This window comes from Spirosoma soli (assembly GCF_042684525.1).
In the GTDB taxonomy this organism is placed as follows: Bacteria; Bacteroidota; Bacteroidia; order Cytophagales; family Spirosomataceae; genus Spirosoma; species Spirosoma soli.
The window spans coordinates 1-57671 of sequence record NZ_JBHULN010000018.1 but is presented as its reverse complement, the minus strand read 5'-3'; the positions used below and the strand labels follow the sequence as shown (position 1 = coordinate 57671).

The window sequence follows — 57671 nt, the reverse complement described above, 5'->3', positions numbered from 1 at the left end:
TTTGGTTAAGCGGTGGGCGATACGGTAATACGCAGCAAACGAGCGAATCTGATCAATTAAACCACTTGTGTGAGCGGGAACCGCAATCCTGTTGATAGTAACGCGGCAACCGGTGGTGCCAAAACGGCTTTCGTATTCCGGAGCCGTCTGTTTGAAAGAATCATACCGATTTGGTTGCGTCGTAACGACGTGAATTTCGTCGCCAGTATTCAGTTGCCTGGCTAGCTCATTAATTAAGGCAGTGTTACGGAACGATCCGGCACAAAGGTCAGGCTCAAAGTAAAAGGTTAGGTACAGTATTCTCATTCAACGATGGTTACGGTTGTTTGCAGTGAATGTATGAAAAAAACGTCAATGCACTGAGCAGGCCGTAATTGATTAAAACCGCTGGCCATTTCATAGTCGACCATTTTAATCGTTAGCTCAAATTCTCCGAGAAATACCATACCCAATGATCCAGCTTTTACCTTGTTATCATCGATAACCACTCTCACATCCGGATGAAAATGAAAGCGGGCAACACCTAATGCTTGCTCCTTTGTTAGTAATCGGTCGGTTATTCGAAGTTGCGTAGAGTCAACCAGCCATGTTCGTTCGTGAAGTACGCTCAGATGTTGATAACCGTCATGCCGGGCAGACAGTGAAGTTGGTGTATCTTCTAACACAGTTACTTGTGCTCGTCGTCCTACGCGAAAACTGCTCCAGACTTCAGACGAACTTTGCCCATTTACTTCAACGGTGTTATGAGCCGCCGTACTACGCTCCCAGGCCCGACGGTTACTGACTTCATAAGTCGATGTACCGCTATCCACAATTATTGGACAGTTATCCACAGATAAGACAAACGAGAACGTATCGGCATGAGCATGGCCGGGTTGATGGTCCGGCCCAATTGAGCCAACATCAGCCAAAAGTTCGTAACGGCCGGTCCGAAACATGCGGTATCCGCTTTCTTTTAACTGGCTTTGCACAGGCGTCACCCCAAACCTTTGTGCCTTTTTCAAAAGTTTTGCCGTTGTTGTTGCAATGCCAGATGCTGCATCATTCATCATCGGTATACTCCCGTTCGTGAAGGTTACACCCGCCAGCCAATCGATCATTTGCCCGGCTTTCCTGGCTATAAAATTTATAAAAGCCGCATTGCTATACCAGGAATGGTATTGCAGCACCAGCAACACATCCAGCAATCGGTCGAGTAACAGCTGATGATACATGGGACTCCGTTCATCATGCCCACCGTCATCCAAAATTTGCGTGCATAACTCTGCTTGGATGAGCGCAGCGGCTGTCTGCGTCCATTTCTCCTCTTGGAAATATAGGCCACCCATAAACAACGCGAAGCCATTTTCGAGCAAGTGATTTCCGCCCAGATGGTATTCTAACCGCCGACCCAACAAGTCTACCTGAGCAAATAAATGAGCGTTAATCAGATCGTCCTGAATTTTATTTCGGCTTAAGAAGTGCCCCCAATTGTTGATACGCAGCGACGTTGGATACGGCTCCAGACCATCTTTAATTGCGGATATCTTTTTGATAAAGTCATAGATAAACCTCAAGCCCTCTTCAGTTGATAAGCTGGGCTGATTGAGGAAATCAAAATACGTCAGGTTATACGTCCATAGCTTGCCGTTGGCTGAATAATTCCAGTCGATTTCATCTATGCTGTCTTTATCATCAGTACCGCCAAAACAAACCGATTGATTAAGAAATGTGAACGTTCCGTTTTTCCATGACACCGGTTTATCAGCTTCTGGCACATGAAGGAAATGCCCCGCTGGCGACAAGTTTGGGAAACATAGTTTAGCCGGTTTACGTAATCGATTAATAAGCTGATATGCTACCTGACGAGGTTTCAAGTGCCGTACGGTTCGCCAGATTACCCCTGGACTAGTCATGGCTTTCTGGCAAGACACGCCCTCCAATACTCGCAACATCCACCCATCGACCTTCCTGTAAGCTACGCATAGCCGCCAGTGTTACCTGAGTCGTGTTAACGATCTCACCAAATGGAATCAGCGGTTCACATAAAGCCTGCTCCCGATCGTTCAAACCTTCTGCCCGAATTAGTTGAACGAGCCGTTTTATCTGCTCCGTATGTCCTTTATCCTGCCGTCCGGATAGTGTCGAAAACCCACGGAAGCCATATGCGGTTAACTTCCGGAAGTTATCAAGAATCAACGTTCGTTCCTGCGAGTAAACTTCGACGCGCTCTTTGGCATAGGCTTTACTGCCGTTACTGAAATAATTGATAACCCCCATCGAGCCGTTTTCGTAACGGAGTAGCATCGATGCGGAATCCGTTGTCTCAGCCGGCTGTTGGCCCATAGCGTTCATGGAAACGCTCACTACCCGACTGCCGGTCAGAAAGGTAATCAGATCGACTAAGTGACAGGCTTCACCCAGAATGCGACCACCACCCACCCTACGATCGTGCACCCAGGAATCGGCCGGAATGAATCCCGCGTTCATGGTGGCGACTACGTTCATCGGTAGCTGATGGGACCGCTGGCCACCCAGCAACGCTTTCATCTTCTGGGCATAGGGCGAGAACCGACGGTTAAACCCGACCATTACGACGCGGCCCGATACCTGCTGGGCAGCTATAATTTGGGCTAATTCATGGTCGTAGATTGCCAATGGCTTTTCAACGAACACGTGCTTACCAGCTTGTAAGGCTTCGACGGTTAGCTGAGCGTGGCTGTTGTGTCGCGTGGTGATGATGCACAGGTTTATATCCGGATCATTAATGATCTGTTGATAATCTGTTGTGCTTTGTGTAATCCCGAATTTTTTGGCTAGCAACGTAGCATTCAACCCACCGGCACTCGCAATGATTTTTACGTCAGCTTTGGCAGCTCTCAATGCGGGAAGTAGTATGGCACCTGTGAAATTACCCGCCCCGATGATACCGACTGTTCCAGTATGTGATTGGTAGTGTGTTTCGCGAAGCACAATAGTTGGCGTCAGCTCAACCTCGCCGGAATAGCTCAGCAACGAAGCAATACCGTTATACTCACCGATGCGGCTATAAATTTTATCATAGTCCGCAAGTGGTACAATCTCTGTAATAAGCGGTTTTACGTCTAGACGTCCTTCCGACAGTTGTTGTAAAACTGTTTCGAAGTTGCGATTTTCGGTCCAGCGCACGTAAGGCAGTGGATAGTCATGCCCTTGTTGCTCATACGTATCGTCGTACCGACCGGGGCCATATGAGCATGACACCTGAAAAGTCTGCTCTTTTTTGTAGAAATCAGCCCGATTTATGTTCAGTCCAACTACGCCAACCAAAACAATCCGGCCCTGCTTACGGCACATCTGAGCCGATTGAGCAATGACAGTATCACCCTTTGTCGAAGCAGTAATAATGACCCCGTCGGCTCCATCAGCACCAGCCTGATTGGTCAGCGTCAAGACGGCTTTTACCGGATCTGTATGGTTAGAATTGAAGACCGTAATGCCCCGCTGTTGAGCTAGTTTTAGTTTTGTCTCGTCTACATCCAGCCCAATCACCCGGCAACCGTTCAACCGAAGTAATTCAGCCGTCAATAAGCCAATAAGTCCAAGGCCAATGACAACGACCGTCTCGCCAAACGTTGGGTTCACCCGCCGGATTCCGTGCAGCCCAATCGCTCCAACGACCGTAAAAACAGCCTCATCATCGCTTACGTTATTCGGAACTCTGGCTACCAGGTTTCGCGGAACGCAGACTACTTCAGCATGAGGTCCATTAGAGGCCACGCGGTCACCAACCCGAATATCAGTTACGTCCTGTCCTACGGCCAACACTGTTCCGACGTTGCAGTAACCAAGTGGTATGGGTTGATCTAGTTTCCGAAAAACAGCGTCAATCGTGGGGCGTATGCCATCCGCCTGCATTTTTTCGAACACCTGCTTCACCCTGCCAGGCTGCTGACGGACTTTATCAATCAAATTGGCCTTGCCAAACTCGACCAGCATCCGTTCGGTACCGAGTGACACCAACGACCGGCGCGTTTGAATCAACACCTGTCCACGACCTACTTGCGGAATAGGAATATCTTCCAGCAGGGTTTGGCCAGTTCTAAGGTTTTGTACTAGCTGTTTCATGAAGATTTTGATGAAACACAGAGTTTAGAGAGATTACTCTGTGCTCTCTGTGTTTAAGAAGATAGTCGCAATTCGCTCGGCGGCTTGCCCGTCCCACAAGGGTGGAATCTGCCCGGGTTTTACTTGCCCTGACAGTATTTTGTCTACAGCTCGTAGTAACGTTACAGGATTCAGATCGCTTATGAGCTGGTTTGTACCCAGTGTAATGGTCACCGGCCGTTCGGTTGTATCGCGGAAGGTTAGGCAGGGCACTTGCAGGTACGTGGTTTCCTCCTGAATTCCGCCCGAGTCGGTAATCACCAAGGCCGCATGCTCCAGTAGGTTCAGGCATTCGAGGTATCCCTGAGGCTCCAGCAACTGCACGTTTGGCATTGCCATCAATTGGTCGAGGAGATCAACCCGAACGAGGCTAGCCCGAGTACGTGGGTGTAGCAGAAACACGACCGTTTTTCGCTGGGCCATATCCTGAACAATTTGAATGATATTCGCTAAACCTTCCAGATGATCCACATTCGCCGGGCGGTGCATCGTTATTAGGGCGTAACTCCCAGCGGCTAACCCCAGCTTTCCAGGCACATTCAATGCCGTCGCCTGGGGTTGGTAGTACATCAACGAATCAATCATAACGTTGCCAACAAAGCGGATCTTTTCATTAGCAATGCCTTCTCGCCGTAGGTTGTCGATACCGGCCTGTTCTGTTACAAACAACAGGTTGGCAAGGTGATCGGTAACAATACGGTTCGTCTCTTCGGGCATCTGACGGTCGCCTGAACGCAATCCGGCTTCGACGTGGGCAAGGGGAATCCCCATTTTGTTGGCGACCAGGGCACAGGCAAGCGTACTCGTAACGTCGCCAACGACCAGCACCCAATCAGGGCGCTCAGCAGTCAAAACCTGTTCAAATCGGAGCATGATATCAGCGATTTGCGCGGTTTGTGTACCACTCCTGATACCCAAGTAATAATCCGGCGGGGGTAAATCGAGTTGGTTAAAAAACACGTCGCTCATACAAGCATCGTAGTGCTGCCCCGTATGAACAATCTTGGACTCAATGGGTGGACAGGCCAAAAACGCACGGTGCAACGGGGCCACTTTCATAAAGTTGGGCCGGGCACCAACAACACTAATAATCTTCATTTTGAACGGTGGGCACTACTTATTTCCGGCGAGTAAATGACAGGCTTCACTCGGCCAGATGCAGGTTACGGTATTAGCGCTTTAACTTACGATAGACTCCAACAAACAAGCTGTTGACGTAATAATCGGGCAATACATTTTTTAAGGACTTCGACAGCGGATCGCCACTTGAAAAGTACACTACACCCAGCGTCTCAAACCCTAGCTTATGCAGTTGCTGGCTCAGTAACGTTTCGGAAGAGACGTTACGAATGTGAGCGAAGTAGCGGGGGTAGCCAGTTAGCTGGAAAGCTAATCGCTCAATTCGTCGGTAAATGCTTCGCTTGTTAGGCATCGATACCATCACCAAGCCTCCTGGCTTTAGCAGGGACTGTGCTTGCTGTAACATAGCGCTCATATCATTCAGGTATTCCAGTACGCTCGATGCAATGATAACGTCTTGTTTCTGATAGCTGTCAGCATTATCCAAGGGTAGCAACTGCTTCACAAATTGCGCCGTTGGAACCGTTTTTGCCTGATTACAGAGATTAATCATTGCTTCCGAGCCGTCGATTCCCGTTACGATGCATCCTTTGCCAGCGAGGTAATTACTGAACACGCCCGATCCACACCCCATATCCATAACTCGATTCGTGGGCGCAACGTATCGCTCGAAAAGCCTCGTCCATACCTCAAACCGCTCCTGAAACGCCTTCGACACCTCGTATCGGTTGTGAAAGTCTGTGGCGATGGCGTTATGAAATTCTATCGCGTTCATGCGTAGGTGTGAGAGGAAACAGGAGTCGATACATTATTAAGCAATGACTCAATGGCATTCAGCCCCATTTGGGTAACCGTCGTCCAGTCCGGCATTTTAGCGGATTGTAATCGCCCTTTTTTCAGCTTTGCCAGTAGTTGCTCATTGTCTTTAAATCCAGCGTCGATAGTTGATAGAATATCCTCAGCCGAAAGCGGGTTAAAATAATAAGCGCAGTCACCACATACCTCTTCAGCAAAGTCCCGGCGCGAGGTGAAAATGGGCACGCCAAAGTGCATAGCGTCAACATAGGTACCGCTGAACGACTCAAGCAAGGTTGGCAACACTAGCCCATCAACTTGGGTATACAGCGCGGCTATACTGGTTGTCGGTACATTCCCAATCGTATAGATCACACTGTCTAGCCTTTCTTTCTGGATTCGCCTGAGCAGCCAGCGGGCTTTGTAGTGCTGTTCCGACTCAATTGTCAGCAATATTCGATATGGCATTTCCCGATGGGCAATCTGTTGCGCCACATCGACCAGCACCTCAATGTTTTTATGCGAATAATAGCGGGATAGGCACAACAGATAACGTATGCCGGGCTCCTTACTTCTCGGAAGTTTGTACGCTGTCTGGTGGCTGAGCTGGGTATAGGCATTCGGTAATAGTTCAACGGCAGGCAAGCTCGGGTAGACATGCCTGATTCGCGAACGCATAGTCTCAGTCTGAACCAGCAGCACATCTACGTATTTCAGGCGCATACCGAAGACCGCATTACGTACCGAGACATTCACGGCTTCGAGCCAGTCAAGGCGGTCTGTGACATCCCGTTGGTTAGGATAAGCCGGGTGCGGATATTGTGTTAGAAGGACCTGCGGCAGCGCGGTTGGCGTGGCAAAGTTGCCCATGGTAAAAACCGCGTCAGGTCGAATTTTCTTAAGTAAGTCGGGTATCCAGACGTAATCGATGTAGACTCGAGAAACCCAGACGTTAGGTCCGTCGGGTAACCAGACAAACTGCATGTTCGCGGATGCGAGTGGTTCATAGCCGCAGTTAGAAGGTGCCGCTACGTAAACCTCCAGGTCACCAGGTTGGTAATCGGTTAGACGTTCAAGAAAGTTCAACGTAACGTTCAGCCCTCCCGCCGACGACAGGTTGATGGCATTAATGAACAGCTTCATGTAGCGATAGGTTGGCGGTGGATTGAACTTCGGTGATGGTACGTAAGCGATTCCTGAGCAGCCATATCGGAATGAACAGGTAAACCAGATGATCAATAAACTGCGGGAAGTAGCCGCGGGTAATTAGCTGGAAAAGGGCTAGCGAAAGAGCGATCTGCTTCATGAGGCCGAGTGGAGTGGCCGACGGATTATGTCGGACGAAGTAGTTAATCCACAACCCCATCGCAAAGGGTAAACTAATGAAGCCAAGCCAGCCAAATCCCGCGTAGAAAGCTCCATAATGCAGGTTAGCCTCACCAATGCGGACCCAATGCCGCGGCAGCTCCAGCGACCGATCCAGTACGTCAATATATGGAGATGGGTACGGTTTTTCGCCACCGTCAAACAGTTGCTTCGGTATAACCCGAATGAGTACGTACCCGAACATAGAAACGCCATAATCATGAGCGGTCTCCGGGTTTTCGTCGTAGTAGCGTAGCAAGTTGAAGTCAGCCAGCGAACCGCGCGTTTGATCGAGAAACATACTGTAGTCGTAGTCAGCCGGGTTCACTGTCAGGCGGTCATAGGCTCCGGTAATAAAAAACCATCGATTGTAGGTAATTGTGAAGAGCACGTAGAGAAAGGCGATACCCATTGCTGCCCAGCGCCACACGTTGATTTTCAAGCCATCGCGCGTCAGATAGACGATCAAGAGGCCTAGCAGGGTTAAAATGATGCGATACCGAAAACCTAACAAGGCAAACAAAATAAACGCAGGTACAAGCAGTAGGCCCAACGTCAAACGCTTGCCGTCCAGGTAGGCATACAATACCAGTACAGTTATAATTGAGTCGGCAAAAGCGCGTAGATAATACGTATTGGTAACGCTTTGCGACGACATCAGGCTTTCTACCGACGCGCCGAGCAGTATATCCAGCACGTTGATACCACTCACAGCTATATCGCCAACGACAATAGCCATAAAAACGACATATAAGCGAACCACCAACCGGCGTAGGCAGGCTGCTGCATCAGCATCGGGTTCAATTCTGCTTGGCTCAGCGGGTATTTCACTGCGAGCAAATCCGGCAACGAAACAGATATTGGCTACCATGTAGGCCAGCATTCCCTCTTCATAGTACTCCAGGATGCTCTTCCCGACGAATTGAAACGCACCAATGTCACCCGTTACGGTTTCGCGGCAGATTAGGTAAAAAGCCATGGGAGTGACCAGACAATAGATCAGCAATAACGCCAGACAAAACACGAAGGGAATTACCTGCCGCATACCCACCCGACGAGCGTACTGAAGGCCCCACAACAATGTCAGCAAGTTCATAGTTGCGTACATCCAGATCATAGGCCTAAGTCGTTTAGAACTATCTCGTAGACCACTCGGGCGTACTGTTCGGAGCTGGTTTGCTGGCTCAACTGTTGATTGAAGGTAGCCTGCTGCTGACGTAGCGTTGGCTCATTCACTAGCTGCCGAATGGCATTGCGAAACCCATCAACATCGTCCGGAGGGCAGGTGAATCCATTAACACCGGGCTGAACCCACTGGCGGGTGGCCCCTACTGTTTCGCTGCTAATGATTGGTAAACCGGCGGCTATGGCTTCGTTGATAACCACGCCCCAACCGTCATAGCGGGATGCGAACACAAACGTATCGGCCCGGCGAAAATGATTGATCAGCTCCTCACCTTCTTTAAAACCGACTAACTCGATACGGTTGTCGTTACCAATCAGACGCTGCAATTCGGTACGTTCAATGCCTTCACCCACGATCTGCAACCGCAGGTGTTCATACCCTTGGCCAGTGAGCCCTTTAACCGCCCGAATGACCGTATCCATGCCTTTGCGGGGAATTAACGAACCCGCCGACAACAAAGTGAATGTGTCGGTTAACGACCGTTTAGTGGCATAACGAGATGTGTTGATGTTATAGGGCACAACCGTCATGGTCGCTTTAAGACCAAAAGTGCGGTAGGTGTCGGCAGCCTCCTGACCGACGGCAAATATGCGGCTGCATGAAATACGTAACGGCCATAGTAGAAACCGCTTCAGGACGGCCTTCCACCCTGTCGGTTCACCGGCTAAGCGCTCACCAAAGAAGGCAACTTCTTTACCCCGCCAACGTGCTACGAGCATGGCTACGATGGTATTGAGCATCCAGTAAGCGCCACTCACAATGACGTAATCAGCATTATCATTGAGGGCGACCCTTAGAATAGATCGGCTAAAGTGGTAACCATTTATCCAGCGTTGTAGCCAACGTGCCAGCTGGCTATCTTGTAGCCAGATGATAGTATAAGGTCGTGGCTCATCGGTAAGGCTCCAGAGACGATTGCGCTCGGTTTTCGCGTAGTAAATGACCGTCAGCGCGAAGTGCGCCGACAAGGCCGTGAAGAAATCGTTCTGATTCGGCGTTGGGATATTGGTGTAGAAACTAAGCTTTGGCCGGGTCATGACTCGCACGTTAATTGGTTTGCCATTTCCTCACGATATACCGAGACAATACCCGCCCGAAACCGCTCCCAGGTAAACAAACGAGCTTGTCGTGCCGCGGCCTGCCCCATCTCGAACCACTCATCCGGTCGGCACATGGCGGCTTCTAATTGCTCAGCAATACGTTGCGGATTACGAATGGGCACAATAGCTCCATGAACTCCATCATCTAGTACGTCGGGGGCACCTGTGTTAGCCGTTGTAATAATGGGTAGTCCAGCCGCCATCGCTTCCAGGATTACATGGCCAAACCCTTCGGCTAATGAGGGCAACACAAACACGTGACTCTGGTGCAATTCGCGTAGCAGTTGATCAGCCGATACCGCCCAGTGCAGCCGGATAGTCAGATCGCGGTACGCTTTTAGGATGTTTTTGTCAACGTAACCGCGTCCGCATAACACGACTTCCACTTTTTTGAATTGGAGTTGTCGAACCGCTTCGAGCAGATCAGCCAGTCCTTTCCGCTGGTTCATGCGACCCACGAAAATGACACGGAAGGCATCTGACGTTGGCGGCTGCAAACGAGCGGGAAACCGTGTCGAATCAACGCCATACGGTACTACCCGAATACGCGTAGCTGGAATACCTTGTTGAAGCAGCGTCTCCTGCGTAAACCGGCTGGCCGTTACACAGAGCGTAGCCATGGACGGCTCCACGGCAAGTGACTCCAACTGAGCAGGACGCAGGCGAAACTCATCTTCGTCGCGAATGGATTGTGCCGCAAACGGTACCCGTTCCATCTCTTCTTCCAGCAGTTGCCGAATGTTGTAAGGGTGTGGATGCAGTTGAAACAAGATTCGCTGGACAGGACTCTTGTCGAAAATGGCTTGCTGGAAAGCCGAGTGGGCGTAGTAGCTATACAGAAATAGATTAGCTTGAGCTTTAACGGCTACATTATAAGCCGCCCGGCTGATGGCCTGATCGACATGATGTAAATCGGTTTTTCGATCAATTCGGGCGGCAACCATTAAGCTCAAAGCTCTTGCCGAAATCGTCACCGACGAGAGCGATAAACCCGCACAATATCGTTTGCTAGCTATATCCGGCGCTATCCGATGCAACCAATCGGGTGTGTAGGCTTCCGTAACCAACTGTTCCAACAACCCTGCTTGCCGTAAGGCTAGACTAAGTTGATATTGGTCGCGGGCACCTACGTGCGCCGTTACGCATTTGGTTGTCGGGGGCATGGTGTCTGTTGTCTTCTGATGATCGTGAACAGTTATAGCCGCCAGTAATCAATTCCTGCTTCTGCATCAACTTGAAACAGCCCCTTTATATCAAGCAAAATGGGCGCGCCGTTCATAAGCGATTTAAAATAAGGTATATCGAGTATTTTGTATTCATCGTGGCCTACGGCTACAATTACAGCATCGTACTGGCTGGATGGTCGATCCATTAACGTCATATGGTATTCCTGCGCTACTTCGTTTGGCGACGCGTGCGGATCGACCAGATGCACGTTAATGGCGTATTTCATCAGCTCACGCACGAGGTCAGCTACCTTCGAGTTTCGAATGTCGGATACGTTCTCTTTGAAGGTCAGGCCCATCACCAGCACCTTCGTCTGGCGCAGATCCTTGTCTTTCTGCAATAGTTTCTGTACGAGCTTAGTAGCCACAAAAGCAGGCATCCCATCGTTGATACGCCGACCGGAGTTGATCACTTGCGGGTCGTAACCGAGCTGACGCGATTTATAGAGCAGGTAATACGGGTCAATACCGATGCAATGTCCCCCAACCAGACCGGGCGTAAAAGGCAGAAAATTCCATTTTGTCGATGCGGCTTTGATTACCTCCTGCGTATCTACGCCCATCTTATCAAAGATGATGGCCAGCTCGTTCATGAGCGAGATGTTCAGGTCGCGCTGAATATTTTCAATGACTTTGGCGGCTTCGGCTACTTTAATGGTCGGCGCTACGTAAACCCCAGCCGTAATGATGCTGCCATACACCTCCGCAATGGTCTGAGCGGCCTCCGCATCGTTACCAGCAACAACCTTCCGAATTGAAGACAACGGTCGAGATTTGTCGCCGGGATTAATCCGTTCGGGCGAATAGCCAAGCTTAAAATCTACGCCAAGCTTCAGGTTAGCATGTTCTTCCAGCAGTGGTAAGCAATCGTCCTCCGTACAGCCGGGATAGACCGTGGATTCATATACTACGTAATCGTCGGGTTTCAGCGCCCGCCCAATCGCTTCCGAAGCCCGTAGCAGTGGCTTTAAATCGGGGACCTTGTAGTCGTCAATGGGCGTCGGAACGGCGACTACGAAAAAATGGGCCTGTTGAAGATCGTCGGGGTTGGCCGTAAAGGTTATGTCAGCATCTTGAAAAGCCTCGGTCGGCATTTCGCGTGACGGGTCTTCTGCCCGCTGCAGCATGGCGATACGTTCAGCGTTGATGTCGAATCCTACCACACGAAATCGGGTAGCAAACGCCAGCGCAATAGGCAGTCCAACATAGCCTAAGCCGATGACCGCAATTTGCTTTTCTTTAGTTAGTAAGGCGTCGAACAAGGTGGATATCGGTTAAAGCGTATCGATCAAACTGCAACAGGCTCCTGATGCTCTTGCAGGAACGCTACGATTTTAGTTGGCAAGTCGGCTTGTTGAATCAGTAAATAGATCAACCCCACCAGGAATCCAGCCAGGGCGAACAACAAAATCAGTATCGTGCGTTTGGGCGATACTCGTTTTAAGGGCACTTGCGCCGGTTCGAGCACCTTGAACACCGGCGTTCGCTCCTGCACGTTCAACTTCGCCTGCTCATACTGTTTCGATAACTCAGTGTACACCGACTGAGCAATGGTCAACTCAGCCTCCATGCGTTGTTTGTCCATCGTGGCAGCCTGCACGACAAAATACTTGTGTTGGTCGTTGTAATGAAATACGTTGAATTGCGCTGTCTGGTACCGCTGCCGCGCTTCGCCAAACCGCTGGGTGTAAAATCGCAAATCCTGGCGTGCCTTCTCGGTACGGTAACTCGTTACGTATTCGGTAAGGTAGTTCATAGCCAGTTGTGCTACCGTCGCGGCTACGTGCGCATCGGGCATTTTAGCCGTTATGGTAATGATGCCCGACCGCGTGTCTAACTTCGCACTAACCCGCTGGCCAATATCCTCAACCAAATCTTTCTGCCGCGCTGTAAGCTGCACCGGGCCAGCCGCTTGTTTACTTGTGTTTTTTGCTTCACTCCTGCCTCCCTCATCAGTCAGCAATACCCGTTTCAAAGCAAATCTATCTGCCCGCAACAAAAACTCGCTTAAGGGCAGCTTCTCCCCTTTTTTTGTCGATACAGATTGGCTAAGTAGATGCAGGATGAACGGCGTACTCTGCAATACGTTTGGGTACAGGTCCGGGCGCACAGCGTCGATGCTCTCGGCGTCTGTAAAATTCATACCCGCTAATCCCGCTACCGAGGCTAACTGTTTGACCATATCGCCCGATCCATTGTTCATCTCAGGCATAATTTTGGCCTCAGAAACAAATTCCGACGGCGTCAACAAGGCCACAACGATGCCAATCCCCACAAAAACGGCGACGAACAACAGCAACCGCCTTCGACCCTGCCAGGCCGTTCGCAGTACACCTTCGGCAGACAAGTTGAGCCAGGATGTTCGAGTTGTTCTTGACGTAGACGGTGCTATCATATAAGTCGTTAGTTGATGAATAACCGTAAAGCTGTTAACACCACCGCAGCCCCCGACGCTACTACACTCAGCACCGCAACGCGCTCCGTCGACGAGAGCCGGGATTGTTCCTTGATGGGTTGCGCCGGAATAACGATCTCCATTCCGGGTTCGGGTTTGGGATAGGTTTTCAACCCCAGAAACGAATGCGTTGCCTTGATTTTACCATTAGCGGCAACAGCATAGACCTTATACTTTACCGCTTTTTGCGTGAAACCACCTGCTTCACTTATGTAGTCGCGGAATGACTTGGCCGGATCGAACTCCACCGTTGCGGGATTAAGCACTTCGCCACGCACTCTAACCAATTCGGCCCGACGCGGAATGGTCAAGACGTCGCCGTCTTCCAGCAGCAAGTTACCTGCTGCAGCCGGGTCGTTCATAATTTTCTTAATGGAAACCGAAACCACCTCGCCCTTGCGAGTAAAGCGAGCGGCAGGCAGGTAGGCGTCAGGCATTAACCCACCGGCTCGGACAATCAAGTCGGTAATGCGGTCACTTTTGGTACGAATGGCGTACGGGCCGGGATAGGGCACCTCGCCAGCTATTGTAGCCGCTTTCTGAACTTCATACCGGGGCGATTCGCGCACAAACACTTCATCGAACGGCTGGAGCGTCAGTTGTGCATCGGTTGAATTCAGCCGCAGGTTGTTATCGATTGAAAACGTAATTAACCGTACGTTCTGGCCAGTGCGCAATCCAGCGGTATCCTGTTTCACCCGACGGGCAATCTCCATCCGCGACGCAATGGCCGCGTCCGAAAAGCCACCCGCCAACACGACAAGATTAGCTACGGTCATGCTGTCCGCAAAATCGAACGTACCAGCTTGATTAACGGCTCCCCGTATCGACACGGTTCGTTTCTGGCGTAGTTCGCTTACGGTGCTGATCTGTACAACATCATCGCGCTGCAACGTAACGTCGGGGGTTTCGTTACGGAACAGTTTGCCCAGATCTACCGAAATCAGTTCAGGATCAAGGTTCTCCCGCAGTCGACGGATGGTGGCTCGATTCAGAAACGCATCTTCGCGGAGCCCTTCAGCGCTTTTTATGAGTTGACGAATGGTCAAGTTTTTCTGTAAGGCGTAATCACCCGGCCTAAAAACGGCTCCGTTAATACTTACCTTGTTATCAAGCCGATCAAGGACAGCTCCGATGTTGTACCGATCACCCGCTTTTGGTAAAAAATTACTAATCTCCGCATTAGCTATGGTAATTAATTGCTGCTCAGTAGATGTATTCCGACGTAGCTGGATAGATGCCGTATAAGCCCGGTCAGCAAACCCACCGGCAAAGGTAATGACATGCCTGAGCGTTTCACCCTTGCGGACTTCATAGAGGCCCGGTTGTCTCACTTGGCCCGCCAATTCAACGCGTGTATCGTAATGATCCACGAAAATAATATCCTGATCCTGCAAGCGAATGTTATCCTTTTGATCGGCCCGAAGGAGAAAATCATACATATCGAGCGTTCGAACGAGCCGATTGGCCCGATACACCCGAATATCACGAAACGAGCCCCGGTCGGGCGAAGGGCCGCCAGCCGCATAAAGCGCGTTAAAGACCGACGCCAGCGAAGAAAGAGTGTAAGTACCCGGTCGAACGACCTGCCCTAGTAACGTCACTTTGATACTCCGAACACTGCCCAGGGTTAGCTGCGCATGTACACCACTGCCGGTAGTACCGATGCCCTGATAAAGTAGGCGGAGCCGTGCGGTAATACGCTGTTCAGCCTGTTCAATGCTAAGCCCATTGACGTAAATGGGGCTTAAATTCTCAATGCGGATACTGCCTTCGGGACTTACTTTCGGGCGATACGTTTGCTGGGCGTTACCAAAGATATCGATGATGAGTTCGTCTTCCGGGCCAATTATATAATGGCGAGGAGTCGGAATGCGTAAGTTCGGCTCAAACGTCAGGTTGGCGTTCGTAAACAGCGATGCGCCAAAAACAGCTCGTTCCTGCGTATTATGACTAGCTGTAGCTGGGGATGAATGAGGTGGAACGGGTGTGGCAGGTTGCTCTCGAACTCTATCAACTTCAGTGGGCTGTAATTGAGTGGGTTTTGTGGTTGATGTTGCTAGCTGGCCAATTCGCTTGCGCATACTGGCAATATCTGTTGTTGTAAAGCCTCGGGTTCTGGCCAGTTCTTCAATCTGGGCTTCGGTCATACCGCTGGCCTGCGCCTGCTGAACAAACTGTTGCACCTGCTGCTCAGTAAGGTTTTCTACCTTCTGCGCTAAAGCTGGCTGGCACCACAGGCAGCCCATAAAAAGTAGCAGCCTGCCAAATTGCTGAATCTGGCAGGCCCGACTTAACGTTAAAAACACAATAGGTTAAGAATAAGTTACGGGGGCATCGCATTAAGTATAATGCGAGTTACAAATATAGGATTACCCGAAATAGTGTCTATATAAAAGACATTAAATTTTAGTAAAAATACTTAAGCATTGATGCAAGTATTTTTATCAACCTAACGCTAGCTATACTGATTATAGCCGTTGCATAAGCCTGACCACCATTTCATTCTTCCAGGAAACAAAATCACCGGCTTCGATATGGGCTCGCGCCTGACGAACCAGCCACAGATAAAACGTCAGGTTGTGTAGACTCGCGATTTGAGCCGCTAATATTTCTTCGGCTTTAAACAGATGTCGCAAGTAAGCTTTTGAGTAAAACGTACTGGCGTACCCACCCAAAGTGGCATCAATTGGGCTGAAGTCGCGGCTCCATTTTTCGTTCTTCAGGTTCATAATCCCCTGTGTCGTGAACAGAATCCCGTGGCGGGCGTTCCGCGTCGGCATTACGCAGTCAAACATGTCTACTCCCCGCGCAATCCCTTCCAGAATATTCGCCGGCGTACCTACACCCATCAGATAACGAGGCTTATCGGCAGGTAGAATCTCATTGACCAGCTCAATTGTCTTGTACATCTCTTCGGCGGGCTCACCCACGGCTAAGCCCCCAATGGCGTTCCCTTCCCGTTCTTTCGAGACAATAAACTCGGCCGATTGCCGACGAAGATCCGGATATGTACTTCCCTGCACAATTGGGAAAAGGGTTTGCTTGTAGCCATACTTCCCTTCCGTACCGTCGAAACGGGCAATGCAACGGTCGAGCCAGCGGTGCGTCATTTCCATAGATTGGCGAGCGTAGCCGTATTCACAGGGATAGGGCGTACATTCATCGAACGCCATAATGATGTCAGCGCCAATGGTCCGTTGAATGTCCATGACGCCCTCCGGGGTAAACATGTGTTTGGAGCCGTCGATGTGCGACTTGAACGTAACGCCCTCCTCCTTAATCTTACGCGTATCGGACAGCGAATACACCTGATAACCACCCGAGTCGGTCAAAATAGGTCGTTGCCAGCCATTGAAGCCGTGCAATCCGCCCGCTTGGCTGAGCACATCGAGACCAGGGCGCAGGTATAAATGGTATGTATTTCCCAGGATGATTTCGGCGTTGATGTCCGTTTCAAGTTCCCGCTGATGGACGGCCTTAACGGTACCTGCCGTTCCGACAGGCATAAAGATGGGCGTTTGTATAATCCCATGATCAGTCGTTAGCGTGCCGGTTCTGGCTTTCGACTGCGGATCATGGGCAGTAATAGAAAATGTCATACTTCTTCTAACGCGGCTTAACTTTCTCAAAGTTCAAACCAGCCACGCAGGTTTGCTAAACTTAATCGGGCAACAAGGATTATCTTTGCCACTCATTTAAAAATCAACCCGTAACGAGCCAACCTCTCCTTTCTTTGTGATCACCGCTTTACTGATAGCCTGGCTATGTATGGTCAGTGTACAGCTCATTTATGTTCTTTTTGTTTTCTCCAGAACCGCCTTCTATCGGCAACCCAACCCACCTGATTCGGTCCTGAACGCGGCTTCATCAGGAGTGACAGTCATTGTGTGCGCCCGTAACGAATTAGCTAATCTGACGGAGTTATTGCCGCTGCTTAATAGTCAGAACTATCCAACCTTTGAGGTGTTAGTTATGGACGACCGATCGACAGATGGCACTGATCGGTACCTGGAACACGAGATTGGCGACCTGAGCCAGGTTCGATTCATCCGCATTGATAAGGAACACGAGCACGTAACCTCTAAGAAATATGCCCTGACGATTGCGCTCAAAAAAGCCCTCTACCCTACCGTGTTGTTGACCGACGCCGATTGTCGACCAGCTTCCGCTGACTGGCTCACCACGATGGTTGCTCCCTTGGGAAATAACAAAAAGGAAATTGTGCTGGGTTTTTCGCCTTACGAGTCACAGCCGGGTTTGCTCAATTTGCTGATCCGGGCCGAAACATTGTTTACGGCTGTGCAGTATTTCTCTCTGGCGTTAGCCGGTAGACCGTACATGGGCGTCGGGCGAAATCTGGCGTATCGAAAACATCTTTTCTTTGCCAACCGTGGCTTCTACACACACATGAACGTACTGGGTGGCGACGACGATCTGTTTATCAACGAAGTGGCTACCCGGCGCAACACGGCGATCTGCCTTGACCCAGCTACGTTCACCTGGTCGAAGCCGAAAGAAACCTGGTCGGAATGGCGACGCCAAAAACGACGTCATTTAAGCGTCGGTAAACATTATAAACGAGGTAACAAGATACGGCTTGGTCTGCTAAGCGGTTCGCACGTGTTGACATGGTTGTTAGCCCTGGTAGTAGGTTTGGTTATCATCACCAAAGCGCTTTTACATGATCCACTTATGACGGACGAATGGCTACTTTTGCTGATTGCCACCGCCCTGTTCGCCTTCCGGTTACTGCTCTTTTGGGGTATCGTCGGGCGCATCAGCTACCGGCTTGCTCATACGATCCATTGGGCAACCATTCCATTTATTGACCTGATGCTGGCTACGTACTACGGGCTGGCAGGCTTGAAAACGCTGGCAACCCGACGTAACAAAGGATATCACTGGCGGTAGTGTAGCCGGGCCAGGCTGGCGTACCAGCGGCCACGTATCTATTTCGAATACCTCAAACGCCCGGACGTAGCCGTCCAGGCTACGTTATTATGAATGTCGAACTTATTCTAAAATACTTTCCAGATCTGACCGCCGAACAGCAGGAACGCTTTTCGGCCTTGGATGGCTTGTACCGCGACTGGAACGCTAAAATCAATGTTATCTCCCGGCAGGATATTGATGCCCTTTACGAAAAACATATCTTACATTCGTTAGGAATCGCCAAGATTGTGCAGTTCAAGCCGGGCACTGAAATTCTGGACGTAGGAACGGGCGGGGGCTTTCCTGGAATTCCATTGGCCATTATGTTTCCGATGGTCGACTTTCATCTGGTCGACAGTATTGGCAAGAAGATCAAGGTGGTGCAGGAGGTCGCAACGGCTCTGGGTCTGACCAATATAAAGGCCGAGCAGATCCGGGTTGAGCAATTAAAAACAACCTACGATTTTGTCATCAGCCGAGCCGTAACGCGTTTAAGCCCGTTTTTGGGCTGGGTCCGCTATAAGATCCACAAAAACGGCAACAACGACATACGCAATGGTGTTCTGTATCTCAAAGGCGGAGATTTGACGGAGGAACTGGCCGAAGTACCGGATCGATACCGAATCTATGACCTTTCCGATTATTTCGAAGAACCGTTTTTTGAAACCAAGAAGGTGATTTACATACCGAAAAAATAGGCGTTCAGTATACGGTTTACAAGTTTACGGCTTAACGACGGGCCGCTGAACATTGTAAACCGTATACCGTAAACCAACACGACAACTCTACATATAATGGCAAACGAGCGTTTTTCTTCCAGCAGCTTTAAAGACCCTATCCGGCAGGACGTAATTGAGTTCAACGACAAAGGCGTGACGTTCCGCGAGAAGAAGTTGATCGGCGGTACCGACAATTTCGTGTTCTACTCTGACATCTCAGGCGTTGAGATCGATAATGGACTATTTTTCTCGACGATACGCATCATCCCACGGGCCCGTCCGGAGATTGTTCTCAAGAATTTCACGAAAGGCGACGCCCGGCGGGTGAAGGAATTAATTCTAAACAACGTACCGAACAACCGCCCCGATGCCTTCGGTGGCCCAACCGGCGGCTTCTCAGGCCGTTAGTGGCTGAGGGCATTTTTTGCCCATATTTTTTTGGCTATACACTTGCGCAATTAGGTCACAGGTGCTACTTTTGCACCATGATTCCCGAATAGCTCAGTCGGTTAGAGCATCTGACTGTTAATCAGAGGGTCGCTGGTTCGAGCCCAGCTTCGGGAGCATTGAAAATCAAGCACTTACATACATTTTGTAAGTGCTTTTTTTTTGCACTTGCAATACAAGTTGCAATACATAAAGCGCGATTGTTAATAAACTCGACAAAACTTTCTGTAAAATGGACAATCTAAAAAAAGGTGATGTTTTAATTCGCCTTAGCGATAATTCAGAATGGGAGTTTTCAGAATATGCCCGTGGGTTAGTGACCACTCGCGCTGATAATCAGGAATTTAAAGGCAGATCAGGAATTATAAAATCTACAGTAATGGTAAGACCATTAGATCAAACAGGTAATAAACTTAGCAGCAAAAGTTTCAGAGGAATGCAAGCAAGCGAATTTAAAAAAGCTGATCTTGAATGATTTTTGTGATATAGTCTGGTTGATTGGCGCGTATTTGACTTATAAGCCGGTTAGCTAGCCATTAGTGCAGGGCTATGTTGACAACAGTTAGGGGAGTATCTTATCCAACCATTTTTTAAATATTATTACGAAATAATTGATCATTTGATACATAATTGCCTATTGTGTTGAAAATTACTGACCCAACTTATAGCTTACCCGTTGTTCATGCGCTCCAATACAAAGATGCGTTCGAGTCAGGAACAACGAATCCCATGTTAGTTCTTGGTGTTGACGAACGCAGCGGCCAGCGGGGAGATTACGTTGTTAAATGGTCACGGGGGCAGCGGATGACGACTGACTCTTGTTGCCGGGAATTACTGGGGGCTTGGATCGGCCAACAGTTAAACTTGCATGTTGCTGAACCTACCGTCGTTTCTATTTCACCGGAATTTGTTGAAACGCTCATCGGGGGACGTGGCTATCGTAACGCAGCGAGCAGCATCGGCTTAAACTTTGGTTCTACCTATGTACCAGGTTATATAGAGTTTGTCCGTAATCAGCGGCTAACGGATGGGCAACTAACTCAGGCGCAGGCTATTTTCGCACTGGATTTATTTCTCAACAATCCCGATCGTAGGGTAAACAATCCAAACCTATTAACCAAGGGTGACGACATCTTGCTGTTCGACCATGAACTAGCTTTTGCGTTTACGATGGACTTGCCATTTTTGCGGAATAAAACGCCGTGGGTGTTCCGTGACCAGGATAGAGAATGGGTTGAAAATCATTACTTTTATGCGTATCTTAGGCACAAACAAATTGATTTTTCGGCCTTTATCGAACGGCTGGCTTTAGTAGATGCGCAGTTCTGGAGACGCGCTAAACAATTACTACCTGTTGAATGGTTAAGTGAGCAGGTAAACGATATACAAGATTACTTGGCGGCTATCGTTACTCATCGTACTGAATTTTCAAATCAATTAACGCAGGTCTTACTCCAATGATGAAACCCTATCAATACCAGGTTCTTCGCTATACGCATGACCGGGGCACGGGCGAGTTCGTCAACGTGGGGGTAGTACTTTACGCGGCCGAAGACCGTTTTCTGAAAGCACTCGTAACAAATCGTTACGCACGCATATCTAACTTCTTCCCCCCAGCCAGTGGATTGACTCTGGTTCAGACACTACGACAGTTTAGGCGCGAAACGGAGCGCATTGCTCAGCAGTACGACGAGTTATTCCCGATGCCACCCAGCTTAGAGGCAATCACTAGTAGTATTTTACCTAAAGACGACAGTGCTTTGTGGTTAACGCCGATGGCGCGGGGTATCGATGTTGATCCGCAGATTGCCCTTGAGGATTTATATAACAGGCTGGTTGAGAAGTACGTGCCGGTAGACGAGACCACTTCACAAACCGACGAGGAAGCGTGGCGGCAAGTTTATAAAACATATTTTGACAAATACGGTATTACGAATCGCTTAGTCGAGCACGAGGTACAGACGCGCACCGATGCGTTTAAATTTGACAAAGCCTGGAAGAACAAAGTATGGCACTGTTACCAGCCGCTGTCACTCAACTTGTCTGATTGGAGTTCTGTTAAGTCAAAGGTTTATCGCTGGTCAGGTATATTACCAGAACTCGCCACCGCTGAGGAGGTGATCCATCTAACGTTTCTGTTGACGGGTTCAAGCGCATTTTCTGACGAAAACGGGTTCGTTGAAAGCAAGCTGACTTACGAATCAGAGAGTCTCCGGGTTGAGGTAGTAACGGAAGACAAAGCAGAAGCGGTTGCTCGCGAGGTAAAACAGGCACTAAAAATGCATGATGATGGATTAGAGCATTAGTTACTTCAACTTAATAATCACGAATTGAAGTGAAACGAAGCTGTCTGATACCTACTGGACAGCTTCGTTTTTTTAATGACACCTTTCTCTCAGCCTGTGTTTCCATACGGTGTGAACTAGATAGAAGCACAGAAGCGAGTGGTTGAGGAGTAAATTAGTATTGAAAGATTTATCTTAAGGCATAAGTTATTGACAATGATTGTATCCCTGTGAAAGATTCTAGTTAATTAGAACTTTTCTAATTAACCTTGATTGGCTAAATCGACATAAAACCACAATATTTATGATATATATTATATACAACTAACACAAATGACAGCAGTAATAGGCATATTAAACAAAACCGCAGTAGCAATTGCTGCTGACAGTGCAGTAACAGTTAGTAGTACAGGAGACAGCAGGCGAAAAGTTTATAACACAGCAAATAAGATATTCAAGCTATCCAAGCATCATCCTATTGGTATCGTTATTTACAACTCAGCGAGTTTTATCAAAACTCCTTGGGAAACAATTGTAAAAATGTATAGGAACCATATCACAAACAAGGCATTCGACTCTGTTGGTGAATACCGTGAATCATTGATAACGTATGTTAAGAGCCAAAACGCATTCTACTCTAACTTTGCCCAGAGATCGTGCATACGTCAGTTGGTGAGCAAACTAGTAAAAGATGTATTAGACGATACAGATGATAAATTACCTGCCGATATTGATACATTATCAGAAGCTGATCAGATTAAAGCCTTATTAGTATCCATAAAAGAAGTAGTAACCCAAAATATTGATATTTGCCGAAAGCACCCATCTACTACTGGAGAGTTTGACGATTTTACGCTATATGAACTTAAAACGCTGATTAATTGCGAAGTCGAGAAATGGATTGACTCAGAATTTGCTGATTTTTCCGACTCTTCACTTAACGATTTGTTCTTGGAATATTTATATGAGTACTTAAAAAGCGATTTACTATTTGGGTCGAATTACTCTGGTTTAGTTTTCACTGGGTTTGGGGAAAAGGATATATACCCTCAATGTGTGGCAGTTGAGGTTGCTGAAATAGTTAACGGAAGGCTTCGTTACTCATTAAAAGTAAAAGCCGAAATATCTGACGAAAAAACTTCTGCCATCCTTCCGTTTGCTCAACGAGACGTAATAGACACAGTTATTTATGGGGTTGCACCAGATTTGAAACGAGTTTATACTGGAACTTTTCTTGACCTACTTAAAAAGTACAATGATTCATTGATTGAAGTATTTGAACAAGCGGGCTTAAAACCTATTGCGGACATTATTCGCGGGGCCGATACTTTGCAGTATGCCAATAGATTTAACGAAATAATAAGAGATTACCAGCTTAAAGAGTACGAGATACCAACAAGATTCACTACAGCGTTACTGTCCAAGGAGGACCTTGCAGAAATGGCAGAAAGTCTGATATATCTCACATATTTAAAAAGAAGATTTACCTCACAAGAAGAAAGTGTTGGAGGCCCTGTAGATGTGGCTGTTATCTCTAAAGGTGATGGCTTTGTTTGGATCAAAAGAAAGTATTACTTTAAACCCGAATTAAACCCTCACTTCTTTCATACCTACTTTAGCGAATCAGAATAAGACTTTAAATTGCAAACCCTTTCAATCATAATCATGTTTATAATCTACAACCATCCTACTTCGTAAATTATGGACCTATTCGTAGTGGACACAGAAAAGCCCGAGAGAGGTAAGGCCCAAGAAGTTTTGGATCTTTATCGGCGCTCTAAGCATGATAGCTCAGAGATTCAGCAAGGAATGGACCCTAGTGAGGTCGCGGATATTGTATCCGATGCAATGATTGACATACTTCGCCGAGACTTACGCATGGACGAATGGCCAGCTATTATAGGTCATTATCAACATGCATAAGCGTAATTAGGGAATAATAATACGTCAAGCAAGAGCCTAGTCCAGACTAGGCTCTTTTTGTTGATAGCTAGTTCAATCGGATGGAAGCTATATTACATCAATGCCAATAAGGTGTATGTACCCAATCGGACCAAGCCGTATTGAGAATAAAAACACGAAGCAAATAAAAGCTATGATTTAATAAAACAGAACGCCCAACCTTAACGGAAGGGCGTTTGTGTTACTGGTGAGCTGGTCAGGTGCTCAGTTGCTGGCAGTCGCTGACACTGGCTGTTCTTCCCCTTGCGGTTCTCTATATAGGGCTAATGACTCCTTCAGCACGTCAATGTGCTTACGTAACGTATCGCAAGTGCATTCCCTACTATCCAATAACCGTTGCAGATGCTGTTTAACTGCCTGTTCCTGCTCCAGCTCTGACTTTAGCCTTTGATTTTCGTGTTGTAGGTTATACATATCTATCCCAGATGATAGTACGTTTTCGTTGGGACGGTCAACAATATCGTGAGCCCACTCGAACCTGTTTATAAAATACTGTAACCGTGTCATTCGCCAGGAGACAGATGCTCCGTATTCTTTTGTGGTTTTACGGTGGGTATTGATTATCCACTCGTAAAATATGTCACCAAGCATTTCATTCCATTCGGCTGCTGATCCTTCGTCAAAGAAATTATAGACTTCGCGGTTTACTCTCTGTAGGTCCTCTATGTAAGTTACGACCGGGCTGATTAATTGTTGTTTGGTTTCCATGTGTGAAATGATTAATAATTATGGGGATTAAATACTGAATTGTTGAACAATGATAGACAAAAGAACAATCATCGATACTAGGAATAGTTAAAATATATTTTAAGGTATATTATTGTATATCAGATGGTTATGTATTTTCACATAAAATAAATACCAAAAACATTGTATCTTCTGCTTAGTCTGGATTGAGCAGCTACCTCCGTTGTACCCCGTCTGCCGTCGGCATGGTGTACACCGTTTCATCCTAGGTAAAAAACCACTACCCGAAAGACAGCTAATGAATGGCGTTTACAATTCACCAAAGGCCAGGGGTAGAGGTAGGGGGAGGATGGCAGAAAACCGGCGCGAGCATGGAGGGGCGGACGGGGATAACCCCAGCTCCGTGTATGTAACCAAAACCGCCAGTATCGACAATGCAAATCCTTTTGTCTCCGAACCCTATGAAGGGGGGGGGTATACCATAGGGGGTGTTTTATACCGGGGTAGGTAAAGCACTGGTAACCGGGTAGATGCGTATATACAGGTACGCCCCCGGCTCTCCGTCAGCGTAGTTAGCCACGGGGTAGAAAACGGCTTACTGGTAGGGGTGTGATTACCTCAAAATTATCTGTGTAAAGCGTTGTTATATATATAATAAAATTATGTATATTAGCCTATCATTCAATTCACTTTAACCCACCAGCTACAAATGACAGCCGTAAGAGAATCCCGCAGGTACAATTCTAACCCGTATGTGACAGCAAAACAGGCGCATAGCCCTACGGTGTTTGGACCAGACGAATACTTGCTAAACCTCATGTGTTCGCTCCCTCCCGCTAGCCTTCGGATACTGATGATTATGGGCGCACGTATCAACCCGGCAACGGGCAAGGCCGAAGTAACCAACAAGGAGCTGCGTGACCTGTTAGGCGGTATACCGGCCAACATCAGCCGATCAAAAACCAGGTTGTTAAGCGCTAATCTCATCGCCAAGGCTGACCGACTCAATACGTATTTCGTTAATCCCAAAGTGTTCAGACCTATCAGTGTAATGCTCTAGTACTCTGACTATTCCTATCCCTTTTCAACCTATCCAACCCACCACACCATGAGAATCAACAAATGGGCGCTATTGCTCCGATACAAAGAATTGGAACGCGAGCGACTAGCCAGGGAGGCAGAAGCAGAAACCTTTGCCGATGGCGGTCCAGCCAAGCCTAAGAAACCCCTGCCTGTCAGTCCTGTAGTAGCAGCATCCTCGACAGCGACCACTACGCCCGCCAACCTCTTTCAGATGCGCCGGGACAACCTGGCGAGCATCCAGCAACAGACAGCGGCTAATCAACCGCAGTTAAAGCCAACGGGCTACGTACCTCAAGCAGTTAAGCAGGGATATGTAAAAAAACAGGCGTGGGAGGAGTTTGAGGATAAAGCCTTAAATATTGCGGATAAAGCTGCTTACGCTATGCCCATTCCTGTAGTCGGCGAAGTTATTGGTGGAATAAGTGCGGGGGTAATGGCTGGGATTAAAGGAGCTAGGACTTTACAGGATATAAAGCAGGGTGATTACGGATCAGCTGCCCTTAATTTAGGTGGTGTAGCATTTGCCACCGCTGGGGGGTTAGCCGCAAAACCGTTAACGACAATGCGCAAAATTGCTTTCCGTCCAACCTATGCTAATAACGTAGCTCAGGCAGAAGCAGACGCCGGGGGAGAGTGGGCGAGAAGCTGGTTTAAAGGGCGAGCAGAGGCATCAATGGGAGGGCTTACCCCGTCCGATGCTATAAAGAGTCAGGCGATAAAACGCCCTGTTGTGACAGACTCCAAGACGTGGCGAAATTTGTTACTATCAGAGAGAATAGATGGAGTGTATTCGCCTATTGGCAACTTTGCGGTCATTTCACCGAATACAACCTATCCCAAAAGTACTGCCGTTCACGAGGCTACACACCAGTTCCAAAACGCAATGAAGAGTAATTCCGCCATGAGGGAAGGGTTGGCCACAATTAAACGTGAAATACCGGTTAGGGATGGTCGAATGACAAGCTATGATAGGTACTGGACTAAGCCCGTTGAAGTCCATAGTAGACTAATGGAGTTGCGTCATGCGCTCGGGTATAAACCTAATGAGTTTATTACTAGTGAGCGGTTTGCTAAAGATGTAACAGATTATATGGGCAAAAGCACATCTTGGGATAACCCGGTGGCTGGATTTGATAATTTTATGTGGCAGAAGCAGGCGGTTAACTGGCTTAACAACGTACCGTCGGTAGCTCTCCCCGTAGCGGCTGGCTCCGTTGCAACAGGCGCGTATTACAACGCCAATAAGCGGCAGTAGTATAGGCGTTCAGTCTTTATCAAACAAAGGCTCCTTGGGTGGTTAGATCACGTCGGCAGGATTCGTCTGCCGGGGGTCTGCTAGCTCAAGAGCCTTTGTTTGTTTGCGCCCCGTTTTAGTGTAAGCTACCATCGTACGTGATTGGGTATTAATTCTGAAAATTTTACCAATTGTTACCCGTATGTTAATACTAATTAATTAATTGTGAATACTAAGTTTTACTAAAATAGGAATATTGATTAGGGCGTATACTTGTGTCTCAACTAAATAACTCAATTTTTATGAAACAGATTTTAACGTCAATGCTCATTATTACGGGTAGCCTAGCACTCAGTCATTGCAGCACAGATCGAGTAACCTCTGTGGCAACTCCTAAAGCACAGAAGGTTGGTAACAAGATTGGCGATGGCCTATCAGGTCGGTATGTGGTACTTGACACTGTAAATCAAACGTTTAGCGTGTTAAGCAAAAGTGCGAATGGAAGACAATCAGCCGATGGTGAAATTAGAGGGGTGCCATATGACCGAGTTGAACTGCCTTGCAATGCTACTTGTCGGAACGGAGACCAGAACGGAAATGAATACACATATACTGGCCCTAATGCAGTATTGTATACTTTTAATTTTGATTGTCCTGAATTTCCGGGTGTTCTCGCCGATGTTATGGCTATGACGTGCAATTCTGACCTTGGAACACAGGTTTCTCTTCTACGCAATTATGAAGAATTGGTTACTACAACAACTAGTGCAGGCTGCGAAGATAATTCAAAAGCATCGGCTAGTCTATACGGTACCACTAAGGCTGGGCAATGGGCTATACTAGTTTTTAGAGATAGCTACCCATCCCCCGCTGGTGCTATTAGGACAAAGATTTACACTTCACCAACAGGTTTTACACAGTGCGGTGATTTTTGGCCGTAGATTTTAATGATAGCACTTACTAACACAACCGGATGGTGTAGTATACCATCCGGTTGTTACGTTTCAAAGACATATTGATTAAAAGATAGAGCATAGCCAGAGTGCCTTTTTGATTAATCTAATGTCTCGTGCCATTTACAAACGCGAGTATCATGCCAATTAAAAAGCCCGCCATATAGCGGGCTTGTCTGTTGTGTGCCTGTGCAATGCGTTTGTACTTATTTGCCTGCTGTTCTTCCGACAGATACGTTTTGAACGGCGTTTTGGATAGCGGTCAATGCAATGGCTTTGAAGGCGGTTCTAAACCACTGTGGATCAATACCCGGTACAGGTCCATCAACTGCTACAATCGGCTCGAATATTTGCAGGAACACAAAATTAAGGGATGCTTGGAACGCGAATTTCATGGTATGAGGTCGTTAAAGTTTGTAGCCTGTTAGTCGTAAGCATTGCCCGCCAGGGGAACAACTTCACCCTTCGCAACCAGCGGGGATTACTGCCCATTGAATGAATCGGCGTACACTATCAGCGTCCCATGAATAAGGCGGCTGTACAAACAGGCTGTTCCAGGTTGTGACGCTGGTCATGCTATTAGGAGCCGGTTCCCAGTCTGCCGGGTAAGTATCGCAAGGGTCTACCGGTAATCGTTCAATAGCCGACTCGGGCGGGCGTAAGATGGTGCCCGGTTCCCAATCTTCTAAACGGGTTACTATATACGCCGACGGGGGACGTATCCTATTATCTCTGTGGGCTTCGCTAACGGGCTGTCTTGTGGGCGTAGGTAGGCCGTACTGCTGACTCAGCTCGTGTAGTGCTTGGGCGTAGGTTAAGCCGTGCTTTTGTGCATATGCATTGACTGGGAACCAAGTTTGATTCTCTGAGTAATTATGGATACTAGGTTTACCCGTTTTGCCTGAGAGATAGAATTTCTCGGCTGAATGGGTTGTCGTATCAAAAAGGCGTGTTACCTGTCCATTGTGGGTCAGGGCTTCACCTACTAAATCCGATAGAATGGCCTGTCCGTATTGGCGTTCTAGCTCGTCTGCATCAATAAAACCTTCATGTGCATATAGGGCGGGATTGCCGCTCCTTCGTGGCGGTACGTATGGTGCCGCTGGCTTGGGCGTATACGTTTTGTCCATCACTGTAGCATTCTCATTGATATACGGCTCAGGATCGTAGCTAACGAATCGCAGGTGGGTCGGATTGCCGCCTTTGGTGCTATCGAGTATAACGCCGAAATATGTGCTAAATAGCTTTTGTACGTATCGAAAGTGAGCCGCCAGCGTTTCGGGCGTCTGGTGGTCAGGAAGGCGCACAACAAACCATAGCCCTCCCCGTACAGAATAGGCGCAAGTCAACACATACGTTAACCGGGATATGCATTTTTTAAGCTCTGCCATATCGACCGAAGGGTTATCCTTCTTGTCAACGTCGCCCATCAACATAGGCCATTGTTGTCTTACCCTTTCGTCAAACGTTGTATCCCGCTTACGGTGGCGAAGCCAGGCCGCAGGGGTAAAACCGGGAAGTTGTTTTTTTAGCTCTTTCTGTCTCTCCTCGTCTGGTTCGAGCCGGATAGATTCAACTATTTGCCGGTAAAAAGCAGTGGTGGCCATTCGGCGCAACGTAGTCGTTTGAGTAGGGACATTGGCGAAGCGTTCGTGGCTTCTGTTGTACTCGAAAAAACTGATGGGTACGTCTAAAGGTGTAGGACGGTGCTGCTCGTTAACCATGCTTTTGAAACGGGTAAACACTCACTGACAAAACCGACAAAAAGGGTTATGTCAGTTTTGTCAGTGGGTCATACTGGGATTATGAACGTATTTTTGGGTTTACCAAGTAGTATGGGTCTTCGGGGCGACCTCCTTTTGTTTGGAGCGCTGGCGGAGCAACTTCGGTTAAATAATGGCGTTCTATTAGCTCATTTATTGCCGACCTAACCTGTTCATTAGTGGTTAAGTGTGTCCACTGTTTACGGTATACGTCCCGAACCTTGAAACCGTCCGTGAGGTCGCTTTCTTTTAGATGCCTTAACAGCTCTTTCGCTGACTCAATACTAGCCGTATCCAAAAGGCCGTAAATTCTTCTAGCATGACTCATTAAATACTCACACCAGTGGATGCCCATAGTAACGGCCTCAACTGTTACCAGTCGCTTGTGGGGAGGAGGCAATGGCGCAAGGTCCACACAGTTAACGACATGAAAAATAAGGGACAATGAAGCTAGCAGGGAGGGGTATTTGGCAAAATGTGCTTCTAGCAATTCATTGTTCTTCTCGGAGGGAATTACCTCTAACTCCCACTTAGTCAACCACTGCTTAAAAATTTCCTGAGCATCGGCGTCAAAACGAGTGTATGGGAATCGTTCGTACTCATCGGTACTGTAGCTGATGCTTGAAAAATCAGATTCGTTTATGGACTTGATTAACTTGAAAGCCCTGGCTCGTGCATCCTTGTCAGGATAATCATCTACATATTCCCATGCTGGTTTATCTGGATAAACAGCAACCTGCAAACGCTGAACAAATCCGTCATTCTCATATCCCGTTGCGGCTCGGAGGTATCCTAACAACTTACCGGGCTGAATACCACCCAAGAGAGAAACGCATATCAATTCCGCACTGACATGACCACGCCCTATCCGGTCGTCGTCTTTTGATCCGTTACCGTTCCACGCTTCCAGGTAAAAGGCTCTATCCCCCTCCCGACCTGGCCTGTCCCATCCTGATAATAAGCCCATCAACTCATCACGAAACTGTAAAAGGCCAGTGGGATTTTCATTTAGTAATTCCACTAGCTTTTCAGTGGTTGCGTCGTTGGTCATGTAGCGTTTCTTGGCTGGTTTCCTGGGCGGCTCGGGCCATTCAACGTCAACCTGGACAGGCTCCCCTTTTAGTCGCTTTTGCTCCAGGTTTTGATATACTTTTTTCTGGGCTTCATAAGTCGCCAATTCAGCTTCATAGCGTTTCATTTCCTGGCTGAATTGCTCATTTGATTCGCTTATCAGCCGTTTCAGCGGACTTAGGACCTCCATTGCTGAGGGTGTTTTCTTAATGGATGGGCCTCCAATAAGCGCTCCCCATAGATTGGGTACTACCGTCCAGTCGTCACGTCGTTTAGGCTTAATTGTTAGTCTGGTTCCAATCAGGGAGGATAACATTACAACCGCTGTGGTTGCTACAAAATCTAACGGACACTTCATTCTATGAGCTATGTCCGTTAACCAGCCTCGTAATTGCTCAGGAATCATACTTGGGGTCACTGACAAAACTGACAAAAGGTGCGACTCAATGGCTACGGGCTGAGGCCACTCTATGCTTTCGGAGTCGGCAGTGTCTCCCTCGGTGCTAGTCCCGGAGGTCGCTTTGAATCCGTTGTTTGTCTCATGGGGATTAGCTTCACGCTCCTCTTCGCCATCAAAATCAGGCAGCTCATTTAACCTCTCCTCTGTCATATCTAACATTGGCGGACGCTGGCCCATATCGGGAGCCGTACTATGTTCCCCCTGATGGCTTGCCGGGTCAGTTGCTTCTTCGGCTTGTTGCCGTTCGGATTTCAACGCATCTAATAACGAGTCAGGGCCAAATTTACCAGTCGATCCCAGCCCTGAATCTTGCTCGTCGGCTACCGGTTCTTTTAATTGAGTTGATGGATTAATGCGGACTTTTTTGGGGAACGGATGGGTATAAACGTTTTTCAGGCTACTCAACCTAATCAGTGAATACGGGTTTGACCCGTTCATAGATAGTTCATCATCTGTCAGTGCGTGTTCGGCTTGTAGCAGATGTACAGTAGCCTCGCAGTAAGCTAGATATTCTATTTCATTACAAGGGGTGGCCTCGGTTTGCAGTATTACGTACAGAACGTTACTGTCAAGGATGTTAGCGACTAAACAGGCAAAGGGGTCGGTCTCCAACTGTTGGCGAACAACGTTTACACGGTCAGGGATAAGTTTTATTCGTATACCTATATAGCCCGTATAGGAACCTATCGTTTTCTTGTCGAGTAGTGAAGCGGCCACACAAATCCAGGGGGTACTTTCCGCACTGGTAGACGGATCTTTTGCGCGTAGTTGCTCACGCTGTGAAATGGCATCGGACAGCTCTTTAAGTGTAATGCCTCTATCTGGACTTTGTTGCTGAACGTTTTCAAAGTACGACATTCGCAACTCGCCGATTTGTATTTCTGGCTGAAAATCAATATCTTTGGTAGTCATTTTAACGGAATTTTTATAAACGGGTAGCTTGCCGTGGTGGGTGGGGCTACCTGTTTTTGTTGGTGGATACGGTAGGAATTGATTGAAGCCAAAGCCGGAGATTATCAACGTCAGTAAAGACGTGCAAGAGGCTATTCGTTTCTGGACCAGGTGACACAGGCTGTTTTGCGGGCATGACTATACGTAGGAACTCTCGGCCAAATCTTGCGCGAATTGTGAAGCCCGCTTCCTCATTGTTCAACGCCCATACCTCTGCCCCAGCTTCTTTGAGTGCAGTGTTGATAGTATTTATCATCATTCCGCTCCTCCGTTTAAATAAGCACGTAAGTCAGAAGGATAGAAATACAGTCGACCAAAACGCTTTGTATGTTTTATCTTCTTCGCGTTCTGATACAGGGTTTGCTTAGCTATACCAAAACGTTTAGCGGCTTCGTCGGTACTGACGGGGGCTTCGTCAATGGCGGCTGTTTGAATGGCTGTGCTGCGTAGTAGTTGCAGCGTCTCAGCCTGTTGCGCTTTAATTAGCTCAAGCTCTCGCGCAATTGTTGCAAATGGGTTTTCTGTAAACATAAATACCTGTCGTTATAATGACAGGTACAAAAGACTACGAAATTAAATATCCCGATCAAGATGCGGGATAGAAACGGGATAGAAAATACCTTATTGATATTGTGCGAATCCTTTGCCTTTCAAGTAATTAAGAATGGTTGGCTCTGAAAATTCTTTAACTGTGCCGTTCTCAACACGTCGAAAATTTTGACAGATCCATTTAGCTAATTTGGTTTTATCCGATTGTATCAGCCTATCTGTTTTGTCAGGGTGTTTTACTTGATTGTAAAATATTTCTCCCAATATAACTTGTTGACAATTAAGTCCTATTGGCACATCAATGGGGTTGCCATCTATTAAGCTTGCTAGCTCATCTTGCCTTTCTTCCTCAACATAAATCAGTAGTTGATTCAATAGACTCAAGCGTCCCGATTTAATTACAAATACCGAAAGATGATCATTTGCCTTAGTTACTGCATTCGGCTTAGCAGCTGCACCTGCCCTAATTGTTGCTGCGTCTATCAGATAATGAACAGCACTAATTTTTTTACCTATATGCCAAGTAAATAAATTGTAGAAGTTACGCCTGAGATGAATTTTGTTACTCCCATAGGGTATATTTTTAGTGATGATTTTCTGATCCTTGAGCCACTCATCGAAATAACTTAGTCTAAATCCTTGCACCAGATCAAACGCATCGTGTAATACAGAGTAATCAGATTGAATACCAGTATATCCGTTATTCCCCCATAAGCGAATTAGATTCGACAGTCGATCAATCTGCGCCTGCCTCTGCTCGTTGGGTAAGCAAAAAAGGTCAGAAAGTGCGTACTGTGTTAATTCAACAGATGGCTCTTTGGGAGATCCCCCCTGAAACGCTTGCGTGTACTCTGTCCCTATTTCTGTTTTTGAAAAAGAGCTAAAAACAGCAGTAGCCCAATCTATATCTATTCTCCAGGTATTGATGCCAACCTGCGTTTTTGTTTCGTTTACCATTTCAACCACCTCCATCGTATTGGCAAAATCGCTGTAATCAACTGTTAATATATTCGCGATAAATGCATTTAAGTTGTCCATTGTTGATACGATGTTATCTGATTACAAAGCATTTAGGAACTGTTTAGCTTCCTCATCGTCAAATGAGCCGAGATAGCTTTCGGTCGTTTTCAAGTTGGTATGGCCCAGTGACTTGGATATAAAAGCTAGGGGGGCTTTACTCTTTAGCAAGCTAGTAGCAAATGAATGCCGGGCTGAATACGTATTTACGTCTCCCTCGATCCCTAACTGTTCTGCAATCTTACCCATCCATTTATTAGTCATCTTCACCACTTGATGAATCACTTGTTTCTTCTGCTGGTCGGTCATTTCAATAGTAAGGAACGGAAAAACGTAGCTGTTAGCCCGTCGTTCAGATGTCCCCCAGCGCTCAATAATAGCAAAGGTCTCTGGCCTCAAATGGGCCACAATAGGCGTTTGACTCTGCTTCTTACTCCTAGCTGTCTTTTGCCGAATAAAAGTTAACTTCCCCTCCTTTATGTTAACCCGGCTCCAAGTCAACCTGCAAATATCAGTTAGGTTAGCCCCGTTGCAGAAGTAGGAAAACAACCATAGGTCATGGCTACGCTGTTCAGTTGTACCCGCTACTGGCTGATATGCTTTTAGCTTCTCAATATCTGCTTTAGGTAGGGCTTTCTTTACATTGGCTCCGGCTGGTATAACGTACCGATTGCGCCCGAATGGGTAAGTATCCCGGCTCATTAACCCGGATTCGATAGCATCATTGACAACGGCCCGCACGTGCCGTAAGTAAATGCCTACGGTGGTCAGGCTTGCCCCCGTTGCGGCTTTTAGCTTGCTCTGTGGGGCTTTACCATAGTGCTGCATCCACTGTTCGTAGGTAGTCAGGAAGTCGGGCGTAAGGTGGCTGTATTGCAGCGTAGCAACGGGGCGCGGCTGGTTCGACTTGCGGGGAATGGGAATGTTCAAAAACTCTTTCCGTTCCCCATCGGTGAATGAGTCTACAAAACGACGTAACGATTTTGCGGCCAACTCATAATTAATAGCATTACCGATACGTCCGGCGTTGCTCATGTTTTTGGCTTTTGCCAGTAGCGCAGCTATCAGATCGGTTTGCACGGCTGGCTTTTCAATCTCTTTACCATAGTTAGCAATGGCATCGGCGAAGGCATCAAAGGTAAACCGCCCGTCTAATTGCCCAATGATTGTTTGCGCTCGTCTTAGATAGCTTGTTTCCGTTTTGCCTGTCAGTGCATCCCGAAACGATTCTCCGTACATCTCATGCCAGAGCCGGATCTTACTTTCGTCCTTGATTCGATTATCCAGCCTGCCTTTGCTGTCTTGTAGAAACTGCCATTCCGCGAGTGTAATCTTTCGCCCGGTGCTAAAAAGGCGTTGCTTTCTATCCAAACAGACAAGCCATTTGATTACCCCCTCCCCTTCTTTGCTGGCTCGTTTGTCGAAGAACAGATTGACCGTCGCTTTGCTCATTTGTATTGCAAGCTGGCATTAGTTGCAATACAACTTGCAATACAAAAATATAAAATCAACGCATAAAAGCAATAAGAAGCGATAAGAGTACACGAGCTAACAGACTGTATAACAGCGCATTTAACTATATCTTATAAATAGAAGCAATACAGAAATAATAGGCATGGCTACGACTGTTAATCAGAGGGTCGCTGGTTCGAGCCCAGCTTCGGGAGCAAAACAAAAAAGACCACGTGAAAGCGTGGTCTTTTTTGTTTTTGATATACGTAAGCCTTTATCTAATGTATGTTGTAAGTATGAAACCTCTGTTTCTTTGCACAGGCTTGCTTACCTCATAGACTCTCCTCCCTTAAGATATTGATCTAATTGGTCCAGCACCTGGCTGTCATACTGGGGTTCAAACTTGCGGGCGAAGAACTTGCCTGAGCTAAGCATGGCCGGTAACTCACTCGTCGAGATGGGTATTACGTAACTTCCTGGTGGTCGGTCCCACTGCATAAAGGTCATCCGGTGGTTATAGATGGTGGCCCGAATGGCGTCGGGCGCATTGAGTAATATGGTTTGAAAGAAAATTTCTTCGGGTACGTAGGTCGTGCGGAAAAACTGGACATAGTGTGGATTAGCCTGGCAAAAATCAAGTATATAACGAGCCGCCAGAGGTTTGAGTTGAAACCAGTTCGTGCCGAAATATAATTGATGGTTCAGGGGCATCTGACGAGGCAGCGGAAATAAGCCACTTCGGCGTAACACACTGTTAAATAGCCGTTTCTTTCGCTTGTCTGGATTCGGGTGAGGGTATACCAGGATGCGGTGGGGTGTGGTGGACAGATAGTATCGTTCCACTCGATCCAGAATATCAGGCAGTGCATCGGTGATCATCACGTGATCCAGAATCGTTTGCTCACTGTGTCGAGAAAGCCAATCATGTAAGACGTCATGGGTAGCAATGGGGTAATCCTGCCCGCTGAGGGTAATGATAAAATCGGGTTGAAGGCGTTGCTCTAAAATAGTTTGAAAGCCAGTCAGGTAGGCTGCGGACAGGGAGAAGTCGCCCCAGGAAACGGCCTTTCGTTTTGCCAGCCATACTACACTGTCTGCTGGTATGTCGTTGATGGCTGCCCGAAACGGGTCCAAATTTGTTTTAGCATCAACGTGGATAAAGAACGAACATCCCGGTGCATATAGCCGCTTTAGTAAACGCCCTAATTGAGCCGGATTCTTATGAACAAAGATTAAGTAAGCGAGTCGTAATGGGATTGCCATGAGATTGATGACCAATGTATGGCTCTGTTGTGATCGTTGAGCGATATAAGAATAGGCATGCCTAGTTCAATATACTAATTAAATAGATAGTCGATGGTCAGGCATTGCAAGTCATTGACTGGCAATACGCTAGCACTCTTGACCATGCCTGACTATTTTTGACCATAGACGTAATGACCCAATCGTTGCGGCAACTCGTATCAAAAAGGTGGCGGTGAGTACCCCATAAATAACCCCCAAACGGGCCTTCGAGAAGGGTATATCCGCCTGGGGGTTTACAAAGCACCGTTAGTATGTCCTGCCCTGAATGCTGATAGCCAGCATAACCAAACGCAGCTAGTTGACGACGTTCAGCCTATAGGAAAACGGCGAGCTGAAGAAAGCTCCTCCGGTGATGTTAGCGCCTGTGTTAGCCGCCGAAAATGATTTTCCGTTCGTTAGTTTCAGCGTACCGTTGATTTCAAAGCGGTCTCCGTTGCTGATGGTAGCCTCCGTTAGTTTAGTAGCCGCAAGGGCCTCGGCACCCGTAACGGTGATGGTAGCGCGCGGGTAGCCGGTGGTCGCATCTTTGGTAAACGCAGAGGCCGGAAGCGATTTCAGCGGAACGCTGGTAGTCGTTGACGTACCGTTTGCGGGTGTTGCGTCAACGAACCGGATGGTCAGGTCATACGACGCGAACAAGGTTCCCTGATTGGGCGTAACGGCTTCCGCTACAAACTCCATTTTGGTGCCTCCCATGTTGGCTTTACTGACGCTGAAGGTTGTATTGCCAACGGGATACGGAGTGACAGTACGCATATAACCTCCGTTTTCCATTTCCGACTCATCGATCCGGCTGACCATGTCGGTCTTACACCCCAGTGCGAGTAGGTTCAGTAAGGCAAAAATCAAACAATTTTTCATTACAACTTATGTTTTTCGAATAGTTCATAATTCAACGCATAGCTCCAATAACAGCCTATCTTAATAGTCCGGCTGTGTTGTTATCCCAGAATACGGGAATCGTCAGACTCGTTTTTTGCTTGGCATTGGCATTACGGATGATGTACGTCGACGGGTAATAATAGGAGCGCGGAAAAGCGCCGGGGTTGGCGTCGAGGGCGGGTTGCAGGTTAGCAGGCTTGCCCGTACGCCGGTACAGATTGTAAGACTCGATTCCATTCCCGTGAAGAGCCAGCCAGTACTCCGTAGCGATAATGTTTAGCTTAGCGTCGGTCGTGGCGGCTGCGTCATAATCGGCCAGTACTTTGGTGACGTACCGGGTCACCTGGTCGGCCCATACGAGATTATTGGCCGCTTCGAATGTACTTATTTTGCCGCTCTCAATAGTACCCAGGGCCAGGGCCCGTACGTCGGCCATTGACTTTTCAACGGCTGACTTGAGCAGATCTTTTGCCACTCCAGTTGTACTAAGTGTCAGAGCAGATTCGGCCAGCATGAAATCGATAAACGAACGCATCATGATCGGATGAATGCCCGCTCCTCCGGCACCAGCCCCCAATGACACCGGAACCCCAGCGTCATTGTCGTATAAGCCTCCGGCTGGATAAACTCCCCAGGCCGTTCTCAGCAGTCCATCCGGTGGAATACCTTCGTTGCTGAGGTGATCCCGGCCCCAATACCCAACACTAGAAGGCAGACAGAAAACATCGGCATCCGAATAATGAGCGGGCTTGGTGTTTGTAATGCAGCGTAATACGTTTACATCCGTTGGATTTCTAACCGTCTGCCGGTAGAAATAATACCGAATACGAGGGTCTGGAAAGCCTTTCGACGAATAAAGCGCTCCCATATACGCGTTGGCTTGATAGTCGCCACCACCCGTTGGCGAATACTGACCCGCGTAGCGCGGATGGCGTGTGTCGGGGTTGGTCAGGTTCGAACCAAACCGAAAGGCAAAGTTCTGCGTAGCGGTCGAGATCAATTTATTACCGGCTACCAAAGCGTTGATGGCCGTAGTAGCTCCGGATTTGTCAATCAGTCGGCGATTCAGGTAAGCTTTTAACTTCAGCGAGTTCGCTAAGCGGGTCCAGTTGTCAACGTTACCGCCATAGATCAGATCGCTGGTAGCCCCCGACTTGGACGTAGCCGCAAAATTGGCAATTGCTTTATCGAGCTCAGCCAGGGCGGTTTCGTAGCTAGTCTGCGCCTGGTCGACACCAGGATTAAAATTGGTGGCGTCAATGGCCTGTGTATAGGGCACATCGCCAAAACCATCAACCAGATTGAGCAGCACAGAGGCTCTCAACGTACGGGCGATACCGGCATGAACGAATAATTCGCTCGATTCGGCCAGTGGGATCAGCGTTTTGGCGTCGGTCATCAGACCGGCATAAGCCGTTTCCCAGGCACCATCGAAGTTGCTGGGCGAAACGGCATTGTCGTAGATGGCCGAGCCCTGGTTTAACATGCGCGTCAGACGCATACCCGGATCGCTCATCTGGTTGAAATGCGTCCGGTAGTTCAACTCAATGGAATTGAGTAAGTAATTAATATCGGTATTGCTGGTCGTTACGGCATTCGGATTGTCGAGTAAATCCAGCTTACACGAACTGACCATGACCACACATATTAGCAATGCGCTTAGTTTCTTTATCATCTTGAACAGATTTTAAAACAAGGACCGTGAATGCCGCAAGTGTGCATCCAACGTAGTGCCTTGGGTTTAGAATGTAATCTTTAGCGTGCCTCCTAATCGCCGGGCACTGGGTCCGGTCAGGAATTCGAAGCCGAGGCCATTGCCAACGCCCAACCCTAAGTTGTCCGTGTCGAAATTTAATCCTTTGGGGAAGTACAGGGCTCGGTACCAAAGGTTGTTCCCGAACAAAGAAATTGACGCTCCTTTTACGGATAGTTTGCTCAGGAATTTCTTAGGCAGTTGATACGCCAGCGACACTTCCTGAAGCCGAATCGTTGAACCGTCATAAATCCGGCCTTCATCGCCAAAGAAGTAATAGTTGTTAAAGTAGAAGTCCGACGAGGTGATCTGGATGTCGTTAGGCGCACCATCGGCGTTTTTAACCCCAGGAATAATGACGGTCTGCGATCGGTCAGTTCCGGCCAATTGGCCATTGTCGGTAGCGACTAACCCCCGGCCCAGCAACGCCCCGGCCGTAGTTGAATACATGGCGCCCCCATGCCGATACGAAAGCATTACGCTGAGCGATAGCCCTCTGTACCGAAATTCGTTGATCAAACTGGATGTGAAAGCGGGGTTAGGATTACCCAGCACAACGGGGGACGTAGTGGCCAGTAAATAGCCTTGCCCATCGATTAGGTATTGCCCATTTTCGTTGCGCCGGAATCCTGTTCCTTTGATAACGTTAAAGGGCTGCCCAACCACGGCATAGTTACCCAACGCCCCGCCAAAGCCAGCTATTTGTACTTCCTGGAGCGTCCCGCCCAAATCCAGTACTTTCGGTACATTACGTGAGAAAACACCAGTTAGGTCCCACGTGAAGTCCCCGCTCTTGGCGGCCGTACCCGATACGCTGATTTCTACGCCTTCGTTCCGAATTTTTCCGATGTTGATCGTTGTGGCCGTGTAGCCTGTCGAGGCATCCAGCGGAGTTCGGGTAATCAGATCGCGGGTATTCCGCTGATAAGCCGTAATGTCAAAGTTGAGCCGGTTGTTGAACAGCCGTCCTTCAATGCCAAACTCGACTTCGGTGTGTAGCTCAGGTTTCAGATTCGGGTTACCCAGTACGTTATCCACCGAGTGGGTCTGCACCGTAGCGCCCGACGAATTCAGCCAGCCCCGGGCGCTCTGGTTCAAAACGCTGCGGGTGCTGTACGGATTGGGGAAGCCAGCCGATGTACCAATGCCTGCTCTGAGTTTCAAGAAGTTCAGAATCCTGCTGCCCTGTAAGCCTCCAAACGCCGAAGTAGGTACGAACGAAACACTAGCCGACGGGTAGAAAATCTGGCGGTTAGCGATTTCTACCGTTGATGTCCAGTCGTTCCGGGCCGCTACGTTCAGGAATAAATAGTCGTTTACATCCGCTGTAATCTCGCCAAATACCCCAATGCGGGTTTGCTCTACCTCGCCGTTTGAGGCAACGTTATCAATGAAATTATTATGGCGGAACAGATTTCTGGCTAGCTGGTTCTGACTCGTAACAGCAATGCTATTAGTCTTGTCATTCCGCATATTTCCGCCGAGCCTACCCGATATGGTAAGCCGCTCGCCAAGGGGTTTTGTATACGATACAATCAGGCTGTTATCCCAGATTGTATTTTTTATGTCGTAGGTGTTATAGAAACCATTGACAAAGTCGACACCCCCTTTGTTAAATTTATACTCCTGATTTTCGGTATAAGTATCCAGACCTGCTTTGTACAACAACACCAGATCTTTGGCAATGTCGTAGGTCAGACTGGTTGTCGTGAAAAAACGATTGACAACGCCGTTCGTTTTGTAATTCGCCAGAATCCAGCGCGGGTTCGGAATATCGTTTCCCGACCGGAAGTACACTGTACCTCCATCAACTGGATTCTCGTAGGGCCAGCCCATCAAATCAACCTGACGAGGTGTAAACAGTACGTTTGCCAGCACAGATGGGAAGCCACCCAGCGAGTTGTTGCCCTGACCTGCGCTCAGCGGGGGCGAATATTGATCGGTATTCGCATAATTGAACGACGTGACAATACTTAGCTTTGGGGTCAATTGCGCCCGAACGCCGACGCCCAGATTCAAGCGGGTCAACCCATTTTCTGGAATGTACCCCTGCTCTTTGTTGTAGCCAACTGAGAGATTGTAGCCAACCCGCTCGCTGCCACCAGACAGGTTCAGCGACGTATTAGAAATGATCCCGGTACGAAAGAAATTCTTGACGTTGTCGGGGTATACCTGCATCTGATAGGGGCTGACCGAGGCTACGTAAGGAGCCATGGCTGACTTCAACGCAGTATTGGTAAAGAAGGCATAGGGGTGTTGCGTTAAGGCCGTATTGGTGTTCTGCGACGGATACGCCAGCGCTTCGGTAAGCGTCGGGCCAAAGTTGCTAAAAAAGTACCCCAGGTTCTGTTGGAACCCGCCGACGTAGTCGTTCTGGTAGCGGGGTAAGTGAGCTGTGTTGGTAAAGACCGACTGCGTCAGCGTCAGTTCGGTTGGCCGGGCTTTTTTGCTACCGTTTTTGGTCGTTACCAGAATCACGCCGTTTCGGCCCTGGTCGCCATACGTAACCGTAGCTGCTAAGCCTTTTAGCACACTTATATTTTCGATGTTATTGGGATCAATATCCAGAAAGCGACTGGATGCCGACTGACCACCGCCCGTGAAGCCATCCCGCGAGTTAGTACTGGAGTTGAACGGTACGCCATCGACGACAAACAACGGCTGAGTCGAGCCAGTAATGGATGAGAAACCCCGTATGTTAATGCTCGTACCGGTGCCCGAAACGCCCGATGTGGCCGTAATATTGACACCAGGAATTTTACCCTGTAGGATTCGGCCGACATCGGCCTGAGGGCGATCTTCAATTAATTTATTATCTAGCGTCGTGACGGCATAGCCCAGCGCTTTCTTCTCACGGACAATGCCCTGTGCCGTCACAACAACCTCCTGCAGGCTTTTGGCGTCGGCCACCAGACGTACATCAATTTGAGTGCGATTCCCAATTTCGATTTCCTGGGTAGCTGTACCGACAAAACTAACTACCAGAACGCTGCTGCCGGTTGGTACAACAATCGAATACATACCCTCCGTATCGGTATTAGCCCCTTTCGACGTGCCCTTTAGCACGACCGAAGCGCCGGGGATCGGGCTGCCGTCTTCGGCGTCAGTAACCCTACCCTTAATCGTTCGTTCCTGGGCATAACAAGTGCCCAAAAATGAGTATAACATGAGTATACTCACCAGTAGTCTTTGCATCATGTACACATTAAATTTAGGTTAAAAAAACGATTTTAATCAAATATATAAATACTAAATTATTCTGCAATATTAATTTCCTTAAAATTTTATATTGCTTTAAGATTTTTAATTAAAATATTATACTGATAATATCTATTAAATATATTTATTAAATTATTTTATTATTTCAAGAGATACTCTATTAAACAGGTAAGCACATAAGTATTCCTCACAAATCAATTAGACTGATTTTTGCTTTTGAAATAATAGAATGAGTTTGTCTCGGAAACCAGTTGAGTCGTTAAAGTGACCAGTTATCAGAGAAACTGGTATGCCCTGTTCCTCTCTGACTGTGCACTACCAAGTTTTGTTACCCGCGCGGTTTCTTCTCCGATACATTCTCTACATTGGCAGATTGCGCCGAAGACTTCAGCTCGTAGAATCGCCACTTCGTCTTGAAATTTTTAGGAAGTTTCTGGTCCGTCAGGATAGCACGGATCATTTCAACAGGCATGGCATTGATCTGCAACACGGCATCGTGAAACTGCTTGTACGTCATGCGGCCACTATCGACCAGCTCTTTCTTGAGCGCCAGAAACTGAAACCCGCCCGTCATGTAGGCCAGCTGATACAGTGGTGGATAGCCCCCGATAAACGACCGCCGGACTTCACCTTCGGCATTGGCCCGTTCGTGCCCTACCCGATCAACCAGAAAGTCGATGCACTGTTGAGGCCCCCACTTACCCAGGTGATAATTGAGCGAAAAAATGATGCGAGCGCAACGGTGCATCCGCCAGAACAACATCCCAATCCGGTCTTCGGGCGATTGCGGAAAGCCCTGCTCCCAGAGTAGCATTTCCCAGTATAAAGCCCATCCCTCCGTCCAGAAGGGCGTATCGAAGTGGCGGTACACTTTGTATCGGTTATTCATGAATCCTTGCAAGTGATGCCCCGCAATAAGTTCGTGGTGGACCGTCGCCCGCGAAAAATGCGGATTGTTACCACGCATGCTCATGAGCTTATCGGGGTGCTCCATAGTCTCCGTGGGATAGGAAATCTGAATGGCTTCGCCCCCTAGAAAAAACGGATTGACCAATTGCCGCTCCGGCGACATCATGGTCATGCGCCAGGTTTCTTCGGCAATGGCCGGAATCGTGATCAGGTCTTTAGCCTTCAGGAATGCCACCGATTCGTTGAACAGCCGCAAGATCAGTTCGGGCTGACGACCCGCGGGCACATAACTATTCTTAACTTTTTCCTGCGCGGCTTTCCAGTTGTCGCCAAAGCCCATTTCGCGCGATGCTTTCAGTAATTCCCGGTCGCACCAGGCAAACTCTTTGTTAGCCATATCGATCAGCTCTTCGGGCGAATACGGAATCATTTCTATCTGCAACTGCCGGAGTAGCTCCTCACGCCCAACGGCCACCCCCGTGATCCCGCTGCCATCGTCCTTAACCGGGGCGGCTTCGCGACTTTTCCGACGTAATAACGAGGTATAGGCCGTCAGCAAACTATCGACTTTCTGGTAGGGCTGCGGCACCCACCACGAAAAGCCTGGCTCGTAGTGATTATAAAATGAGTATACACTCCTGAGTGCCGTTTGCAACCCCTCCGCGGTCGATATAGCTCGCAGAATAAGCGTTGGATTGAGCTTGGTTTCTTTTTTCAACTCCCCCTGCAACTTGCTGATCTGCTGATCCATATCAGTCAGATTTTTGGCGAACTGTTCGGGGCGGAGTACCTGCCCCCGGCGACGGCGTTTTTCGACAGCGTACACGGAATCGGCAAAGGGAAACCACGCTTTGATCTGCTCCCGCTCGCTGGCTTCATCAGTCAGCTTGTTGATCTGCTCCTGCAAATCGCGCTGAAACAGCAGGTAGTCGACCCGGCTGTCGGTATTCATCCGCTCAAAATCCAGCTGCTCCAGCCGTTTCAGGTAATCGCCATAAAATTGTTGAAAGCGTATCCGGCGTTCGGGCGAACCCGTTACGGTATAGAACCTGGTAAGACTGCCCCGATCAGCGTAGAATTGCGTCATCAAATGATGCACACTGCTCGTCTGCGGGTCAATGCCGCTGAGCAGGCTGGAGTTAGTTTGCGCCAGGCCCGACAGGCCGCTGGTTAACAACAGATTGGCGCACAAAAGTGTGGTTAGAAGGTAACGTGTACGCATACGGCGGTAGTTTTAGATGTCGAATTAAGGATGTGTCAGGGCAGCAGTACGGGTTAGGGTGGGGTAATATCCGGAGGACAAGCACGAGAGACCAACGAACAGCACAAATCTGCCCGTTCACTTCGGCCGTCTAATAAGCCAGTAATAGATTGGAATACCGGCCACAATAATTCCCAGGCCAGGTAGGGTGTATCGTGTCTCAAAAAAAAGCAATAGTACCGCCAACGCCAGGGCAATCGCTACATATACAGCGGGTAGAAACGGATAACCAAGCGCTCGGTACGGTCGGGGCAGATCAGGTTGTAGTCGACGCAGGCGATAAATACCCAGAATGGTCAGAATGTAAAAAATCAGCACCCCAAAAATAACCAGCGCCAGCAGGTTATTGTATTCGCCAGTCAGGCATAAAATACTAGCCCACAGGCATTGCATCCAGAGACTGTAGCCCGGTACGCCGTTTTGGTTGAGCCGGGCCGCTTTCTGGAAGAATAACCCATCCTTTGCCATAATGTAATATACCCTCGCCCCCGACAGAATCAGACCGTTGTTGCAGCCAAACGTAGAAATCATAACCATGATGGCCATGATGATGGTACCGTTGCTGCCGAAAATGTAATCAGCAGCCACAACCCCTACCCGATCGCTGGGGGCAAACGCGATATTTTTGAGCGGCACGACTGCCAGATACATCAGGTTGGTGAGCACATAAATCACTGTCACGACCAACGTACCCAGCACCAGGCTTAGCCCAATGTTTCGCTGGGGTCGCTTTACCTCCCCGGCAATCGACGTAATACTGTGCCAGGAGTCGCTCGAAAACAGGGTTCCTTTCATGGCAACTGCAATGGCTCCGAAAGCCCCCAAGCCCGAAAGTGTCGTGTACGAAAGCTGACCACCGTCCAGTGCTAGGCTCGACAGCTTCCAGGCATTTTGCCAGTTGGCGTTCCAGACATCCACCTTTGCCCCCCAGATAAAGCCGCATAGGATGAGTCCGAACAGCGACACCAGCTTCACAATAGTCAGAAAGGTTTGTAGCGCAGCTCCGTCTTTTACACCCCGGCTGTTGATATATGTTAACAGAACAATGACGAATATTGATACCAGCTGGGCGGCCGACAGCCGGAAGAAACCCGCTTCAAGCAGCACATTGGTATCACCGAAGGCTGGGATCAGGTAGGCTGTAAATTTGGCGAACGCTACGCCCACGGCCGCAATGGTGCCGGTTTGGATGACCGCAAAAAACGACCATCCGTACAAAAATCCGACCAGTGGGTTGTAGGCTTCGCGCAGGTACACGTACTGACCACCCGCCCGTGGAAACATGGCCGCCAGCTCACCATAGCTGACGGCGGCAATAACGGTCACCAGCCCGGCCAATAGCCACATGGCCAGCATCCAGCCCGCCCCGCCCACACTACGCGTCACCTCCGCAGCGACGATAAAAATGCCGGACCCTATCATGGAACCAGCCACGATCATCGTCGCGTCGAGCAGCCCCAGACGGGGTACGAATTCTTTTACGGGTTTAATTACCGTTTCCGTGGTCATATCATTGCCGGTAAACGTACTACACAGATTGGATGAACATTCAGTCTATTAATCCATTACTTAATAAGCTCAATAAGTCAGGCAAACGCAACATTAAAAAACCGTTTCCTGCGGAATAAATCATTGCTTTACGCGAATCTAACCAAAGAATGTAAGGCAATAAAGCGATTTTCAATCACATCCAATGATCAGCACTCTCCACTTGTTAAAAAAGTATCAGCACTCGTGAATCACTGCATAAAACAGAGCTATTATGGCCTGTATCTTCGTATTGTCACGCTCTTGTAGTTACCACCACACACCAGCCTTTTTTAGGTTTTCATCCTGATTGACAAGCCAGAAGCATTCTTAGGCATATGACCCTTGTGAGTAGGGTCTATCCGCATGTCAATTAGTAGTTTTTGGTGCTGATACTATTTTACTGGTATGTCATTACGTTTCTCATGCGAACTCTCATAAGTAAGAGCCTCCTGATTTTAGCTTACACCGGGTTGGTGGGGATAAGCTATGGTCAGCCCGGATCGGGTGGCGACTACCCCATTCAGCCGGTACCGTTCACCGCGGTTAAAGTGACCGATCAGTTCTGGGCACCACGCATCCGGCGCAACCATGACGTAACGATTCCCATTGCTCTCAAGCATTGCTACAGTACCGGCCGGGTCGATAATTTCCTGGTGGCCGGGCATCTTAAGGCGGGCAATAAGTTCTGCACCGAATTCCCGTTCGATGATACGGATATCTATAAAATCATTGAAGGAGCCAGCTATTCTCTGCAAACGTTTCCTGATAAAAAGCTCGAAGCGCAAATCGACACGCTGATTGGGTATGTGGCCAGCGCACAGGAACCCAACGGCTACCTATACACGGCTCGTACCATCGACCCGGCCCATCCGCACCCCTGGTCGGGGCTCAAACGGTGGGAGAAAGAATCGGATCTTAGTCACGAACTTTACAACAGCGGTCACCTCTTCGAGGCTGCCGTTGCGCATTACCAGGCCACGGGTAAGAAGTCGCTGCTGACGATAGCCCTCAAAAACGCTGATCTGTTGGTGAAAGAATTCGGCCCCGGCAAACTACGCCACGCGCCCGGCCATCAAATCGTTGAGATGGGACTGGTGAAGCTCTACCGCACGACGGGCAAAAAAGAATACCTGAACCTGGCTAAATTTCTGCTGGATGTGCGCGGTAAGGGAAAAGAGTACAGCCAGGATCATAAGCCGGTTACGGAACAAACTGAAGCCGTTGGACACGCGGTGCGGGCCACCTATATGTACTCGGGCATGGCCGATGTGGCAGCCATTACCGGCGATAAGGCCTACGTAACGGCCATCGATAAAATCTGGCACAATATCGTCGACGAAAAGTATTACATCACGGGCGGCATTGGAGCCGAGGGAGGACATGAAGGATTCGGCCCTGCTTACAACCTGCCCAATATGTCGGCCTACAACGAGACCTGCGCAGCAATCGGTACTATTTACTGGAACCAGCGGCTGTTTCTGCTCCACGGCGACGCTAAGTATTACGACGTACTGGAGCGAACACTCTACAACGGCATGCTGTCGGGCGTGTCGCTCAGTGGCGACCGTTTCTTTTATCCGAATCCGCTCCAGTCGCAGGGGCAGCACGCCCGCTCGGCCTGGTTTGGCTGTGCCTGTTGTCCTAGTAATGTGTGTCGGTTTATTCCGTCGATGCCCGGTTATGTGTATGCCCAGCGCGGCAACCGGCTTTACGCTAATTTATTCGTTAACAGCACGGCCAACGTAACCCTTGCCGGAACGAACATTAATGTGGTTCAGGAAACAACCTATCCCTGGGCGGGCAACATTACGTTTACGTTGAATCCGGCTCAACCAAAACCCTTTGAACTAGCCATCCGAATACCGGGCTGGGCGCAAAATCAGCCCGTACCTGGCAATCTATATGCGTTTGCCGATCAGGTTAGTAGCCCCGTAACAATCACCATTAATGGAAAAAAGGTCGATTATACCCTGGCCGATGGGTACGCCATTTTGAGTCAGACCTGGAATAAGGGCGATGTAGTTCAGCTGTCACTCCCGATGGACGTTCGGCGCATACGGGCAAATGATCAGGTCAAAGCCGATCAGGATAAAGTGGCGCTGGCCCGTGGTCCGATCGTGTATTGTGCCGAGTGGCCCGATGCGCCCGATGGTCATGTACTTGATTACATCCTGCCCCAGCAAAATCGCTTTCAGGCCACCTATAATCCAACGCTATTTGATGGGGCAGCCGTTATTACCGGTGAGGCACAGAAAGTAAAACGCACGACCGACAACTTGCTAAAAACCAGCCCGGCGCGCTTTACGGCTATTCCGTATTACGCCTGGGCAAACCGTGGCAACGGAGAGATGGCTGTTTGGCTGGCCACCAAATCCTCGGCCGCTAAGCCAATGCCCGCTCCAACGATTGCCTCAACCAGTACCATCACGGCTTCGCTCACAACCAAGGCCCTGGTAGCCCTGAATGATCAGGATACGCCTAAGAACTCCAACGACCACGACAACATTTACTACCATTGGTGGCCTAAAAAAGACACGGTGCAGTGGGTGCAATACACCTTTGCGAAGCCCGCTACGGTATCGTCGGCTAAGGTATACTGGTTCGATGATGGCCCGTGGGGCGGTTGCCGCATTCCCGCATCCTGGAAGCTACTCTACCAGACAACGGGCGGTGACTGGCAGCCAGTAAAAACTAAAACGCCCTACGCAGTCAGTAAAGACAACTACGACGAAGTCACGTTTGAGCCGGTGCAAACCAGCGCTCTTCGCATGGAGGTCCAGTTGCCCAAAGAAGCGTCCAGCGGCATTCTGGAGTGGGCGGTTTATTAAAGATATGAACGAATCTGCCTTGCGGTACCACTTTGTCGGGAAGGCGTGGGTAGGTATCAATGAGATTTTATCTCAACATGACATCCGTAATTTTGATGCGGAACAGGCCGCTGGTGAACCGAGCCGTCCCCGACATGCCATTTTGAAGACGGTTGTAAACACTGGTATCCTCACTGAACGTAACGGCAAAACGGCCTTCTACCATCCCCGTCGCTTTGTTAAACTTCGTTACCTTGATAAAACCAGGTTTTAGTCCCCGGTAAACATAGCGTTTAGTCAACCCGCCGGAGTTACTTATGTAGGAAAGGTTGGCGTACTCCTGCTTTAGTTTGCTCCGTTTGTCCAGCTTAGTCATAGATGTACGGCTTTTTTTCAACGGGATATTGTAAATCACTAACGCCTGCGTTCTGGTGCACTCAGGGTCTACACAACCGTTATGAGTATTAGGATTTGATCCGCTACTCATGCCGGGGTAAGCAATGTCAGTGTAGACCAATAAGTTGAACTGGCGAACATTGTCAAGTTGTTGACCCGGTTCTTTCAAGCGCAATACTTTACCGGTGCCGTACCAAACGGAGTCGTTAAGAGTACTGGTTACATTAAAAGTACTGTTCGCAGGTAGGGAAGGTTGACGGACACATCCTACACAACCAAGGAGCCAGATCAAGTAATAGCAGAAAGCTTTCATAACTGTTTCTTTTCTTTCGAAAAGAAATAGTCAACAGAAAACTAATTATCTAGTTAATCATTTAACAGGATCTCTTGGTGAGTTACCTGACCCTAACAGTTTGAAAGCCAGACAATAGATCATCCGCTCGGTAGTCCGGTTCTTATCTAATTGATTATTGACGTTAAAACCGGTCTGGACTAAAGGCTGAAATCTCCATACTACTGACTTTATCGGCCACTACTTCACTTACCAGCTGCCCGGTAGCTGGCCCCAAACTTAAGCCCATCATACCATGCCCCGTTGCCAGCACAACGTTATCAAACCGCGCCGTGCGACCAATGTACGGTAAGCCGTCGGGTGAGCAGGGACGTAACCCACGCCATACTTTATCAACCGGCGGCATGTCGACGGCAATGTCGGGATAGTATTGATTGATGGCTTGAACGATACCTTTTACACGACTCATGTTCACCGTCATGTCGGTACCTGCCACTTCGAGCGTACCGGCAAAGCGCAGATCCGACCCCATGGGGGTGGCTGTGGCGCGGGCCTCCAGCATAATGGCCGGAATACGTACGTTGTTTGTTACGTTACGAAGCATGAAGCTATATCCCTTTCCCCCCTGTAGCGACAGATCAAGTCTCAGTTGGCGGGCCATACCGGGCGACCAGGCACCTCCGGCAATAACTATCGTATCGACGTCATAATCTTCCTGGGCGGTTTGTATCGACCGAATGCGTTGGCCACACTTCACAAATCCGGTTACGGGTGTGTTCTCCAGGATAAGCACCCCTTCCCGGCGCAGATAGCTCACCAGCGACTTAATTAGTTCATTCGGATTCAGATGGGCATCGCCCGGATAAAGAATGCCCCCCCGCACATCGACGCGGGTGTTAGGCTCCAGCGCCTGCACCTGCTGGCCATCCAGTATCCGCGCTTCGATGCCCGCCCGGTTCGCCACTTCAGCTTCTTCAGCCATTTCGTGTTCGGCGGCAGCGGTTTTATAAAGCATAAACAGGCCCCGCTCCTGCCATTCAAACGTAAGATCACCGTTGGCCGCCAGGTCCTGATAGAGCGTTTTGCTGAGCAGGCTCAGGTCGCGCAATACCGGAATGGAGCGCTGTACGTGTTCGTTGTTGGCATGACGGTAGAATAACCAGCCCCAACGCGCCAGATCGAGGTTCAGGCGCGGCTTGACGTAGAACGGGCTTGTCGATTTGAGCATCCAACGCATGCCTTTGGCGATCATGCCCGGTTGAGCCAGCGGAATAATGTGACTGGGCACGATCATACCCGCATTGCCAAACGAACAGCCGTCCGAAATAGGGTTCTGATCGAACAGAGTCACTTTATGCCCGGACTTATGCAGGTAATAGGCCGAACACAATCCAATAATACCTCCGCCAACAATACCAACTTGTGCCATAGTCTAATGAGTGAAATCGGGAAAGGGCAAACGAGTGGATCAAGCAATAAACGCTTATTCACTCGTTTACCCTTTCATTCATTATATAACCTGAAACCCGTGAACATACGGATCATCGTCGTCCAGCATCAGGTGGTTGTAACCGTAAATCCGCGCCCAGCCTTCAATACTCGGCACGATAGCCGGCTTACCAGCCAGTTCGGCTTCGGCCTCGATACGACCGTTGAAAATGGACCCAATGATGCTTTCATGGACAAATACGTCGTCGGGCTTCATTAACCCTTTGGCATACCGCTGTGCCATACGGGCCGAGGTACCGGTGCCGCAAGGAGAGCGATCAATGGCTTTATCGCCGTAAAATACAGCATTGCGGGCCGTAGAGGTGGCTTTTAACGGTTTTCCGGCCCAAAGGATGTGGCTTAACCCGTTGATGGTTGGGTTCTCAGGATGGACAAACGAGTACGTCTCGTTCATCCGTTGCCGCATCACCCGTGCCCAGGCTACCAACTGTTCCGCTTTGTAGTGTTCGAGTCCGGGGAAATTCGGCTGGGTGTCGACAATGGCGTAAAAATTTCCTCCGTAGGCTACGTCAACGGTTAGCTCGCCCAGGTCCGGGCATTCGACGGTCAGGGCTTCGGCGGCCAGGTACGATTTGATATTCGTAATCTTTACCGACGTTACTTTGTTTCCAGCCAGTACGTATTCTGCTCGTACGAGTCCGGCAGGCACTTCCAGATGCAGGACACCCGGCGTTTTAGGGCGAATCAGGTTTTGTTCGATGGCCACCGTCACGGTCCCAATCGTCCCATGGCCGCACATGGGCAGGCAACCGGATGTTTCAATGAACAGTACGCCCGCGTCGTTGACCGGGTCGATAGGCGGGTAGAGGATACTCCCCGACATCATATCGTGGCCACGGGGCTCAAACATCAGCCCTGTACGAATCCAGTCGTATTCGCGCAGAAAATGCTGCCGTTTTTCGCTCATTGATGCCCCCTGCAAAAAGGGAATACTGCCGCCCGTAACGACTCGAACGGGATTACCGCAGGTGTGGGCATCGATGCAGAAAAAATGGGACTCAGCCATACTTAGTTGACAGATGTCAGTGCCGGCCGTTTGGCCAGGGCAGTTTCAATGATAGAGAGCACTTGCTCCCGTTCGGCACCAACCAGCGGCAGTCGCGGTGCCCGCACGTGTTCGGAGCCGATACCGGTTGCCTGAGCCGCCAGTTTGATGTATTGCACCAGTTTGGGGTGAATATCGAGCTCGAGCAGTGGCATGAACCAGCGGTAGATGTCCAGCGCTTCGGCGATCTGCCCCGCCTTGGCTAACTCATAAATCGCCACCGTTTCGTTCGGGAACGCATCTACCAGGCCACCCACCCAGCCATCGCAGCCGAGCAGTAGTGCTTCCAGCGCCAGCGTGTCGACTCCACCCATTAACTTGAAGCGGTCGCCAAACGCATTCCGCATCCGGGTCACATTGGTCAGGTCGCGGGTCGATTCCTTCACGGCCTGAATGTTGGGCAGCTCGGCCAGTTCCTCAAACATGGCTACGGTGGTCATGATCTTGTAATCATACGGGTTATTATAGATCATAATCGGTAGCGACGTTCCCTTAGCAACGGACTTGAAGAACGTTACCGTTTCGCGGGCATCGGCGGGGTAGCGCATGGGTGGCAAGAGCATCAGCCCGTCGGCTCCGTTCGCTTCAGCCTCCTGAGCGCAGGCAATGGCTTGTCGGGTAGCCTGTTCGGCGATGTTGATAAGCACCGGCACTTTACCAGCGCACACGGCCAGGGCCGATGGCAGCATCGCCATTTTCTCATGATTCAGCAGTGTGCTGGCTTCGCCCAGCGAACCGCCGATGATGAAGCCATGCACACCAGCTTCCAGCTGCGCATACAGGTTTTTTTCGAACAGCGGCAGATCAACCTGGTCATCCGCCGTGAACGGGGTCAGAAGCGCGGGATAAACACCTTCCCACCGGACAGTAACGTTCATAATAATAAGCTGGGTTGTTGAACTTAGTATAACAATGTAAAGTTACCAGACCTCTTCAAGCTGTATTTGCAGTATTTAATGAACAATGGTACTATATTCACTACTTTGACTACCCGTACGGAAAAAATCGTGAAAAAATGTATCAATGAAGCCACTGTTGTTTAAAGTACTTGCCCGAGATGACCGCTCGTTCCGAATAGAGCAAGACAGCTTTCCTTATTTTTATAAGCTACTGCATTTTCATCCGGAAATACAACTTACGCTTATTCAGGAAGGCGAGGGTACGTTGATCGTTGGCGATAAAATTGACCGTTTCGCGCCAAATGATGTACTGATGCTAGGGTCAAATCTGCCTCATGTGCTACGCAGCGACCCTGACTATTTTCAACCAGGTTCATCCCTGCGCTCCACCTCCATCTCTGCCCTATTCCGGCCCGAACACCTGGAGCCAACCGTCCTGAACATTCCCGAAACGAGACACTTACAACAGCTTTTGGCAGAATCGCAGTATGGCATACGACTCCGTTGCCGAATAGGGCATCCACTGACCAGTCAGTTTGAGAAATTACCGTCACAGCGCCCATTTGAGCAACTGGTAACCTTGCTGAGCATCCTGGATTTTCTGGCGACGACCGCAACCCGTGAGATTCTTTCGGCCACCGCGTTTACGCATCCTCAGCGGCCGGAAAATCAACAGCGTCTGGAACGGGTATTCTCTTTTATTTTAGATCAATATCATTCGCCAATTTCGTTAGAAGACGTGGCCAATGTAGCGAATCTAACACCAGGGGCTTTTTGCCGCTTCTTTCGTCAGCACACCCGTAAAACGTTCTCTACCCTGCTTAATGAAGTGCGAATTGAACACGCCTGTCGCTATTTACGCGAGTCAAACGAAACAATAAGCCAGATTGCCTTTTCATGCGGATACACGAACCTGTCTAACTTTAATCGTCAGTTTAAGGAAATCACCGGAATGTCTCCGGGGCTATACATACGGAACTACAACAGTTCACCTCAGTAGCGTCAGGCCATAATTAGATAGATGTGATTGGGTGTTATCAGACCTGGTCATTCTTAGCGAGGAGCCTTACAAGACAACTCTATAGTTGACAAGGTCTGACAACATTTGATAATCTACTTAAAACAGCAAAACCCCGGCAACATATCGCCGGGGTTTTGTTTTATCATGTTCTCTCTGTCTTATTTGAGAGCAGTACGGCCCGTTTTTGTTTTCTGAATCACAAACGGTACGCACTTCGGTGCTGGGCAATCACATGGTATGTTCAGCAAGGTTACGTTACGCTCTACAAAACAGCCCGCTGCGTTGTAAACACGAACCACGTAGGTCTCTTGTATACCTGTGCGAGTGATGTTCGGTACGATAACGCCACCCGCTGGGATTGGCTTCGCCTGAGCGTAACTGGTAGCTCCACTGTACACACCGCCCGTTGATACGTCGTAACGATCGTCCGGACCAGCGTTGATGATAGTCACTTGGCCATCCGTACCTGGGGTACCATTCGTGCAGCTAGCTTCTTTAGCCACTAAGCTAAAGCTATCTGGTAGCGCGTTCACTACAGCCGTCACCGCCGTTGTGCTTGGGCAACCTGTCGCCAGATCAGTCACGGTTACGGTATACGAACCACTGTTCGCCGTCGTCGCATTCGGAATGCTTACGGTAGCTCCTGTGGCCGTAAAGTTATTCGGACCGCTCCAGGCGTACGTAGCAGCTGTTGTCGATGTTGACGCCGTTAACGTTAACGAATTGCCGGCGCAGATTTCAGGCGCAGTGGCTACAATCGATAGTGACACTATGTTGCTGAGAACACTCGTGGTCGTCGATGCTGTAGCTCCGTTCTGGGCCGTCACTGTCACCGAGTAAGCACCCGCTACGCTCACTGAGATGCTTGGCGTGGTCGCCCCCGTGCTCCACAAGTAAGTCACTCCTGGGCTGGCTGTCGTTGAGATCGTCGCCGTTAGAGCCGTGCAGCTGAGCTCGTTGCTCACCACCGCCGTTACACTTGGCAACGCCGTATCACTCACCACTGTAGTGGTCGTCGTAGCCGTGCAGCCATTGGCGCTAGTCACTGTCACCGAGTAGGTACCCGCACTGTTAACCACAATGCTTGGCGTGCTCTCGCCCGTGCTCCACAGGTAGCTCACCCCCGGTGAGGCCGTGGTCGAGATGGTCGCCGTGGGCTGAGCCACCGTCAGGGTGTTGCTTACCGAGGCCGTCACCGTTGGTGTGGCCGTATCGCTGATTACGGTAGTCGTCGTCACCGCCGTGCAGCCGTTAGCACCCGTCACCGTCACCGAGTAAGCACCCGCTGCGCTCACTGAGATGCTCGAAGTCGTCGCCCCCGTGCTCCACAGGTAGCTTACGCCTTCACTAGCCGTCGTTGAGATCGTGGCTGTTGGCTCGGCGCAGGTCAAAGTGTTGCTTACACTGGCCGTTACCTCAGGTACCGCCGTGTCACTGAAGACCGTCGTGGTCACCGACGCCTTGGCTCCGTTCTGGGCTGTCACCGTCACCGAGTAAGCACCCGCTACGCTCACTGAGATGCTTGGTGTGGTCGCCCCCGTGCTCCACAGGTAGCTCACCCCGGGTGTGGCTGTGGTGCTGATGGTCGCCGTCAGAGCCGTGCAGCTGAGCTCGTTGCTCACCACCGCCGTCACACTTGGCAACGCTGTATCACTCACCACCGTCGTGGTCGTGGTGGCCGTGCAGCCATTGGCCCCCGTCACTGTCACCGAGTAGGTACCCGCACTGTTAACCACAATGCTTGGCGTGTTCTCACCCGTGCTCCACAGGTAGCTTATGCCCGGCGTAGCCGTCGTTGAGATCGTCGCCGTTGGTTGAGCTACCGTCAAAGTGTTGCTTACCGAGGCCGTCACCGTTGGTGTGGCGGTATCGCTGATTACGGTAGTCGTCGTTACCGCCGTGCAGCCGTTAGCACCCGTCACCGTTACTGAGTATGGACCAGCCGCACTCACTACGATGCTTGGCGTGCTCTCACCCGTGCCCCACAGGTAGGTAGACCCGGGGGTGGCCGTGGTGCTGATGGTGGCCGTGGGCTCAGCACAGGTCAGGGTGTTGCTCACACTGGCCGTTACCTGCGGTACCACCGTGTTACTCACTACTGTGGTGCTGGTGGTAGCCGTAGCCCCGTTAGCTGACGTCACCGTCACCGAGTACGCCCCCGCTACGCTCACCGAGATGCTGGCTGTCGTCGCCCCCGTGCTCCACACGTAGCTCACCCCGGGTGTGGCCGTCGTTGAGATCGTCGCCGTCAGGGCTGTGCAGCTCAACTCGTTGCTCACCACCGCCGTTACACTTGGCAACGCCGTATCACTCACCACCGTCGTCGTCGTGGTGGCCGTGCAGCCATTGGCGCTAGTCACTGTCACCGAGTAGGTACCCGCACTGTTGACCACAATGCTTGGACTAACCTCGCCCGTGCTCCACAGGTAGCTTACACCCGGCGTAGCCGTCGTTGAGATCGTCGCCGTTGGTTGAGCTACCGTCAAAGTGTTGCTTACTGAAGCCGTTACTGTCGGCACCGCTGTATCGCTCACTACGTTGGTCGTCGTTACCGCTGTACAACCGTTGGCCGAAGTAACCGTCACCGAGTATGGACCAGCCGCACTTACCGAGATGCTCGAAGTCGTCGCCCCCGTGCTCCACAGGTAGGTAGACCCGGGGGTGGCTGTCGTTGAGATGGTCGCCGTGGGCTCAGCGCAGGTCAAAGTGTTGCTCACACTGGCTGTTACCTCAGGTACCGCCGTGTCACTGAAGACCGTCGTGGTCACCGACGCCTTGGCTCCGTTCTGGGCTGTCACCGTCACCGAGTAAGCACCCGCTACGCTCACTGAGATGCTTGGCGTGCTCTCGCCCGTGCTCCACAGGTAGCTCACCCCGGGTGAGGCCGTCGTTGAGATCGTTGCCGTCAGAGCCGTGCAGCTCAACTCGTTGCTCACCACCGCCGTTACACTTGGCAACGCCGTATCACTCACCACTGTAGTGGTCGTCGTAGCCGTGCAGCCATTGGCGCTAGTCACTGTCACCGAGTAGGTACCCGCACTGTTGACCACAATGCTTGGACTAACCTCGCCCGTGCTCCACAGGTAGCTTACACCCGGCGTAGCCGTCGTTGAGATCGTCGCCGTTGGTTGAGCTACCGTCAAAGTGTTGCTTACCGAGGCCGTCACCGTTGGTGTGGCCGTATCGCTGATTACGGTAGTCGTCGTCACCGCCGTGCAGCCGTTAGCACCCGTCACCGTCACCGAGTAAGCACCCGCTGCGCTCACCGAGATGCTCGAAGTCGTCGCCCCCGTGCTCCACAGGTAAGTAGACCCGGGGGTGGCTGTCGTTGAGATGGTGGCCGTGGGCTCAGCACAGGTCAAAGTGTTGCTCACACTGGCCGTTACTGTCGGCACCGCCGTGTCACTGAAGACCGTCGTGGTCACCGACGCCTTGGCCCCGTTCTGGGCTGTCACCGTTACCGAGTAGGTGCCTGCGGCACTCACCGAGATGCTTGGCGTGGTCGCCCCCGTGCTCCACAGGTAGCTCACCCCGGGTGTGGCCGTCGTTGAGATCGTTGCCGTCAGAGCCGTGCAGCTGAGCTCGTTGCTCACCACCGCCGTTACACTCGGCAACGCCGTGTCACTCACCACCGTCGTGGTCGTGGTGGCCGTGCAGCCATTGGCGCTAGTCACCGTCACCGAGTACGTACCTGCACTGTTAACCACAATGCTTGGACTAACCTCGCCCGTGCTCCACAGGTAGCTTACGCCCGGCGTAGCCGTCGTTGAGATCGTCGCCGTGGGCTGAGTCACCGTCAAGGTGTTGCTCACACTAGCCGTTACTGTCGGCAGGGCCGTATCGCTCACTACGTTGGTCGTCGTTACCGCTGTGCAACCGTTGGCCGAAGTAACCGTTACTGAGTATGGACCAGCCGCACTCACTACGATGCTTGGCGTGCTCT

General features: G+C 49.6%; 43 protein-coding genes and 1 tRNA gene (1 of these 44 running past the window's edge). 13 read left to right on the top strand and 31 right to left on the bottom strand.

Going from position 1 to position 57671, the window contains the following annotated elements:
* The 13 genes from ACFSUS_RS22780 to tgt form a co-directional block, all read right to left on the bottom strand.
* Positions 1 to 306, bottom strand: the beginning of a protein-coding gene (locus ACFSUS_RS22780) for a glycosyltransferase family 4 protein (protein ID WP_381526170.1). Its footprint begins 906 nt before the window's first position; only the first 306 of its 1212 coding nucleotides appear in the window; its start codon is at positions 304 to 306; its stop codon lies off the left edge, out of view.
* Entirely contained in the window at positions 303 to 1895 is a 1593-nt protein-coding gene (locus ACFSUS_RS22775) for a heparinase II/III domain-containing protein (RefSeq protein WP_381526168.1), read from the bottom strand. Before ACFSUS_RS22775 ends, ACFSUS_RS22780 begins: the two co-directional genes overlap by 4 nt.
* Positions 1888 to 4086, bottom strand: a complete 2199-nt coding sequence (locus ACFSUS_RS22770; RefSeq protein ID WP_381526166.1) for a bi-domain-containing oxidoreductase — start codon at positions 4084 to 4086, stop codon at positions 1888 to 1890. The genes ACFSUS_RS22775 and ACFSUS_RS22770 overlap by 8 nt, the downstream gene beginning before the upstream one ends.
* Positions 4087 to 4119: 33 nt before the next feature.
* Positions 4120 to 5223 carry a non-hydrolyzing UDP-N-acetylglucosamine 2-epimerase gene (wecB, locus tag ACFSUS_RS22765; protein WP_381526164.1) on the bottom strand — a complete coding sequence of 368 codons (1104 nt, stop codon included), beginning with the start codon at positions 5221 to 5223 and terminating at the stop codon, positions 4120 to 4122.
* Positions 5224 to 5296: 73 nt separating this feature from the next.
* Complete coding sequence (locus tag ACFSUS_RS22760; protein ID WP_381526162.1) at positions 5297 to 5980, bottom strand: class I SAM-dependent methyltransferase; 684 nt, start codon at positions 5978 to 5980, stop codon at positions 5297 to 5299.
* Positions 5977 to 7143 carry a glycosyltransferase gene (locus ACFSUS_RS22755; RefSeq protein ID WP_381526160.1) on the bottom strand — a complete coding sequence of 389 codons (1167 nt, stop codon included), beginning with the start codon at positions 7141 to 7143 and terminating at the stop codon, positions 5977 to 5979. Before ACFSUS_RS22755 ends, ACFSUS_RS22760 begins: the two co-directional genes overlap by 4 nt.
* Entirely contained in the window at positions 7127 to 8482 is a 1356-nt protein-coding gene (locus ACFSUS_RS22750; protein ID WP_381526158.1) for a hypothetical protein, read from the bottom strand. Before ACFSUS_RS22750 ends, ACFSUS_RS22755 begins: the two co-directional genes overlap by 17 nt.
* Positions 8479 to 9588, bottom strand: coding sequence for a glycosyltransferase family 4 protein (locus ACFSUS_RS22745; RefSeq protein ID WP_381526156.1), 1110 nt, complete (start codon positions 9586 to 9588; stop codon positions 8479 to 8481). The genes ACFSUS_RS22750 and ACFSUS_RS22745 overlap by 4 nt, the downstream gene beginning before the upstream one ends.
* On the bottom strand, positions 9585 to 10814 hold the full coding sequence (locus ACFSUS_RS22740) for a glycosyltransferase family 4 protein (protein ID WP_381526154.1): 1230 nt from the start codon (positions 10812 to 10814) through the stop codon (positions 9585 to 9587). Before ACFSUS_RS22740 ends, ACFSUS_RS22745 begins: the two co-directional genes overlap by 4 nt.
* Before the next feature lie 32 nt (positions 10815 to 10846).
* Positions 10847 to 12139, bottom strand: coding sequence for a nucleotide sugar dehydrogenase (locus ACFSUS_RS22735; protein WP_381526151.1), 1293 nt, complete (start codon positions 12137 to 12139; stop codon positions 10847 to 10849).
* Between the two features lie 26 nt (positions 12140 to 12165).
* On the bottom strand, positions 12166 to 13272 hold the full coding sequence (locus ACFSUS_RS22730; RefSeq protein WP_381526149.1) for a GNVR domain-containing protein: 1107 nt from the start codon (positions 13270 to 13272) through the stop codon (positions 12166 to 12168).
* An 8-nt stretch (positions 13273 to 13280) separates the two neighbouring features.
* Positions 13281 to 15641 carry an SLBB domain-containing protein gene (locus tag ACFSUS_RS22725; protein WP_381526147.1) on the bottom strand — a complete coding sequence of 787 codons (2361 nt, stop codon included), beginning with the start codon at positions 15639 to 15641 and terminating at the stop codon, positions 13281 to 13283.
* A 162-nt stretch (positions 15642 to 15803) separates the two neighbouring features.
* Positions 15804 to 16934 carry a tRNA guanosine(34) transglycosylase Tgt gene (gene tgt / locus ACFSUS_RS22720; protein WP_381526145.1) on the bottom strand — a complete coding sequence of 377 codons (1131 nt, stop codon included), beginning with the start codon at positions 16932 to 16934 and terminating at the stop codon, positions 15804 to 15806.
* 136 nt (positions 16935 to 17070) lie between these two features.
* Between tgt and ACFSUS_RS22715 the strand changes: the two genes are divergently transcribed.
* The 8 genes from ACFSUS_RS22715 (at position 17071) to ACFSUS_RS22680 (ending at position 23350) form a co-directional block, all read left to right on the top strand.
* Positions 17071 to 18246, top strand: coding sequence for a glycosyltransferase (locus ACFSUS_RS22715; RefSeq protein ID WP_381526143.1), 1176 nt, complete (start codon positions 17071 to 17073; stop codon positions 18244 to 18246).
* 89 nt (positions 18247 to 18335) lie between these two features.
* The gene (gene rsmG, locus ACFSUS_RS22710; RefSeq protein ID WP_381526141.1) at positions 18336 to 18965 is read left to right on the top strand and encodes a 16S rRNA (guanine(527)-N(7))-methyltransferase RsmG; all 630 of its coding nucleotides are present in this window, start codon (positions 18336 to 18338) and stop codon (positions 18963 to 18965) included.
* A 96-nt stretch (positions 18966 to 19061) separates the two neighbouring features.
* Positions 19062 to 19394 carry a hypothetical protein gene (locus ACFSUS_RS22705; RefSeq protein ID WP_381526139.1) on the top strand — a complete coding sequence of 111 codons (333 nt, stop codon included), beginning with the start codon at positions 19062 to 19064 and terminating at the stop codon, positions 19392 to 19394.
* Between the two features lie 82 nt (positions 19395 to 19476).
* Positions 19477 to 19550 (top strand) — tRNA-Asn (locus tag ACFSUS_RS22700).
* Between the two features lie 115 nt (positions 19551 to 19665).
* A complete protein-coding gene (locus tag ACFSUS_RS22695) occupies positions 19666 to 19908 on the top strand; it encodes a hypothetical protein (protein WP_381526138.1) in 243 nt (80 codons plus the stop codon).
* 167 nt (positions 19909 to 20075) lie between these two features.
* Complete coding sequence (locus tag ACFSUS_RS22690; protein WP_381526137.1) at positions 20076 to 20894, top strand: HipA family kinase; 819 nt, start codon at positions 20076 to 20078, stop codon at positions 20892 to 20894.
* Positions 20891 to 21739, top strand: a complete 849-nt coding sequence (locus tag ACFSUS_RS22685) for a DUF3037 domain-containing protein (protein ID WP_381526135.1) — start codon at positions 20891 to 20893, stop codon at positions 21737 to 21739. The genes ACFSUS_RS22690 and ACFSUS_RS22685 overlap by 4 nt, the downstream gene beginning before the upstream one ends.
* A 312-nt stretch (positions 21740 to 22051) precedes the next feature.
* On the top strand, positions 22052 to 23350 hold the full coding sequence (locus ACFSUS_RS22680; RefSeq protein WP_381526133.1) for a hypothetical protein: 1299 nt from the start codon (positions 22052 to 22054) through the stop codon (positions 23348 to 23350).
* 534 nt (positions 23351 to 23884) lie between these two features.
* On the opposite strand, the gene ACFSUS_RS22675 is transcribed toward ACFSUS_RS22680, so the two are convergent.
* Positions 23885 to 24388: a hypothetical protein gene (locus ACFSUS_RS22675; RefSeq protein WP_381526131.1), complete on the bottom strand. Its 504-nt coding sequence runs from the start codon at positions 24386 to 24388 to the stop codon at positions 23885 to 23887.
* A 733-nt stretch (positions 24389 to 25121) separates the two neighbouring features.
* Here ACFSUS_RS22675 and ACFSUS_RS22670 point away from each other — a divergent pair.
* The 3 genes from ACFSUS_RS22670 (at position 25122) to ACFSUS_RS22660 (ending at position 27625) form a co-directional block, all read left to right on the top strand.
* On the top strand, positions 25122 to 25427 hold the full coding sequence (locus tag ACFSUS_RS22670; protein WP_381526129.1) for a hypothetical protein: 306 nt from the start codon (positions 25122 to 25124) through the stop codon (positions 25425 to 25427).
* A 48-nt stretch (positions 25428 to 25475) separates the two neighbouring features.
* The gene (locus ACFSUS_RS22665; protein ID WP_381526127.1) at positions 25476 to 26705 is read left to right on the top strand and encodes a hypothetical protein; all 1230 of its coding nucleotides are present in this window, start codon (positions 25476 to 25478) and stop codon (positions 26703 to 26705) included.
* 281 nt (positions 26706 to 26986) lie between these two features.
* Positions 26987 to 27625: a hypothetical protein gene (locus ACFSUS_RS22660; RefSeq protein ID WP_381526124.1), complete on the top strand. Its 639-nt coding sequence runs from the start codon at positions 26987 to 26989 to the stop codon at positions 27623 to 27625.
* A 218-nt stretch (positions 27626 to 27843) separates the two neighbouring features.
* On the opposite strand, the gene ACFSUS_RS22655 is transcribed toward ACFSUS_RS22660, so the two are convergent.
* From ACFSUS_RS22655 to ACFSUS_RS22600, 12 genes are all read right to left on the bottom strand, one after another.
* A complete protein-coding gene (locus ACFSUS_RS22655) occupies positions 27844 to 28032 on the bottom strand; it encodes a hypothetical protein (RefSeq protein WP_381526122.1) in 189 nt (62 codons plus the stop codon).
* 63 nt (positions 28033 to 28095) lie between these two features.
* Entirely contained in the window at positions 28096 to 29361 is a 1266-nt protein-coding gene (locus ACFSUS_RS22650) for a BT4734/BF3469 family protein (protein WP_381526120.1), read from the bottom strand.
* Positions 29362 to 29440: 79 nt separating this feature from the next.
* Positions 29441 to 31843: a YfjI family protein gene (locus ACFSUS_RS22645; RefSeq protein WP_381526118.1), complete on the bottom strand. Its 2403-nt coding sequence runs from the start codon at positions 31841 to 31843 to the stop codon at positions 29441 to 29443.
* 294 nt (positions 31844 to 32137) lie between these two features.
* Complete coding sequence (locus ACFSUS_RS22640) at positions 32138 to 32413, bottom strand: helix-turn-helix domain-containing protein (protein WP_381526116.1); 276 nt, start codon at positions 32411 to 32413, stop codon at positions 32138 to 32140.
* 90 nt (positions 32414 to 32503) lie between these two features.
* Positions 32504 to 33469, bottom strand: a complete 966-nt coding sequence (locus ACFSUS_RS22635; protein WP_381526114.1) for a hypothetical protein — start codon at positions 33467 to 33469, stop codon at positions 32504 to 32506.
* A 21-nt stretch (positions 33470 to 33490) separates the two neighbouring features.
* Positions 33491 to 34900: a tyrosine-type recombinase/integrase gene (locus ACFSUS_RS22630; RefSeq protein WP_381526112.1), complete on the bottom strand. Its 1410-nt coding sequence runs from the start codon at positions 34898 to 34900 to the stop codon at positions 33491 to 33493.
* A gap of 327 nt (positions 34901 to 35227) precedes the next feature.
* Positions 35228 to 36163 (bottom strand): beta-1,6-N-acetylglucosaminyltransferase, encoded by a 936-nt coding sequence (locus ACFSUS_RS22625; RefSeq protein WP_381526110.1) that lies wholly within the window; start codon positions 36161 to 36163, stop codon positions 35228 to 35230.
* A 336-nt stretch (positions 36164 to 36499) separates the two neighbouring features.
* Positions 36500 to 37066, bottom strand: coding sequence for a hypothetical protein (locus ACFSUS_RS22620; protein WP_381526108.1), 567 nt, complete (start codon positions 37064 to 37066; stop codon positions 36500 to 36502).
* A 55-nt stretch (positions 37067 to 37121) separates the two neighbouring features.
* A complete protein-coding gene (locus ACFSUS_RS22615) occupies positions 37122 to 38762 on the bottom strand; it encodes a SusD/RagB family nutrient-binding outer membrane lipoprotein (protein ID WP_381526106.1) in 1641 nt (546 codons plus the stop codon).
* 66 nt (positions 38763 to 38828) lie between these two features.
* Positions 38829 to 42038 (bottom strand): SusC/RagA family TonB-linked outer membrane protein, encoded by a 3210-nt coding sequence (locus tag ACFSUS_RS22610; RefSeq protein WP_381526104.1) that lies wholly within the window; start codon positions 42036 to 42038, stop codon positions 38829 to 38831.
* 349 nt (positions 42039 to 42387) lie between these two features.
* Positions 42388 to 44190, bottom strand: a complete 1803-nt coding sequence (locus ACFSUS_RS22605; RefSeq protein WP_381526102.1) for a DUF885 family protein — start codon at positions 44188 to 44190, stop codon at positions 42388 to 42390.
* 117 nt (positions 44191 to 44307) lie between these two features.
* Positions 44308 to 45738 carry an APC family permease gene (locus tag ACFSUS_RS22600; protein WP_381526100.1) on the bottom strand — a complete coding sequence of 477 codons (1431 nt, stop codon included), beginning with the start codon at positions 45736 to 45738 and terminating at the stop codon, positions 44308 to 44310.
* A 443-nt stretch (positions 45739 to 46181) separates the two neighbouring features.
* Between ACFSUS_RS22600 and ACFSUS_RS22595 the strand changes: the two genes are divergently transcribed.
* The gene (locus tag ACFSUS_RS22595; protein ID WP_381526098.1) at positions 46182 to 48587 is read left to right on the top strand and encodes a glycoside hydrolase family 127 protein; all 2406 of its coding nucleotides are present in this window, start codon (positions 46182 to 46184) and stop codon (positions 48585 to 48587) included.
* Between the two features lie 67 nt (positions 48588 to 48654).
* On the opposite strand, the gene ACFSUS_RS22590 is transcribed toward ACFSUS_RS22595, so the two are convergent.
* The 4 genes from ACFSUS_RS22590 to ACFSUS_RS22575 form a co-directional block, all read right to left on the bottom strand.
* Complete coding sequence (locus tag ACFSUS_RS22590) at positions 48655 to 48942, bottom strand: hypothetical protein (protein ID WP_381526095.1); 288 nt, start codon at positions 48940 to 48942, stop codon at positions 48655 to 48657.
* Positions 48943 to 49438: 496 nt separating this feature from the next.
* Complete coding sequence (locus ACFSUS_RS22585) at positions 49439 to 50683, bottom strand: NAD(P)/FAD-dependent oxidoreductase (RefSeq protein ID WP_381526093.1); 1245 nt, start codon at positions 50681 to 50683, stop codon at positions 49439 to 49441.
* A gap of 81 nt (positions 50684 to 50764) precedes the next feature.
* Positions 50765 to 51769 carry a 4-hydroxyproline epimerase gene (locus ACFSUS_RS22580; RefSeq protein WP_381526091.1) on the bottom strand — a complete coding sequence of 335 codons (1005 nt, stop codon included), beginning with the start codon at positions 51767 to 51769 and terminating at the stop codon, positions 50765 to 50767.
* A gap of 2 nt (positions 51770 to 51771) precedes the next feature.
* Positions 51772 to 52686, bottom strand: a complete 915-nt coding sequence (locus tag ACFSUS_RS22575; protein ID WP_381526089.1) for a dihydrodipicolinate synthase family protein — start codon at positions 52684 to 52686, stop codon at positions 51772 to 51774.
* Positions 52687 to 52831: 145 nt separating this feature from the next.
* On the opposite strand from ACFSUS_RS22575, the gene ACFSUS_RS22570 reads away from it, so the two are divergent.
* Positions 52832 to 53707 carry an AraC family transcriptional regulator gene (locus ACFSUS_RS22570; RefSeq protein ID WP_381526087.1) on the top strand — a complete coding sequence of 292 codons (876 nt, stop codon included), beginning with the start codon at positions 52832 to 52834 and terminating at the stop codon, positions 53705 to 53707.
* 179 nt (positions 53708 to 53886) lie between these two features.
* Here the strand turns inward: ACFSUS_RS22570 and ACFSUS_RS22565 are convergent.
* A partial coding sequence (locus ACFSUS_RS22565) for a beta strand repeat-containing protein (protein ID WP_381526085.1) occupies positions 53887 to 57671 on the bottom strand: 3785 nt, incomplete at its 5' end.

Coding starts and splice junctions, on each gene's coding strand:
- ACFSUS_RS22775 (WP_381526168.1), bottom strand. CDS start 1,895: ATGACTAGTCCAGGGGTAATCTGGCGAACCGTACGGCACTTGAAACCT.
- ACFSUS_RS22770 (WP_381526166.1), bottom strand. CDS start 4,086: ATGAAACAGCTAGTACAAAACCTTAGAACTGGCCAAACCCTGCTGGAA.
- wecB (WP_381526164.1), bottom strand. CDS start 5,223: ATGAAGATTATTAGTGTTGTTGGTGCCCGGCCCAACTTTATGAAAGTG.
- ACFSUS_RS22760 (WP_381526162.1), bottom strand. CDS start 5,980: ATGAACGCGATAGAATTTCATAACGCCATCGCCACAGACTTTCACAAC.
- ACFSUS_RS22755 (WP_381526160.1), bottom strand. CDS start 7,143: ATGAAGCTGTTCATTAATGCCATCAACCTGTCGTCGGCGGGAGGGCTG.
- ACFSUS_RS22750 (WP_381526158.1), bottom strand. CDS start 8,482: ATGATCTGGATGTACGCAACTATGAACTTGCTGACATTGTTGTGGGGC.
- ACFSUS_RS22745 (WP_381526156.1), bottom strand. CDS start 9,588: ATGACCCGGCCAAAGCTTAGTTTCTACACCAATATCCCAACGCCGAAT.
- ACFSUS_RS22740 (WP_381526154.1), bottom strand. CDS start 10,814: ATGCCCCCGACAACCAAATGCGTAACGGCGCACGTAGGTGCCCGCGAC.
- ACFSUS_RS22730 (WP_381526149.1), bottom strand. CDS start 13,272: ATGATAGCACCGTCTACGTCAAGAACAACTCGAACATCCTGGCTCAAC.
- tgt (WP_381526145.1), bottom strand. CDS start 16,934: ATGACATTTTCTATTACTGCCCATGATCCGCAGTCGAAAGCCAGAACC.
- rsmG (WP_381526141.1), top strand. CDS start 18,336: ATGAATGTCGAACTTATTCTAAAATACTTTCCAGATCTGACCGCCGAA.
- ACFSUS_RS22705 (WP_381526139.1), top strand. CDS start 19,062: ATGGCAAACGAGCGTTTTTCTTCCAGCAGCTTTAAAGACCCTATCCGG.
- ACFSUS_RS22695 (WP_381526138.1), top strand. CDS start 19,666: ATGGACAATCTAAAAAAAGGTGATGTTTTAATTCGCCTTAGCGATAAT.
- ACFSUS_RS22685 (WP_381526135.1), top strand. CDS start 20,891: ATGATGAAACCCTATCAATACCAGGTTCTTCGCTATACGCATGACCGG.
- ACFSUS_RS22680 (WP_381526133.1), top strand. CDS start 22,052: ATGACAGCAGTAATAGGCATATTAAACAAAACCGCAGTAGCAATTGCT.
- ACFSUS_RS22675 (WP_381526131.1), bottom strand. CDS start 24,388: ATGGAAACCAAACAACAATTAATCAGCCCGGTCGTAACTTACATAGAG.
- ACFSUS_RS22665 (WP_381526127.1), top strand. CDS start 25,476: ATGAGAATCAACAAATGGGCGCTATTGCTCCGATACAAAGAATTGGAA.
- ACFSUS_RS22660 (WP_381526124.1), top strand. CDS start 26,987: ATGAAACAGATTTTAACGTCAATGCTCATTATTACGGGTAGCCTAGCA.
- ACFSUS_RS22655 (WP_381526122.1), bottom strand. CDS start 28,032: ATGAAATTCGCGTTCCAAGCATCCCTTAATTTTGTGTTCCTGCAAATA.
- ACFSUS_RS22650 (WP_381526120.1), bottom strand. CDS start 29,361: ATGGTTAACGAGCAGCACCGTCCTACACCTTTAGACGTACCCATCAGT.
- ACFSUS_RS22645 (WP_381526118.1), bottom strand. CDS start 31,843: ATGACTACCAAAGATATTGATTTTCAGCCAGAAATACAAATCGGCGAG.
- ACFSUS_RS22640 (WP_381526116.1), bottom strand. CDS start 32,413: ATGTTTACAGAAAACCCATTTGCAACAATTGCGCGAGAGCTTGAGCTA.
- ACFSUS_RS22635 (WP_381526114.1), bottom strand. CDS start 33,469: ATGGACAACTTAAATGCATTTATCGCGAATATATTAACAGTTGATTAC.
- ACFSUS_RS22630 (WP_381526112.1), bottom strand. CDS start 34,900: ATGAGCAAAGCGACGGTCAATCTGTTCTTCGACAAACGAGCCAGCAAA.
- ACFSUS_RS22625 (WP_381526110.1), bottom strand. CDS start 36,163: ATGGCAATCCCATTACGACTCGCTTACTTAATCTTTGTTCATAAGAAT.
- ACFSUS_RS22620 (WP_381526108.1), bottom strand. CDS start 37,066: ATGAAAAATTGTTTGATTTTTGCCTTACTGAACCTACTCGCACTGGGG.
- ACFSUS_RS22615 (WP_381526106.1), bottom strand. CDS start 38,762: ATGATAAAGAAACTAAGCGCATTGCTAATATGTGTGGTCATGGTCAGT.
- ACFSUS_RS22610 (WP_381526104.1), bottom strand. CDS start 42,038: ATGATGCAAAGACTACTGGTGAGTATACTCATGTTATACTCATTTTTG.
- ACFSUS_RS22605 (WP_381526102.1), bottom strand. CDS start 44,190: ATGCGTACACGTTACCTTCTAACCACACTTTTGTGCGCCAATCTGTTG.
- ACFSUS_RS22600 (WP_381526100.1), bottom strand. CDS start 45,738: ATGACCACGGAAACGGTAATTAAACCCGTAAAAGAATTCGTACCCCGT.
- ACFSUS_RS22595 (WP_381526098.1), top strand. CDS start 46,182: ATGCGAACTCTCATAAGTAAGAGCCTCCTGATTTTAGCTTACACCGGG.
- ACFSUS_RS22590 (WP_381526095.1), bottom strand. CDS start 48,942: ATGACTAAGCTGGACAAACGGAGCAAACTAAAGCAGGAGTACGCCAAC.
- ACFSUS_RS22585 (WP_381526093.1), bottom strand. CDS start 50,683: ATGGCACAAGTTGGTATTGTTGGCGGAGGTATTATTGGATTGTGTTCG.
- ACFSUS_RS22580 (WP_381526091.1), bottom strand. CDS start 51,769: ATGGCTGAGTCCCATTTTTTCTGCATCGATGCCCACACCTGCGGTAAT.
- ACFSUS_RS22575 (WP_381526089.1), bottom strand. CDS start 52,686: ATGAACGTTACTGTCCGGTGGGAAGGTGTTTATCCCGCGCTTCTGACC.
- ACFSUS_RS22570 (WP_381526087.1), top strand. CDS start 52,832: ATGAAGCCACTGTTGTTTAAAGTACTTGCCCGAGATGACCGCTCGTTC.